Origin of the sequence: Pantoea sp. V106_11 (genome assembly GCF_029967885.1) — a bacterium.
GTDB lineage: Bacteria > Pseudomonadota > Gammaproteobacteria > Enterobacterales > Enterobacteriaceae > Pantoea > Pantoea ananatis.
In genome coordinates this window covers 115,344-173,014 of record NZ_JASCAK010000025.1, presented here as the reverse complement: position 1 = coordinate 173,014, position 57,671 = coordinate 115,344, and the positions used below count along the sequence as shown (strand labels likewise).

At 54.7% G+C, this 57,671-nt stretch carries 51 protein-coding genes (2 of these 51 cut by a window edge); 19 read left to right on the top strand and 32 right to left on the bottom strand.

The genetic code is table 11. The annotated features are described in order from the left end of the window. From accA to rpsB, 17 genes are all read right to left on the bottom strand, one after another. Positions 1-16, bottom strand: the 5' end (the start) of a protein-coding gene (accA, locus tag QLG08_RS09015; protein ID WP_013024701.1) for an acetyl-CoA carboxylase carboxyl transferase subunit alpha. It extends 941 nt beyond the left edge of the window; the window shows 16 of its 957 coding nt (coding positions 1-16); it begins with the start codon at positions 14-16; its stop codon lies beyond the left edge, outside the window. Positions 17-28: 12 nt separating this feature from the next. Next, on the bottom strand, positions 29-3,511 hold the full coding sequence (gene dnaE, locus QLG08_RS09010) for a DNA polymerase III subunit alpha (protein ID WP_014592968.1): 3,483 nt from the start codon (positions 3,509-3,511) through the stop codon (positions 29-31). A gap of 28 nt (positions 3,512-3,539) precedes the next feature. Continuing rightward, positions 3,540-4,166 carry a ribonuclease HII gene (rnhB, locus tag QLG08_RS09005; protein WP_014606548.1) on the bottom strand — a complete coding sequence of 209 codons (627 nt, stop codon included), beginning with the start codon at positions 4,164-4,166 and terminating at the stop codon, positions 3,540-3,542. After that, positions 4,159-5,307, bottom strand: a complete 1,149-nt coding sequence (gene lpxB, locus QLG08_RS09000; RefSeq protein ID WP_013024698.1) for a lipid-A-disaccharide synthase — start codon at positions 5,305-5,307, stop codon at positions 4,159-4,161. Before lpxB ends, rnhB begins: the two co-directional genes overlap by 8 nt. Positions 5,308-5,310: 3 nt before the next feature. Further along, positions 5,311-6,099, bottom strand: a complete 789-nt coding sequence (gene lpxA, locus QLG08_RS08995) for an acyl-ACP--UDP-N-acetylglucosamine O-acyltransferase (RefSeq protein WP_013024697.1) — start codon at positions 6,097-6,099, stop codon at positions 5,311-5,313. A 3-nt stretch (positions 6,100-6,102) separates the two neighbouring features. Continuing rightward, a complete protein-coding gene (gene fabZ / locus QLG08_RS08990) occupies positions 6,103-6,558 on the bottom strand; it encodes a 3-hydroxyacyl-ACP dehydratase FabZ (RefSeq protein WP_006117769.1) in 456 nt (151 codons plus the stop codon). Between the two features lie 152 nt (positions 6,559-6,710). After that, positions 6,711-7,736 (bottom strand): UDP-3-O-(3-hydroxymyristoyl)glucosamine N-acyltransferase, encoded by a 1,026-nt coding sequence (lpxD, locus tag QLG08_RS08985; RefSeq protein ID WP_013024695.1) that lies wholly within the window; start codon positions 7,734-7,736, stop codon positions 6,711-6,713. A 3-nt stretch (positions 7,737-7,739) separates the two neighbouring features. Continuing rightward, positions 7,740-8,240 (bottom strand): OmpH family outer membrane protein, encoded by a 501-nt coding sequence (locus tag QLG08_RS08980; protein WP_014606549.1) that lies wholly within the window; start codon positions 8,238-8,240, stop codon positions 7,740-7,742. Positions 8,241-8,336: 96 nt separating this feature from the next. Next, the gene (gene bamA, locus QLG08_RS08975) at positions 8,337-10,748 is read right to left on the bottom strand and encodes an outer membrane protein assembly factor BamA (RefSeq protein WP_015700922.1); all 2,412 of its coding nucleotides are present in this window, start codon (positions 10,746-10,748) and stop codon (positions 8,337-8,339) included. Between the two features lie 51 nt (positions 10,749-10,799). After that, on the bottom strand, positions 10,800-12,149 hold the full coding sequence (rseP, locus tag QLG08_RS08970) for a sigma E protease regulator RseP (RefSeq protein WP_014592964.1): 1,350 nt from the start codon (positions 12,147-12,149) through the stop codon (positions 10,800-10,802). A 12-nt stretch (positions 12,150-12,161) separates the two neighbouring features. Continuing rightward, positions 12,162-13,019, bottom strand: a complete 858-nt coding sequence (cdsA, locus tag QLG08_RS08965; protein WP_015700924.1) for a phosphatidate cytidylyltransferase — start codon at positions 13,017-13,019, stop codon at positions 12,162-12,164. Between the two features lie 18 nt (positions 13,020-13,037). Then, positions 13,038-13,790, bottom strand: coding sequence for a (2E,6E)-farnesyl-diphosphate-specific ditrans,polycis-undecaprenyl-diphosphate synthase (ispU, locus tag QLG08_RS08960; RefSeq protein WP_013024690.1), 753 nt, complete (start codon positions 13,788-13,790; stop codon positions 13,038-13,040). 177 nt (positions 13,791-13,967) lie between these two features. Continuing rightward, the gene (ispC, locus tag QLG08_RS08955; RefSeq protein WP_024472048.1) at positions 13,968-15,164 is read right to left on the bottom strand and encodes a 1-deoxy-D-xylulose-5-phosphate reductoisomerase; all 1,197 of its coding nucleotides are present in this window, start codon (positions 15,162-15,164) and stop codon (positions 13,968-13,970) included. Between the two features lie 110 nt (positions 15,165-15,274). Next, the gene (gene frr, locus QLG08_RS08950) at positions 15,275-15,832 is read right to left on the bottom strand and encodes a ribosome recycling factor (protein ID WP_013024688.1); all 558 of its coding nucleotides are present in this window, start codon (positions 15,830-15,832) and stop codon (positions 15,275-15,277) included. 143 nt (positions 15,833-15,975) lie between these two features. After that, positions 15,976-16,701 (bottom strand): UMP kinase, encoded by a 726-nt coding sequence (pyrH, locus tag QLG08_RS08945; RefSeq protein WP_006117760.1) that lies wholly within the window; start codon positions 16,699-16,701, stop codon positions 15,976-15,978. Between the two features lie 154 nt (positions 16,702-16,855). Beyond that, positions 16,856-17,707 carry a translation elongation factor Ts gene (gene tsf, locus QLG08_RS08940; RefSeq protein ID WP_013024686.1) on the bottom strand — a complete coding sequence of 284 codons (852 nt, stop codon included), beginning with the start codon at positions 17,705-17,707 and terminating at the stop codon, positions 16,856-16,858. A 183-nt stretch (positions 17,708-17,890) separates the two neighbouring features. Then, positions 17,891-18,616: a 30S ribosomal protein S2 gene (gene rpsB / locus QLG08_RS08935; RefSeq protein WP_014592960.1), complete on the bottom strand. Its 726-nt coding sequence runs from the start codon at positions 18,614-18,616 to the stop codon at positions 17,891-17,893. Between the two features lie 318 nt (positions 18,617-18,934). Between rpsB and map the strand changes: the two genes are divergently transcribed. From map to QLG08_RS08915, 4 genes are all read left to right on the top strand, one after another. Further along, positions 18,935-19,729: a type I methionyl aminopeptidase gene (gene map / locus QLG08_RS08930; protein WP_013024684.1), complete on the top strand. Its 795-nt coding sequence runs from the start codon at positions 18,935-18,937 to the stop codon at positions 19,727-19,729. Positions 19,730-19,793: 64 nt separating this feature from the next. Next, the gene (gene glnD / locus QLG08_RS08925) at positions 19,794-22,442 is read left to right on the top strand and encodes a bifunctional uridylyltransferase/uridylyl-removing protein GlnD (RefSeq protein ID WP_015700925.1); all 2,649 of its coding nucleotides are present in this window, start codon (positions 19,794-19,796) and stop codon (positions 22,440-22,442) included. An 80-nt stretch (positions 22,443-22,522) separates the two neighbouring features. Further along, a complete protein-coding gene (gene dapD, locus QLG08_RS08920; RefSeq protein ID WP_013024682.1) occupies positions 22,523-23,347 on the top strand; it encodes a 2,3,4,5-tetrahydropyridine-2,6-dicarboxylate N-succinyltransferase in 825 nt (274 codons plus the stop codon). Between the two features lie 216 nt (positions 23,348-23,563). Continuing rightward, on the top strand, positions 23,564-23,956 hold the full coding sequence (locus QLG08_RS08915) for a DUF3461 family protein (RefSeq protein WP_006117754.1): 393 nt from the start codon (positions 23,564-23,566) through the stop codon (positions 23,954-23,956). Positions 23,957-24,039: 83 nt separating this feature from the next. Here QLG08_RS08915 and QLG08_RS08910 read toward each other — a convergent pair whose 3' ends face one another. From QLG08_RS08910 to dgt, 4 genes are all read right to left on the bottom strand, one after another. Next, positions 24,040-25,251 (bottom strand): alginate lyase family protein, encoded by a 1,212-nt coding sequence (locus tag QLG08_RS08910; RefSeq protein ID WP_015700926.1) that lies wholly within the window; start codon positions 25,249-25,251, stop codon positions 24,040-24,042. A 32-nt stretch (positions 25,252-25,283) separates the two neighbouring features. Continuing rightward, a complete protein-coding gene (locus QLG08_RS08905; protein WP_014606551.1) occupies positions 25,284-26,441 on the bottom strand; it encodes a CdaR family transcriptional regulator in 1,158 nt (385 codons plus the stop codon). A 176-nt stretch (positions 26,442-26,617) separates the two neighbouring features. Continuing rightward, positions 26,618-28,072, bottom strand: coding sequence for a serine endoprotease DegP (gene degP / locus QLG08_RS08900; RefSeq protein ID WP_013024679.1), 1,455 nt, complete (start codon positions 28,070-28,072; stop codon positions 26,618-26,620). 133 nt (positions 28,073-28,205) lie between these two features. After that, entirely contained in the window at positions 28,206-29,696 is a 1,491-nt protein-coding gene (gene dgt, locus QLG08_RS08895; RefSeq protein WP_019106443.1) for a dGTPase, read from the bottom strand. Positions 29,697-29,788: 92 nt separating this feature from the next. On the opposite strand from dgt, the gene mtnN reads away from it, so the two are divergent. The 3 genes from mtnN to QLG08_RS08880 all read left to right on the top strand — a co-directional run bounded on the left by mtnN (position 29,789) and on the right by QLG08_RS08880 (position 31,667). Then, complete coding sequence (gene mtnN, locus QLG08_RS08890; protein ID WP_013024677.1) at positions 29,789-30,487, top strand: 5'-methylthioadenosine/S-adenosylhomocysteine nucleosidase; 699 nt, start codon at positions 29,789-29,791, stop codon at positions 30,485-30,487. Further along, positions 30,480-31,274 (top strand): vitamin B12 ABC transporter substrate-binding protein BtuF, encoded by a 795-nt coding sequence (gene btuF, locus QLG08_RS08885; RefSeq protein WP_078828868.1) that lies wholly within the window; start codon positions 30,480-30,482, stop codon positions 31,272-31,274. The genes mtnN and btuF overlap by 8 nt, the downstream gene beginning before the upstream one ends. Positions 31,275-31,415: 141 nt before the next feature. Beyond that, the gene (locus QLG08_RS08880) at positions 31,416-31,667 is read left to right on the top strand and encodes a hypothetical protein (RefSeq protein WP_014606555.1); all 252 of its coding nucleotides are present in this window, start codon (positions 31,416-31,418) and stop codon (positions 31,665-31,667) included. A 30-nt stretch (positions 31,668-31,697) separates the two neighbouring features. Here QLG08_RS08880 and erpA read toward each other — a convergent pair whose 3' ends face one another. Further along, positions 31,698-32,045, bottom strand: a complete 348-nt coding sequence (gene erpA, locus QLG08_RS08875) for an iron-sulfur cluster insertion protein ErpA (RefSeq protein ID WP_013024674.1) — start codon at positions 32,043-32,045, stop codon at positions 31,698-31,700. 189 nt (positions 32,046-32,234) lie between these two features. Between erpA and hemL the strand changes: the two genes are divergently transcribed. Continuing rightward, positions 32,235-33,515 (top strand): glutamate-1-semialdehyde 2,1-aminomutase, encoded by a 1,281-nt coding sequence (gene hemL, locus QLG08_RS08870; RefSeq protein ID WP_282472889.1) that lies wholly within the window; start codon positions 32,235-32,237, stop codon positions 33,513-33,515. Positions 33,516-33,547: 32 nt separating this feature from the next. On the opposite strand, the gene fhuB is transcribed toward hemL, so the two are convergent. From fhuB to hrpB, 6 genes are all read right to left on the bottom strand, one after another. After that, the gene (gene fhuB, locus QLG08_RS08865; protein WP_029571029.1) at positions 33,548-35,527 is read right to left on the bottom strand and encodes a Fe(3+)-hydroxamate ABC transporter permease FhuB; all 1,980 of its coding nucleotides are present in this window, start codon (positions 35,525-35,527) and stop codon (positions 33,548-33,550) included. After that, complete coding sequence (gene fhuD, locus QLG08_RS08860) at positions 35,527-36,405, bottom strand: Fe(3+)-hydroxamate ABC transporter substrate-binding protein FhuD (RefSeq protein WP_161611327.1); 879 nt, start codon at positions 36,403-36,405, stop codon at positions 35,527-35,529. The genes fhuB and fhuD overlap by 1 nt, the downstream gene beginning before the upstream one ends. Positions 36,406-36,415: 10 nt before the next feature. Beyond that, positions 36,416-37,210 (bottom strand): Fe3+-hydroxamate ABC transporter ATP-binding protein FhuC, encoded by a 795-nt coding sequence (gene fhuC / locus QLG08_RS08855; RefSeq protein ID WP_022622244.1) that lies wholly within the window; start codon positions 37,208-37,210, stop codon positions 36,416-36,418. Between the two features lie 39 nt (positions 37,211-37,249). Further along, positions 37,250-39,457: a ferrichrome porin FhuA gene (fhuA, locus tag QLG08_RS08850; protein ID WP_026021066.1), complete on the bottom strand. Its 2,208-nt coding sequence runs from the start codon at positions 39,455-39,457 to the stop codon at positions 37,250-37,252. 197 nt (positions 39,458-39,654) lie between these two features. Beyond that, positions 39,655-42,177: a bifunctional glycosyl transferase/transpeptidase gene (gene mrcB, locus QLG08_RS08845; RefSeq protein WP_282472888.1), complete on the bottom strand. Its 2,523-nt coding sequence runs from the start codon at positions 42,175-42,177 to the stop codon at positions 39,655-39,657. 83 nt (positions 42,178-42,260) lie between these two features. Then, complete coding sequence (hrpB, locus tag QLG08_RS08840; RefSeq protein ID WP_161611328.1) at positions 42,261-44,756, bottom strand: ATP-dependent helicase HrpB; 2,496 nt, start codon at positions 44,754-44,756, stop codon at positions 42,261-42,263. A 36-nt stretch (positions 44,757-44,792) separates the two neighbouring features. Between hrpB and thpR the strand changes: the two genes are divergently transcribed. From thpR to panD, 9 genes are all read left to right on the top strand, one after another. Further along, positions 44,793-45,320 carry an RNA 2',3'-cyclic phosphodiesterase gene (thpR, locus tag QLG08_RS08835; protein ID WP_015700935.1) on the top strand — a complete coding sequence of 176 codons (528 nt, stop codon included), beginning with the start codon at positions 44,793-44,795 and terminating at the stop codon, positions 45,318-45,320. An 11-nt stretch (positions 45,321-45,331) separates the two neighbouring features. Next, the gene (sfsA, locus tag QLG08_RS08830; protein ID WP_105079649.1) at positions 45,332-46,036 is read left to right on the top strand and encodes a DNA/RNA nuclease SfsA; all 705 of its coding nucleotides are present in this window, start codon (positions 45,332-45,334) and stop codon (positions 46,034-46,036) included. A 249-nt stretch (positions 46,037-46,285) separates the two neighbouring features. After that, positions 46,286-46,741 carry an RNA polymerase-binding protein DksA gene (gene dksA / locus QLG08_RS08825; RefSeq protein WP_006117731.1) on the top strand — a complete coding sequence of 152 codons (456 nt, stop codon included), beginning with the start codon at positions 46,286-46,288 and terminating at the stop codon, positions 46,739-46,741. Positions 46,742-46,811: 70 nt separating this feature from the next. Then, on the top strand, positions 46,812-47,693 hold the full coding sequence (gene gluQRS, locus QLG08_RS08820) for a tRNA glutamyl-Q(34) synthetase GluQRS (protein WP_105079648.1): 882 nt from the start codon (positions 46,812-46,814) through the stop codon (positions 47,691-47,693). A gap of 86 nt (positions 47,694-47,779) precedes the next feature. Further along, entirely contained in the window at positions 47,780-49,198 is a 1,419-nt protein-coding gene (pcnB, locus tag QLG08_RS08815) for a polynucleotide adenylyltransferase PcnB (RefSeq protein WP_206099803.1), read from the top strand. Further along, entirely contained in the window at positions 49,195-49,680 is a 486-nt protein-coding gene (gene folK, locus QLG08_RS08810; protein WP_013024661.1) for a 2-amino-4-hydroxy-6-hydroxymethyldihydropteridine diphosphokinase, read from the top strand. Before pcnB ends, folK begins: the two co-directional genes overlap by 4 nt. Positions 49,681-49,763: 83 nt before the next feature. Beyond that, positions 49,764-50,558, top strand: a complete 795-nt coding sequence (panB, locus tag QLG08_RS08805) for a 3-methyl-2-oxobutanoate hydroxymethyltransferase (RefSeq protein WP_014606562.1) — start codon at positions 49,764-49,766, stop codon at positions 50,556-50,558. A gap of 15 nt (positions 50,559-50,573) precedes the next feature. After that, positions 50,574-51,428, top strand: a complete 855-nt coding sequence (gene panC, locus QLG08_RS08800) for a pantoate--beta-alanine ligase (RefSeq protein ID WP_013024659.1) — start codon at positions 50,574-50,576, stop codon at positions 51,426-51,428. Positions 51,429-51,472: 44 nt separating this feature from the next. Next, positions 51,473-51,853, top strand: coding sequence for an aspartate 1-decarboxylase (gene panD, locus QLG08_RS08795; RefSeq protein WP_013024658.1), 381 nt, complete (start codon positions 51,473-51,475; stop codon positions 51,851-51,853). A 55-nt stretch (positions 51,854-51,908) separates the two neighbouring features. Here the strand turns inward: panD and QLG08_RS08790 are convergent, their stop codons facing one another. After that, complete coding sequence (locus tag QLG08_RS08790; protein WP_013024657.1) at positions 51,909-52,679, bottom strand: ABC transporter permease; 771 nt, start codon at positions 52,677-52,679, stop codon at positions 51,909-51,911. Continuing rightward, entirely contained in the window at positions 52,676-53,602 is a 927-nt protein-coding gene (locus QLG08_RS08785; protein WP_028714825.1) for an ABC transporter ATP-binding protein, read from the bottom strand. Before QLG08_RS08785 ends, QLG08_RS08790 begins: the two co-directional genes overlap by 4 nt. A 106-nt stretch (positions 53,603-53,708) precedes the next feature. Between QLG08_RS08785 and can the strand changes: the two genes are divergently transcribed. After that, positions 53,709-54,374 (top strand): carbonate dehydratase, encoded by a 666-nt coding sequence (gene can / locus QLG08_RS08780; protein WP_014606563.1) that lies wholly within the window; start codon positions 53,709-53,711, stop codon positions 54,372-54,374. Positions 54,375-54,443: 69 nt separating this feature from the next. Here the strand turns inward: can and hpt are convergent, their stop codons facing one another. Then, positions 54,444-54,980 carry a hypoxanthine phosphoribosyltransferase gene (hpt, locus tag QLG08_RS08775; RefSeq protein WP_013024654.1) on the bottom strand — a complete coding sequence of 179 codons (537 nt, stop codon included), beginning with the start codon at positions 54,978-54,980 and terminating at the stop codon, positions 54,444-54,446. 234 nt (positions 54,981-55,214) lie between these two features. Between hpt and QLG08_RS08770 the strand changes: the two genes are divergently transcribed. Beyond that, complete coding sequence (locus tag QLG08_RS08770; protein ID WP_013024653.1) at positions 55,215-56,498, top strand: cystathionine gamma-synthase family protein; 1,284 nt, start codon at positions 55,215-55,217, stop codon at positions 56,496-56,498. On the opposite strand, the gene cueO is transcribed toward QLG08_RS08770, so the two are convergent. Next, positions 56,499-57,671, bottom strand: partial view of a multicopper oxidase CueO gene (gene cueO / locus QLG08_RS08765; protein ID WP_088900708.1) — the 3' portion only. It continues 429 nt past the right edge of the window; the window shows 1,173 of its 1,602 coding nt (coding positions 430-1,602); its start codon lies off the right edge, out of view; its stop codon occupies positions 56,499-56,501.

The window sequence follows — 57,671 nt, the reverse complement described above, 5'->3', positions numbered from 1 at the left end:
GGTAATTAAGACTCATAATGTTCCTGTTTTAGTCAAACTCCAGTTCCACCTGCTCCGATCCAATTAACGACCGCAAATCGTTGAGTAAACGATCGCTGGGCGAAATTCGCCACGCTGCACCAAAGCGTAGCTTCGCTCGCGCGTCGGCTCTCTGATAGTAGAGATGCACCGGAATTGTCCCTGAACGATGAGGTTCCAGGGACTGACGGAGTCGGTTTAATAGCTGGTCATCAATTTGCCTGTCCGTCAGCGAGATAGCAAGTCCACGGGCGTATTTTTCGCGCGCTTCGTCGATGTCCATGACTTCCCGGGCGGTCATTTTAAGCCCACCACTGAAGTCATCAAAGCTGACCTGTCCGCTGACGATCAGGATACGGTCTTTCTCCAGCAGTTGCTGGTATTTATCTAACGCATCGGTAAATAACATGACTTCGAGACGGCCGGAACGATCGTCAAGTGTACAAATACCAATTCGGTTGCCGCGTTTGGTCACCATTACACGCGCAGCAATCACCAGACCTGCCGCAACGGTAATCTTACCACGATCGGTAGGATGCATATCTTTCAAACGCATCCCGCCAACGTAACGCTCAATTTCTTTTAAATACTGATTAATAGGATGGCCGGTAAGATACAACCCAAGGGTTTCGCGTTCACCATCCAACTGCACCTGTTCCGGCCAGGGCGTCACGCTGGCATAGGACTGTTCTACCTGTTCAGGCTCGTCGGCCAGTACGCCAAACATGTCCGCCTGGCCGATCGCTTCGGCTTTCGCATGCTGATCCGCCGCCTTCAGCGCATCGTTAAGGGCGCTCATTAAGGCAGCGCGATGCGGGCCGAGACGATCAAAGGCACCTGACATGATCAGTTTTTCCATGACCCGACGGTTGATCTTTTTGGTATCGGTGCGCGCGCAGAGATCGAACAGCTCCCGGAAATAACCGCCCTCGTTACGCGCATCGATGATCGCTTCGATCGGCCCTTCACCGACGCCTTTAATGGCGCCGATGCCGTAAACGATCTCGCCCTCATCATTGACGTGGAACTGATACAGGCCCGAGTTAATATCCGGCGGCAGGACCTTTAGCCCCATGCGCCAGCACTCATCCACCAGGCCAACCACTTTTTCCGTGTTATCCATATCCGCCGTCATGACCGCAGCCATAAATTCGGCCGGATAATGCGCTTTCAGCCACAGCGTTTGATAGGACACCAGCGCATAAGCCGCAGAGTGCGATTTGTTAAAACCGTATCCGGCAAATTTCTCTACCAGATCGAAGATTTTCATCGACAGTTCGCCGTCGATGCCCATGCTTTCAGCGCCGTCTTTAAATACGGAGCGCTGCTTGGCCATCTCTTCGGGTTTCTTTTTACCCATGGCGCGACGCAGCATATCCGCTCCGCCGAGCGTATAGCCAGACAGGACCTGGGCGATCTGCATTACCTGTTCCTGATACAGGATAATGCCGTAGGTCGGCTCGAGAACCGGCTTCAGGCTTTCATGCTGCCACTGGATATCAGGATAGGAGATGGCTTCCCGACCGTGCTTACGGTCGATAAAGTTATCCACCATGCCCGACTGCAACGGGCCAGGGCGGAACAGCGCCACGAGGGCGATCATGTCTTCAAAGCAGTCAGGTTTCAGACGCTTGATCAGATCTTTCATGCCGCGCGATTCAAGCTGGAAAACCGCCGTGGTTTCCGCGCGCTGCAGCATATCAAAGCTTTTCTTGTCTTCAAGCGGAATGGTGGCGATATCGATCGGCGGCAACCCCTGCTTTTCACGGCGCGGGTTAATCATCTTCAGTGCCCAGTCGATAATGGTCAGCGTACGCAGCCCCAGGAAGTCAAACTTCACCAGGCCGGCATATTCCACATCATTTTTATCAAACTGCGTCACCGGATACTGGCCGTTTTCGTCACAGTACAGTGGCGCAAAATCGGTAATTTTGGTGGGCGCAATCACTACCCCACCCGCGTGCTTACCGGCGTTTCGCGTAACACCTTCCAGCTTGCGCGCCATATCAATTAGCGCTTTGACTTCCTCATCGGCCTCATAAATTTCCGGCAGTTGCGGCTCTGCAGCAAAGGCTTTTTCCAGCGTCATGCCCGGATCGGGCGGCACCAGCTTTGAAATACGATCGACAAAACCATAGGGATGGCCCAGAACGCGTCCCACGTCACGAATGACCGCCTTAGCCGCCATGGTGCCGAAAGTAATAATCTGAGACACCGCTTCGCGGCCGTACATGTCGGCCACGTGTTCAATCACCTGGTCACGTTTCTCCATGCAGAAATCGACGTCGAAGTCGGGCATGGAAACACGTTCTGGGTTCAGGAAACGTTCGAACAGCAGGTCGAACTCCAGCGGATCAAGGTCAGTGATCTTGAGCGCATAGGCGACTAAGGATCCCGCACCAGAACCACGGCCCGGCCCAACCGGCACGCCGTTATCTTTCGACCACTGGATAAACTCCATCACGATCAGGAAGTAGCCAGGGAACCCCATCTGGTTAATAACGTTGAGTTCCACTTCCAGACGTTCATCGTATTCCGGCCGCTTTTCGGCCCGTACGGCTTCGTCCGGAAACAGCATCGCGAGGCGCTCTTCCAGCCCCTCGCGGGATTTCATCACCAAAAAGTCTTCGGTGGTCATATCCCCTGTCGGGAACTGGGGCAGAAAGTACTCACCCAGCCGGACCGTGACGTTACAACGCTTAGCAATCTCTACGCTGTTTTCCAGCGCTTCCGGGATGTCCGCGAACAGCTCGCACATCTCCTCTTCGCTGCGCATGTATTGCTGAGGACTGTAATGACGGGGACGTTTCGGATCGTCGAGCGTGTAACCATCATGAATGGCAACACGGATCTCGTGGGCGTCGAAATCTTCTTCATTGATGAAGCAGACTTCATTCGTGGCAACAACGGGGATCCCTTCTGCAATCGCCAGCTCAACCGCCGCATGCAGATAGCTCTCCTCATCAGGACGACCGGTACGGACCAGCTCCAGGAAGTAGCGATCGGCGAAATGCTGTTGATAGAAAGCCAGGCAGTCAGACACCAGCGCGCTGTTACCTCGTAGCAGGCTGCGGCCAACATCCCCTCGACGGCCCCCGGACAGCAGAATCAGCCCTTCCTGCAGTTCGGCCAGCCAGTCGCGATCGATAATCGGGCCAGCAATACCGTAACCCCGTTGGTAAGCACGGGAAATCAGCAGTGTCAGATTCTGATAGCCGGTATTATTTGCCGCCAGCACGGTAATCTGGGTCAGTTCATCGCCCATCAACTCGCTGGCAACGTTAAAATCTGCCCCGATAATCGGTTTAACCCCTGCACCGTGCGCACCGCCGTAAAATTTCACCAGCCCGCAAAGGTTGGTGAAGTCGGTAATCGCGATGGCTGGCATACCCAGCGCAGCCGCTTTCTTGATCAACGGGCCGGTTTTCGCCAGGCCGTCGACCATGGAATAGTCGCTGTGTACGCGCAGATGTATAAAACGGGGTTCGGCCATATCAGTTTCCGGTTAAAACAGGTTCGGATTAGCGCAGCGTGGTCAGGCTGCTCGCCAGTACATCGGCATCAATCAGCGCATTACGCACCGGCGCAAAGCTGCGGCGGTGATGAGGGGTTGCACCGTACTGCGTCAATTTTTCCATGTGTAACGCCGTAGGATAACCTTTATGCTGCGCAAAACCATACTGCGGAAACAACAAATCCAGCTCTGCCATTTCACGATCGCGCGTGACCTTGGCGATGATGGAGGCGGCACTGATTTCGGCGACCAGGCTGTCGCCTTTCACCACCGCCAGAGAAGGCATCGGCAACGCCGGACAGCGATTGCCGTCAATCAGCACAAAGTCTGGCGTGATGGACAGGCCAGCGACCGCGCGCTGCATCGCCAGCATCGTGGCGTGCAGGATATTAAGATTGTCGATCTCGTCCGGTTCTGCGCGCCCCAGGCTCCAGGCGAGCGCTTTCTCTTTGATTTGATCAAACAGCGCGAGACGGCGTTTTTCTGACAGTTTTTTGGAGTCTGCCAGGCCGGGAACAGGATTCGCGGGATCGAGGATCACGGCGGCGGTCACAACGGCCCCGACTAATGGCCCGCGCCCGACTTCGTCCACCCCGGCAATACAACCGGCGGCAGGATAGATAAAATCAGCCATTGGCAAGCTCCAGCACCGCATCTGCGGCTTGTTCGTCAGCGTTCCAGCGGATCTGCTGGTGCAGTTCATAAAAGGTGTTCAGCAGCGTTTCACGTTCACGACTGGCATGGAGCAACGGATCCAGCGCCGCGGCCAGCGCCTCAGGCTGACATTCATCCTGCAACAGCTCTTTGACCAGTTCGCGCCCGGCCAGCAGATTCGGCAAAGAGACGTAATCCGTTTTGACCAGTCGTTTAGCCAGCCAGAAGGTAAACGGCTTCATGCGGTAGCCAACCACCATCGGGCATTTTGCCAGCATGCACTCCAGCGCCGCCGTTCCCGAAGCCAGTAGCGCAGCATCACTTGCCACCATGGCTTCCCTGCCCTGACCATCCAGCAGGTGCATCGGCAGCTCAGGCGCGACCTCCGCTTTAATTTTTTCAAACTGTTCGCGGCGCTTAGCGTTAACCAGGGGCACGACAATTTCCAGCGCCGGATAGTGCGTACGCAGACGCTGTGCGGTTTTAAGGAAATCCGCACTCAGCATTTCGACTTCGGCACCCCGGCTGCCGGGAAGCAGTGCCAGACAGAGCGCGTGCTCGTCTATGCCAAGATGGCGGCGAGCGGCGGCCTTGTCGGGCTGTAACGGCATGGCATCCGCCATGGTATGACCAATAAAGCGACAGGGAACGTTGAAACGGTCGTAGAAGGCTTTTTCAAACGGCAGAAACGCCAATACCAGATCGGTATTGCGGCCGATTTTAAAGACGCGCTTTTGTCGCCAGGCCCAGACAGAGGGGCTGACGTAATGAATGGTGCGAATGCCTGCGCGTTTGAGATGGCCTTCCAACGTGATGTTGAAATCCGGCGCATCAATACCGACAAAGACGTCAGGCTGAAGCGCGGTAAAGCGCTGCGTAAGATCGCGACGAATACTTAATAAACGCCGTAACCGCCCCAGCACCTCCACAATGCCCATCACCGCCAGCTCTTCCATCTCGTACCAGGCTTCGCAACCTTCGGCCTGCATTAGCGGACCCGCGACGCCAACAAAACGGGCATCAGGATGACGCGCTTTTAATGCCCGAATCAGGCCTGCGCCAAGGATATCGCCAGAGGTTTCTCCGGCGACCAGGGCAATCGTAAGGGGACGCGCTGACATGAATTAGCGAATTAATCCACGAGTTGAACGAGCAAAGAAATCAAAGAAAGGCTGCACTTCGCTGTGCTGCTGAGCAATCGCCTCGATTTCCGGTTTGACTTCATCCAGCGTTCTGCCGCTGCGATAAAGTAACTTGTAGGCGTTGCGGATAGCGTGCAGTGCTTCTTTGCTGAAGCCACGGCGCTTCAGGCCTTCAATGTTGATACCGAATGGCGTGGCATGGTTGCCTTGCGCAATGACATAGGGCGGCACATCCTGAGCCACGCCTGAACAACCACCAACCATCACATGTGCGCCAATGGTGCACCACTGGTGCACGGCCGTCATGCCGCCAATAATGGCGAAATCGTCGACAGTGACATGGCCGCCTAGTGTCGCATTGTTGGCCATAATGCAGCGGTTGCCAATGACACAGTCATGCGCGATATGGACGTTAACCATCAACAGATTGTCACTGCCGACAACCGTGACATTTGTGCCCTGAGTCGTGCCACGATGAATGGTCACGCTTTCACGAATACGGTTACGATCGCCAATGTCAACACGGGTAGGTTCACCCGCGTATTTCAGATCCTGATTCACTTCACCGATAGAAGCAAACTGATAGATCTGGTTGTCTTTACCGATACGCGTATGGCCGTTTACCACCACGTGTGACTTAAGGACGGTTCCCTCACCAATCTCGACATTCGCCCCGACAAAACAGAAAGGACCAATATGAACGCCGGGGCCGATAACAGCCCCGTCTTCGATGACTGAACTGGGATGGATGTTGGCGGTTGGATCAATCACGAGTTATGCCTCCCGGCTACGGGCACACATCATGGTCGCTTCACAGACGATTTTACCGTCGACAGTCGCTACGCCATTGAAGCGAGTCAGACCACGGCGGGTTTTCTCGAAGGTCACTTCCATAATCATTTGATCGCCCGGTACGACCGGACGCTTGAAACGGGCATTATCAATGCCAGCAAAATAATAAAGCTCGCCTGGCTCCAGTTTACCCACGCTTTTAAATGCCAGAATGCCGGTGGCCTGTGCCATCGCTTCCAGAATCAGAACGCCGGGAAAAATCGGTTTACCAGGGAAATGCCCCTGGAAAAACGGCTCGTTAAAGGAGACATTCTTTACGGCGCGCAGATATTTGTTTTCTTCAAAATCCAGCACGCGATCTACCAGCAGAAACGGATAACGGTGCGGCAGCAGCTCTAAAATCTCTTCAATTTGCAGAGTATGAGTTTCAGTAGTCAAAATACTCTTCCTGTCCTAAAAATCTGATGACATCAATAACACGGCCTGCACCGATCATCATGATCGTTGGCAGGCCGCAAATAGGTTCCGTGGCGCCTGGCTTCCCTGCTTAACACTGTTATTATGAAAGCCGGTCTGTCATGGGATGGCGTCTAGTCGTCTTTGCCGACTTTCCGCTCGATTGCTTTTAAGCGTTTGCTTAGTTCATCGATATTCATCACCAACGCTGCAGTTTTGCGCCAGGTTTTGTTGGGCTGTAATGGAATGCCTGAGGAGTATACACCAGGTTCTGTTATCGGACGCATAACCATGCCCATGCCGGTTACGGTTACTTTGTCACAGATTTCCATATGGCCATTAATGACGCTGGCACCGCCAATCATACAATAACGACCAATTTTCAAACTACCCGCCATGATCACACCGCCAGCAACCGCAGTATTGTCGCCAATAACCACGTTGTGAGCAATCTGACATTGGTTATCTATGATAACACCATTGCCGATCAGAGTGTTATCCAGCGCACCACGATCGATGGTGGTACAGGCACCGATTTCGACCCGATCGCCAATGATGACCGAACCCAACTGCGGGATTTTCACCCAGTTGCCACGATCGTTAGCATAACCGAACCCATCTGAACCTATCACTGTGCCGGACTGAATCAGACAATCCTGACCAATCTGCACCTCATGGTAAACCGAGACGTTAGCCCATAAACGCGAGCCGTTGCCGATACGGGTTTTTTTGCCCACAAAACAGCCTGGGCCGATGACCACGTTGTCACCGAGTACCACGTCGGACTCAATAACGGCATTGGCGCCGATGGACACATTCTCACCCAGTCTGGCGCTGGAATCGATCACGGCGCTCGGCGCAATGTGCTGCGCAGGCTGCGGCGTCGTATCCAGTAACTGCGCCATTCGCGCATAGGTAAGATAGGGGTTTTTAACAACCAGCGCGGCGGTTTTACACCACTCCAGATCCGCTTCCGTCAGCACCACGGCTGAAGCCTGGATCAGGGCGAGCTGCTCGCGGTAACGGCTGTTGGCAAGAAACGTGATTTGACCAGTGGTGGCGGATTGCATAGAAGCAATGCCGGAGATGACGATATCGCCATCTCCGTGCAATTCTGCATCCAACTGCTGGGCTAAATCAGCCAGTCGAATTGATGACATCGATTATTTAACCTGCTTCGCAACTTCATCGGTGATGTCTTTAACATCAGAACCCGAATACAGCACAGCCTGAGAATTCAGCACCAGGTCATAGCCGCCGCTTTTGGCAACCGACTGAACAGCAGTCTGGATTTTTTCCAGCAGCTTGTTACGCTCCTGAACCTGACGGGTCTGGTTGTCTTTCTCAAACGCGTCGGCTTTTGCCTGGAAAGCATTACGCTCAGAGTCAATCTGCTTCTCTTTCTTGCTGCGCTCGCTCGCCTTCATGGTTGGCGCGTTACGCTGCAGATCCTGCATTTCCTGCTGGATTTTGTCGTGCTGAGAACGGAGTTCTGCCGCGCGGCCCTGGAATTCACTCTCGAGCTGCTTGGTGATAGTCGCGCGCTGAGGTGATTTCTGGAAAACCTGGCTCAGATCCACAGTTGCGACTTTATCCGCCGCCTGTGCGCCAGCAGAAGCAGCCAATGCAACACCCAGAGTAACTGCACATAACAACTTTTTCACTATAAACTCCTTACCCTCAACATGTATGTTTGCAGCGTGGAGCATAGCAATGCCCCACGTGTGCAAGCTAATTTTTTAACATCCCTGTACAGAACATTACCAGGTTTTACCAATGTTAAACTGGAACTGCTCTGACTTATCTCCCTCAACTTTCTTAACCGGCTGGGCATAGGAGAAGACTAACGGCCCCAGCGGTGACATCCACTGTAAAGACACACCGGTCGAAACGCGAATGTTGTTCGGATCGCTGTAGTCAGGAATACCGGCCGCGCGCGTCTCCGCCGTGTTCTGCCATTTAGTATCCCAGACCGTACCCGCATCCACAAACAGCGAAGTGCGGACGGAATTCGAATATTTCTCACTCAGGAACGGTGTTGGCGTGATCAGCTCAACGCTGGCAATCGCCATCGCGTTACCCCCGATTGCATCGCTCGACTTACAGATACCGTTCGGATCGCTCAGGTTACAGTATGACGAACCATTGTTCAGGTAAGCGGCTTTCGGACCGATGGTATTGGACTGGAACCCGCGCACGGTACTCGAACCGCCGGCGTAGAAGTTCTCATAGAACGGCATCTCTTTACCGCTAATGCCGTCACCGTAGCCCACACGACCGCGACCTAACACAACCCAGGTATGATCTTTATTGATCGGAACATACTGCTGGCTGTCCAGGGTCATTTTGTAGAACTGGTTATCTGAACCTGGAATCGTGACTTTGCCGTTCAGGTTAGTACGGTTACCTGAGGTGGCAAAGAAACCACGATCGAGCGTGTTATAGGTCCAGCCATAGTTAAAGGTGAAGTCGTCAGCAGAGAAGTCGCCGTTGCTGTTCAACTGCTGTGGCTTACCGACCGAGTCAAGATAACGCCACATCGCAACCTGTGGACGCATGTCAGACAGGTCGTTATGGACATAGCCCAGACCGACGCGCAGCGAGTTGTTCTCGTTGATTGGGAAGCCCAATGTACCGTCTGTACCGTAACTTCTGTTGGTATAGCCGGAGAGATCGGCGTTGCTGGCCTTAAAGTTGTTGTAGAACACCCGGCCGCCCAGACTCACACCGTCAACGGTAAAGTAGGGATCGGTCAGGGAGAATTCTGCATAGGTCTGGTAATCGTTTTTAGTGCCGCTAATCCCCACGGTATTACCGGTGCCGAGCCAGTTATCCTGGGTAACACCGACCTGGAAACTCACGCCACTTTCTGTACCGTAGCCGACGCCAAAGTTAAAGGTACCGGTATTGCGTTCTTTAACTTTATAGACCACGTCAACCTGGTCAGGTGAGCCGGGAACGCGCTGCGTATCCACGTCAACGGTTTCAAAATAGCCCGTACGATTCAGACGCTCTTTGCCCTGATCGACCAGGTCGCTGCCCAGCCAGGCGCCTTCCATCTGACGCATTTCACGACGCAGTACGGCATCTTTTGATGTATCGTTTCCTTCGAAGCGCACTTTACGCACGTAGTAGCGGTTACCCGCATCGACGTTGATGTGCAGCTTAACGGTTTTATCCGCATCGTTAATCTCAGGCTGTGTCACAACACGTGGATAGGCATAGCCGTAGCGACCCAGCAGTTTCTTAATGTCATCTTCCATCGACGTGACTTTCGTGCCGTTATACAGCTCGCCCGCCGGAATTTTGGTCAGATGTTCGATTTCGGCCGAATGACCCGCCATGCTGCCGTTTACGATTACGCCAGCAATCTTGTACTGATCGCCTTCGGTAATGTTCACGGTGATGTAGATGCCTTTCTTATCCGGCGTCAGGCTGACCTGGGTCGAATCAATGTTGAAACGCGCATAACCCCGATCCAGATAGAAGCTGCGCAGGGTTTCAAGGTCGCCCGCCAGTTTCTGCTTCTGGTATTTACGGTCGCCCACCACGTTCCACCACGGCACTTCGTCACGCAACTGGAAGCGGGAAATGAGCTCGTCGGAGCTAAAAGCTTTGTTACCGACGATATTGATCTGCTGAATTTTGGCAGAAACACCTTCGGTAAACACCAGTTTCAAATCGACGCGGTTACGCGGCAGCGGTGTGACTACGGCTTTAACGCTGGCGGTGTATTTGCCCACGCTGTAGTAGAAGTCTTCCAGGCCCTTCTCAATCGAAGAGATGGTGGTGCGGTCCAGCGCTTCGCCGACGCGCACGCCTGAGGCTTCAAGGTTTTGTTTGAGCTGATCGTCTTTAACCGCTTTGTTACCGCTGAAGGTAATGCTGGCGATGGTGGGACGTTCTTTGACCTGAACAATCAGCGTATTACCATCTCGCAGGACCTGAACATCCTCAAAGTTGCCAGTTGCGAACAGGGAGCGAATGGTATTTCTGACGTCATCGTCATTCACCGTATCGCCAACCCGAACTGGCATGCTCAGCAGAGCCGCGCCGACGGCGACTCGCTGCAGCCCTTCGAAATGAATGTCCTTCACCACGAAATCGTCTGCACCGTAAACGGTGGCGCTGCTAAACAGCAGCGACGCTATGAGCAACTTTTTCATCGCCATCGTTATTATGCGTTTTCCTAACACATCCCACGTAAGCTCGCGTTCCAGCGGTTACAAACGTGAGAAATCATTGAAAAGTGCAAGCCCCATTAACATCACCAGCAGTATTGAACCGATGCGGTAACTAAAGTCTTGAACTCGCTCGGACACCGGTCCCCCTTTGATCTTTTCAATCGCAAGGAAGAGCAAGTGCCCACCATCTAAAACCGGTAGCGGGAACAGGTTGATGATCCCTAAGTTGACGCTAATCAACGCCAGGAACATCAGGTAGTAAATCATTCCATACTCGGCTGACAAACCTGCACCTTGCGCAATCGAAATCGGGCCGCTCAGGTTGTTCAGCTTCACATCGCCGGTTATTAACTTGCCCAACATAGAGACGGTCAGCTTCATTAACTGCCAGGTTTTTACACTGGCTTCACCAATGGCTGAAAACGCACCATATTGTCTTACCGTTTTATACTCGTCTGGCAGCGGTACGACTCGGGGAATCACCCCCGCAAACCCTTGTGCTTTGTTCCCAGGTTTCGCTTCGGGCGTCAGGGTTAACTGCACCGCGTCACCGTTGCGATCGACCTCAAGAGCAATACTTTTTCCTGGGTTATCCCGAACCTGGGTAGCAAAAGGCTGCCACTGCGATAATAACTGACCATCGACTTTAACGATCCTGTCGCCAGCTTGCAAACCGGCTGCACTGGCAGGCGAATTCTTTTGCACTTCAGCCAGGGTCGTTTCAATCTGCGGGCCCCGGGGACGAATTCCCAGCGCGACGACAGGGTCCTGCTTATCAGGTTCGAACTGCCAGTTGCGCAAATCGACCTGTTTTTGCTGCGTCCCCTGTTCGCCAAAACGACCCACTGTTAACGTTGTGCTGGCATCACCGATTTTACCGATCAATGCCATGCGCACAGCTTCCCAGTCAGGCGTTTCGATACCGTCAACGGCCTTAAGTTCCGTCCCGGGTGTAATTTGCGCTTCTGCGGCGACCGAACCGTTCAGAATTTCACCAACTACCGGTTTAATACCAGGTACGCCGTGGATGAACACGACCCAGTAGGCAAAGATAGCAAACAGGAAATTGGCAATCGGGCCGGCAGCAATAATAGACGCGCGCTGCCAAATCGCTTTATTGTTAAACGCCTGGTGCCGAAGCTCGGCGGGAACGCTTTCTACCCGCTCGTCCAGCATTTTGACATAACCGCCAAGGGGAATGAGCGCAATCACAAATTCGGTGCCGTGACGATCGCGGCGTTGCCATAACGCCTTGCCAAAGCCGATAGAAAAGCGCTCTACTCTCACACCGCAACGCCGCGCCACCCAAAAATGGCCAAACTCATGCACGGTGATTAACACGCCCAGTGCAATGATAAATGCGGCAAAACTCCAGATTACGCTTAACATCGTCGTTTGCCCTTAAAGTGTCTGAAACACCAACAGCAATAAACAGGCAAATACCGGCACTGCTGCTGTCAGGCTGTCGATGCGGTCAAGAATACCGCCATGTCCGGGAATCAGGCTCCCGCTGTCTTTGATACCGGCCTCGCGTTTAAACATGCTTTCCGTCAGATCGCCCAGTACCGAAGCAAGGGTGGAAATCACGGCGCAGATCACCAGCGTGCCGGTGGGAACGGAAAGCGGCGCAAAACTGGCGAACAGGACGGCAATCAGCGCAGAAGAGAGCAGCCCGCCCAGAAAACCTTCCCATGTTTTACCGGGCGACACTTTTGGCGCCAGCTTATGTTTGCCAAACAGTTTGCCGAACATGTAGGCACCGGAATCAGCGCCCCATACCAGAAACATAACAAACAGCAGCCACCAGGCGCCGGCAAAGTGATCGGCTTCGTAATGATACTGGCGGAGCGCCATCATGCCCCAGAAGAAAGGAATGACCGTTAACGCACCAAACAGCAGACGCAAGGGTCGGGAAGTCCGCCATAACGCAGCAGAGGCAGGATAGAACAGAACCAGTAACAGCGCGGCAATCCACCAGGCCAGTGAGGCCCACAGCCAGCCCGCCACCTGCGGCAGGTGCGCGTTATGTTCGTAGGGAGGAAGCGTAAACAGCATCAGCGTCAGAGCCAGACCGCATATCAGCGCGAGCCAGATCCGTTGTTGACGCGATGCCATACCAGACAGCTGCCCCCATTCCCAGGCGGCCAGCATGCAGATAATAATCGTAATAATTGCAAAGCCAACAGGCGGTAACCAGAACAATGCAGCGATCACCAGCGGGATGAGAATCAGCGCGGTGATCAGACGAGACTTCAGCAAAGGTTACCCCCAGATTGCTCAGGCGCCGCCTGGTGCAGCGCCGCCAAAGCGTCGCTCCCGCAGAGAGAATGCATTCAGTGCACCTTCAAAAACGTGTTCATCAAAATCCGGCCAGAGCACATCAGTAAAATAGAATTCCGCATAGGCAATTTGCCACAACAGGAAGTTGCTAATCCGATGCTCTCCCCCGGTCCTTATCACTAAATCCACTGGCGCCAACTGGTTCATGCACAGTTGCGACGTCAGGCTCTCTTCGGTTATCTGATCAGGGCGTAACAAGCCTTCCTGAACCTGTTCAGCCAACTTTTTAACGCCTTCGATAATATCCCATCGCCCGCCGTAGTTCGCAGCAATGTTTAGCGTGAGTCGATCGTTATTCTCCGTCAGCGCCTCTGCCCGACGGACACGTTCCTGAATGCGGGGGCTGAAGCGGCTGATATCGCCAATGATGCGTAAGCGAACATTATGCTTGTGCAGGCTTTTCACTTCACTGTCCAGCGCCCAGACAAACAGCTCCATCAAGGCAGTGACTTCCTGCGCAGGACGGCTCCAGTTTTCGCTACTAAAGGCGTAAAGCGTTAACGCTTCAAGATTATTACTGACGGCAAAGCTAACGGCGCGACGTACTGATTTCACGCCCGCTTTGTGACCGGAGATACGCAGTTTTCCCTGGTTCTTAGCCCAACGGCCATTGCCATCCATAATGATAGCGACGTGGCGTGGACCGGTTCCCTGTTGGTCATCGGTGTTGTTGTGATTTTCAGACGACATAACGCGTAATCAATTCCTTTCATCAGAAATGCTGTGGTTTCTGAATACATTGCGCCCGGTACAAATCCCGGCACTGTCTGCCAGGCCACACCGAATTTGGTGACAGACCGTTAAACGCGAGCCAGCGACTATAACATTTTCACCTGAAGCGAACAAATAGCCTCAACGCAATCGTTGTTATGCCGTGAAGCGTGGCAACATTTCGGTCGCAGCGGCGCGTGCCATACGATCGATTTCGATGACAGCGTCCACTGAATCCGGTTCCTGGCCGTGCTGCGATGACAGCACTGCGCTGTTTAACGCTGCGATATCGGTAAAACGAATTCGCTGATTCAGGAACGCCGCCACGGCGATCTCATTGGCAGCATTAAGCGTGGTGGTGGCCGCCTGCCCGGCCTCGCAGGCATCAATTGCCAGTTTAAGACAGGGGTAACGGCCAAAATCAGGTTCTGAGAACGTCAGCGCCGACATGCGGGTAAAGTCCAGCGGTGTGACCCCAGCGTGAATACGCGCTGGCCAGGCCATACTGTGGGCGATAGGGGTTCGCATGTCAGGTGAACCTAACTGTGCCAGCACGCTGCCATCGCAGTAACGCACCATGGAGTGGATCACCGATTGGGGGTGCAAAATCACTTCCATCTGCGCGGCACTGGCGTTGAACAGCCAACGAGCTTCAATGTATTCAAGACCTTTATTCATCATGGTGGCCGAATCAACCGAGATTTTACGCCCCATTGACCAGTTCGGATGTGCACAAGCCTGATCTGGCGACATATTGCGCAGATCCGCTAAATTTGTGTCACGAAAAGGGCCACCCGATCCCGTAAGAATAATCGACTCAATGCCGTTATTCTGCAGGTCAGCGTAACCTAACTGATGCTGGATGGTAGCGGGCAAACTCTGAAAAATCGCATTGTGCTCGCTGTCTACCGGCAACAGCTGCGCCTTATGCTGGCGCACCGCCTCCATAAATAAACGGCCGCACGTCACCAGGGATTCTTTATTCGCCAGCAGGACGGTTTTACCCGCGCGAATCGCTGCCAACGTGGGCAGTAAACCTGAGGCGCCCACAATCGCCGCCATCACCTGGTCAACCTCATCCAGCGCGGCCAGTTCACAGGCTGCCTGAACGCCGGAGAGCACTTCAGTCTTCACCTTCAATGCTCTCAGTCGCTCACGTAGCGCAACAGCGGCTTCTTCGTCTGCCATCGCCGCATAGCGGGGTTGGAACTGTACGCACTGCTCAGCCATCAGGGCCACGTTTTTACCGGCAACCAGCGCCGTGATCTGATAGCGCGTAGGATTGGCACTGACGACTGCCAGCGTGCTGGTGCCTATCGAACCGGTTGAACCGAGCAGAGTTAATCGCTTCATAATGCTGTCCATGTAGAGGTGAAAGCGTGGGGCACAATGTAAAACGCCGCCAGAGGTGACATTCTGTCAGAATGCCTCTCTGTACGGCGTTTTGGTCGGCGATGATGGAATCAGAAGTCCATCAACTCCGCTTCTTTTTCGGCCAGTGCCGCATCAACTTTCTTGATGTGCGCATCGGTCATTTTCTGGATTTCGTCCTGCGAACGACGTTCGTCGTCTTCGCTGATTTCTTTATCTTTCAGCAACGCTTTGATTTTATCGTTGGCGTCGCGACGAACGTTACGTACAGACACACGTCCCTGCTCGGCTTCACCGCGTACGATTTTAATCAGATCTTTACGACGCTCTTCCGTCAGCGCAGGGAGCGGAACACGAATGTCCGAACCCGCTGAGTTTGGATTGAGGCCAAGATCGGACGCCATAATCGCTTTTTCAACGGCCGGGCCGAGAGATCGATCAAACACGTTGATTTTCAGCGTGCGGGAGTCTTCAACGGTAACGGAAGCCAGCTGACGCAGTGGCGTCGGCGTACCGTAATATTCAACGATAATGCCGTCGAGCAGAGAAGGTGAAGCACGGCCTGTGCGTACCTTGCTGATAGTGGTTTTGAATGCCTCGACGCATTTGTCCATGCGCGTATCAGCATCTTTTTTAATGTCGTTAATCACGTTAAAACCCTTGGATTCGGTTTGACCTGGCCAGTTCCGGCATCACCGGAAGCGGGATCGATAATCATCGATAATCCTGACTGGTGCACGGCTAAACATTACCGCACTGACAGAATATACCTTATTTTATCTCGCCTCGGGTATTAATGCGTAATCAGGGTACCTTCTTTTTCACCCATCACTACGCGACGCAATGCGCCAGGTTTGTTCATATTGAAAACGCGGATTGGCAGTTTGTGATCGCGCGCCAGCGTAAACGCGGCGAGATCCATCACTTTAAGCTCTTGATCCAGCACTTCCGCATAAGTCAGTTTTTCATACAGCGTTGCGTCAGGATGCTTCACCGGGTCGGCCGAGTAAACACCGTCAACTTTCGTGGCTTTCAGCACCACATCCGCTTCGATTTCAATACCACGCAGACAGGCGGCTGAATCCGTCGTGAAGAAAGGATTGCCCGTACCCGCAGAAAAGATAACCACACGGTTATTACGTAACAGGCTGATGGCTTCTGCCCAGCTGTAGTTATCGCAAACGCCATTGAGGGGAATCGCGGACATCAGACGGGCATTTACGTATGCGCGGTGCAGTGCATCACGCATCGCCAGGCCGTTCATTACCGTAGCAAGCATCCCCATGTGGTCACCCACAACGCGGTTCATGCCCGCCTGCGCCAGGCCGGCTCCGCGGAACAGGTTACCGCCGCCAATCACAACGCCCACCTGGATACCCAGCTCGACCAGTTCTTTGACTTCCTGAGCCATGCGGTCAAGCACGCTCGCGTCGATACCAAAACCCTCTGCACCTTGAAGTGCTTCGCCACTGAGTTTTAGCAGGATACGTTGATAAACAGGTTTTGCGTTGGTCGCCATGGTCAATTCGTCCTGGAAGATATGATGAATAAGAAGTAATTTCGATCAATCATCCGCTTAGAGCAAAAGAATTACTATTGGGATGAAACTGAAAACGTATCTTTTGCCTGTGGCAGACAAAAAAGAACCGCCATCTGGCGGTTCTTTCAGATCATTAAGACTGTTTGGACATTGCTGCAACTTCAGCAGCAAAATCAGTCTCAACTTTTTCGATGCCTTCGCCCACTTCAAAGCGGATGAAGTTGATCACGTCAGCGCCCTGCTCTTTCAGCGCCTGGCCAACGGTTTTGCTTGGATCGATAACGAATGCCTGACCAGTCAGAGAGACTTCACCGGTGAATTTCTTCATACGGCCTTCAACCATCTTCTCTGCGATCTCTTTTGGCTTACCAGACTGCATCGCGATGTCCAGCTGAACCTGGTATTCTTTATCAACCACTTCCGCAGAAACGTCTTCTGGCTTAACAAACTCAGGTTTGCTTGCCGCAACGTGCATTGCGATCTGTTTGATCAGATCTTCGTTAGCGCCTTTAGCAGAAACCAGAACGCCGATACGTGCGCCGTGCAGGTAGCTGCCCAGTTCTTCGCCTTCCAGAAGAGCAACGCGACGAATGTTGATGTTCTCGCCGATTTTAGCAACCAGGGCAACACGTTCTTCTTCGAACTGTGCTTTCAGCACTTCAACGTCGGTGATGCGGTCAGCCGCAGCAGCGTCAAGAACTTTATCAGCAAACGCCTGGAAACCGCCGTCTTTTGCTACGAAGTCAGTCTGGCAGTTCACTTCCAGAATCACACCGTAGTTACCAACGATTTTGGTTTTGATTACGCCATCAGCAGCAACGTTACCCGCTTTTTTCGCTGCTTTAATTGCGCCAGACTTACGCATGTTTTCAATCGCCAGCTCGATGTCGCCGCTCGCTTCAGTCAGCGCTTTTTTGCAGTCCATCATGCCTGCGCCAGTACGCTCACGCAGTTCTTTTACCAATGCAGCGGTAATTTCAGCCATTCCAGAATCCTCGGTTCGTACCTGAGCACAAGTGCGTCAGAAGGTACTTATTTGCGGAAAATTTACTCTGTCCCGCCGTCCTGAACAGGGGCGTAACAGACTTGGATAAAATAAAGGGGCCATGTTTGGCCCCTTACAGATCACATCTGAATGCTAAGGGCTCTTATGCAGAGCAAACCTTAATTAAGCGTTTTCTAAAGACGCTTCTTCAGCCTGCTCAGCCAGATCCTGAGAGCGGCCTTCGCGAACGGTGGTCGCAACGGCAGTCAGGTACAGGTTGATAGCACGGATCGCATCGTCGTTACCTGGGATAACGTAATCAACGCCATCTGGATCAGAGTTAGTATCAACGATAGCAAATACTGGGATACCCAGGTTGTTTGCTTCTTTGATTGCGATGTGTTCGTGGTCAGCATCGACAACAAACAGTGCATCCGGCAAACCGCCCATGTCTTTGATACCGCCCAGGCTGTTTTCCAGCTTGGCCAGTTCACGAGCGCGCATCAGCGCTTCTTTCTTGGTCAGTTTGTCGAAAGTGCCGTCCTGAGACTGAGTCTCAAGCTCTTTCAGACGTTTGATAGACTGACGAACGGTTTTCCAGTTGGTCAGCATGCCACCCAACCAGCGGTGGTTTACGAAGAACTGGTCGCAGCTCAGTGCAGACTCTTTGATCGCTTCGGCAGCAGCGCGCTTAGTACCAACGAACAGAATCTTACCTTTACGGGAAGAGATTTTGGTCAACTCAGCCAGAGCGTCGTTGAACATTGGTACAGTTTTCTCAAGGTTGATGATGTGAACTTTGTTACGCGCACCGAAAATGAATGGCTTCATTTTTGGGCACCAGTAACGGGTCTGGTGACCGAAGTGAACACCAGCCTTGAGCATATCGCGCATGGAAACAGTTGCCATGATTACTACCTCTAGTTTAATTGGGGTTGGGCCTCCATGTATCCCATACAACCGACCTCTTTCAAGGCACCCCGGCGTATGTGTCGATACATGTGTGTTTTATTACACATAGTGAGATTATTGCGTTTCCCGCTGACCTTAACGGCCATACAGAGAATCGTCGGCGCGCTTTATACCACAATCACGCTTTGGACGCCAATAAATGTTCGCTTACGGCCTGTGGTGCGTTCTCTGTTTGGCAGCCCTTTTGGCTTGCTGTTAACATGAGAGCACAGCATTCATTATCGCTGAAAATTTCAGCAGCAGCGGAATAATTTAATGGCAATCTCAATTAAAACCCCCGAAGAAATCGAAAAAATGCGCGTCGCTGGCCGCCTCGCCGCCGAAGTGTTAGAAATGATCGAACCCCATGTGCAGCCTGGCGTGACCACGGGTGAACTGGATCGTCTCTGCCACGAACACATTACGCAGCATCAGCAGGCGATTTCTGCCTGCCTGGGTTACCACGGTTTTCCGAAATCCGTCTGCATCTCGGTAAATGAAGTGGTCTGTCACGGTATTCCGAGCGACGATCGTCCGTTGAAAGATGGCGACATCGTTAACATCGACGTGACCGTGATTAAAGACGAGTACCACGGCGATACCTCGAAAATGTTTATCGTCGGCAAGCCGACGATCCAGGGTGAGCGCCTGTGCCGCGTGACTCAGGAAAGCCTTTATTTATCACTGCGTCTGGTGAAGCCGGGTATTCGCCTGCGCGAGCTGGGCCGCGCTATCCAGAAATATGTTGAAGCGAATGACTTCTCAGTGGTGCGTGAATACTGCGGTCATGGCATTGGCAAGGGCTTTCATGAAGAGCCACAGGTTCTGCACTACGATGCAGACGACAGCGGTGTCGTCCTGCAGGCCGGCATGACCTTTACCGTGGAACCGATGGTGAACGCCGGTGATTATCGCATCCGTACCATGAAAGACGGCTGGACGGTGAAAACCAAAGATCGCAGCTTGTCGGCGCAGTACGAGCATACTATTGTGGTGACGGATAACGGCTGTGAGATTTTAACCCTGCGTAAAGACGACACCCTTCCCGCGGTGTTAGTTAACCAGGCGTAATTTCTCTCCTGATAAAAGGCCGGCGCTCTGCCGGTTTTTTTATGCTTACTGATGAGAACGCTGCATGAGCCTGTCGCAAGAAGTGAAAAACGGTCTGAATGATTCGCCTGGCGAGTGGCAGGACGATCAGCTATCACGTGAAATACTCAAGCAGCGCCTGGAGTGCTTTCAACAGCACCTGGCGGCGGCCTTTGATAGCGGTGAGGCGGCAGAGAATCTGATTCATGCCCGAACCCTGTTTATCGATCGCCTTCTGCGTCGCCTGTGGCGTTATTTTGGCTTCGACAGGATGAAATCCATCGCTCTGGTTGCTGTCGGGGGTTATGGTCGGGGTGAGCTTCACCCGCTTTCCGATATTGACATATTGATTCTCAGCCGCCAGCCGCTTAACGAAGAGGCCGCCCAAAGCGCCAGCGCGCTGCTGACGCTGATGTGGGATCTTAAACTGGAAGTGGGCCACAGCGTGCGTAGCCTGGAAGAGTGCTTACTGGAAGGCCTATCCGACCTGACGGTGGCGACCAACCTGATTGAAGCGCGAATGCTGGCCGGTGATGTCGCGCTGTTCCTCGAACTGCAGAAAAATGTCTTTAGCGATGGCTTCTGGCCGTCGTCCCGCTTTTTTGCCGCCAAAATTGAAGAGCAACAAGAGCGTCATACGCGCTATCACGGTACCAGCTACAACCTGGAACCGGATATTAAAAGCAGCCCGGGCGGTTTACGTGATATTCATACGTTACAGTGGGTTGCGCGACGGCACTTTGGCGCGACAACGCTCGACGAGATGGTGGGCTTTGGCTTTCTGACCGACGCCGAACGCGCCGAACTGAATGAATGCCAAGCCTTTCTCTGGCGGATTCGGTTTGCGCTGCATCTGTTGCTGCCGCGTTACGACAACCGGCTACTGTTCGATCGCCAGCTTAGCGTTGCCCAGCGCCTTCAGTATCAGGGCGAAGGCAACGAGCCGGTGGAACGCATGATGAAGGATTTTTATCGCGTCACGCGTCGTATCAGCGAACTGAACCAGATGCTGCTGCAGTTGTTCGATGAAGCCATTCTGGCCCTCTCTACCAATGAAAAACCCTGCGCTATTGATGATGATTTTCAGCTACGGGGTAACCTGATCGATCTGCGCGATGAAACGCTGTTTGATCGGGAGCCTCAGGCAATAATGCGCATGTTTTACGTCATGGTGCGCAATGACAACATCAAAGGGATCTATTCGACCACGCTGCGCCGCCTGCGCCACACACGTCGCCACCTTAAGCAGCCGCTCTGTCAGTTGCCTGAAGCACGCCGTCTGTTTATGTCGATCCTGCGTCATCCCGGTGCGGTCAGTCGTGCATTAGTTCCGATGCATCGCCATAGCGTACTCTGGGCCTATACGCCGCTCTGGGGTCAGATCGTTGGGCAGATGCAGTTTGATCTGTTCCACGCCTATACCGTGGATGAGCACACCATTCGGGTTCTTCAGAAGCTGGAAAGTTTTGCCAACGAAGCGACGCGTCCACAACATCCTTTATGCGTTGAACTCTGGCCGCGCCTGCCTCAGCAAGAGTTACTGCTGATGGCGGCGCTGCTGCATGACATTGCGAAAGGACGTAACGGCGATCACTCTGTTCTTGGCGCGCAGGATGCGCTGGAGTTCGCCGAGATGCACGGCCTTAACTCGCGTGAAACGCAGCTTGTCGCATGGCTGGTACGGCATCATCTGTTAATGTCCGTGACCGCGCAGCGTCGTGATATTCAGGACCCCACGGTGATTCAGCAGTTCGCCGAGGTCATGCAGAACGAAAACCGACTGCGTTATCTGGTGTGCCTGACGGTGGCTGATATCTGCGCCACCAATGAGAGCCTGTGGAACAGCTGGAAGCAAAGTCTGCTGCGAGAGTTGTTCTTCGCCACCGAAAAACAGCTGCGTCGCGGCATGGAAAACAGTCCGGATCTGCGGGAACGCGTACGTCATCACCGCCTGCAGGCGCTGGCGCTGCTGCGTATGGACAACATCAATGAAGAGCGGTTACATCACATCTGGAATCGCTGTCGCGCCGACTATTTTCTGCGCCATACGCCCAACCAGATTGCCTGGCATGCCCGCCACTTGCTGGGGCACGATCTTAATCAACCGCTGGTGCTGGTCAGCCCGCAGGCAACGCGCGGCGGGACCGAAATTTTTATCTGGAGTCCCGATCGCCCGCACCTGTTCGCCGCCGTGGCAGGAGAGCTGGATCGTCGCAACCTCAGCGTGCATGATGCGCAAATTTTTACCAGCCGCGATGGCATGGCGATGGATACCTTTATTGTACTGGAGCCGGATGGCAGTCCCCTGTCGCCCGATCGTCATGCGATGATCATTCAGGCGCTGGAGCAGGCGATAACCCAGAGAGAGTGGGTGCCACCGCGCACCCGCCGTCAGGCCGCCAGGCTTAAGCACTTTAGCGTGGATACCGAAGTGAATTTCCTGCCAACTCACACCGATCGCCGCAGTTATCTGGAGCTGGTAGCCCTGGATCAGCCCGGTTTACTGGCGCGCGTGGGGGAAGTGTTTGCCGATCTCGGCGTCTCTCTGCATGGTGCGCGCATCAGCACCATTGGCGAGCGCGTGGAAGATTTGTTTATTTTAGCCAATAGCGAACGCAAGGCACTGGATGAGGAAATGCGTCAGACGTTGCAACAACGGTTGACAGAAGCCCTTAATCCAAACGATAAAGTGTGACCCGCTTCAATTTGTGAACATCAACTTTTTACCCGTGCCGGTCACTGGCTGGCACCACAAATGACAGATCAGGAAAAAATATGCAACAGTTACAGAGTGTTATTGAATCTGCCTTCGAACGTCGCGCCGACATCACCCCGACCAGTGTGGATACTGAAACCCGCGAGGCGATCAATCAGGTTATCGCCAAACTGGACAGTGGTGAACTGCGCGTTTCTGAAAAAATCGACGGCGAATGGGTAACGCATCAGTGGCTGAAAAAAGCCGTTCTGCTCTCTTTCCGCATTAATGACAATCAGGTGATGGAAGGGGCTGAAACCCGTTTTTACGACAAAGTGCCGATGAAGTTTGCCGACTGGGACGATGCGCGCTTCAAAGAAGCCGGCTTCCGCGTGGTGCCGCCCGCAGCCGTTCGCAAAGGGGCTTTTATTGCGCGCAACACGGTTCTGATGCCTTCCTACGTGAACATCGGCGCCTTTGTGGACGAAGGCACAATGGTTGATACCTGGGCAACCGTCGGTTCCTGTGCGCAGATTGGTAAAAACGTACATTTATCCGGTGGTGTAGGAATCGGTGGCGTACTTGAGCCGCTGCAGGCCAACCCCACCATCATTGAAGATAACTGCTTTATTGGCGCACGTTCTGAAATCGTTGAAGGCGTGATCGTTGAAGAAGGCTCCGTGATTTCAATGGGTGTTTATATCGGTCAGAGCACCAAAATTTATGACCGTGAAACCGGCGAAATCCACTACGGTCGCGTGCCTGCCGGCTCGGTCGTGGTATCCGGTAACCTGCCGTCTAAAGATGGCCGCTACAGCCTTTACTGCGCAGTGATTGTGAAAAAAGTTGATGCGAAAACGCTGGCGAAAACCGGCATCAATGAACTGCTGCGTACGATCGACTAATCTGTCGGACGGGCTGTACGGCAGCCCGTCATCTTTTGTTTACAGCTGTTACGGGTAATGTTGTTTTTCTACACGAACCAACAGGTGCGTTTACTTTTCATCCAGGTCATAATTCGCGCCAGTTAAATCCTGTTGCGCACTGATTCATGTTATTTATGTCTATAGTCATTAAGTCATGAACAATTCTGCGCGCCTATCATTTGGTGGAAAATAATTATGTATGACAATATTAAGAGCTTAGGCATTAGTAACCCTGACGATATCGATCGCTACAGCCTGCGTCAGGAAGCGAATAACGATATTTTGAAAATTTATTTCCGCAAAGATAAAGGTGAATTTTTCGCCAAAAGCGTGAAATTTAAATATCCTCGCCAGCGCAAGACCGTCGTTGCTGATAACGCGTCACAAGGCTATCGCGAAGTGCAGGAAATCAGCCCGAACCTGCGTTATGTGATCGATGAACTGGATCAGATCTGCCAGCGCGATCAGGTGGAAGTCGATCTGAAACGTAAAATCCTTGATGATCTGCGTCATCTTGAAGGCGTCGTTTCCCATAAAATCGCCGAAATTGAATCCGATCTGGAAAAACTGACCCGCAGCGGCCGTTAATTATTTCAGATTTACATCAGGCCAGCCGCATTAAGTGTGATTCACTTGACGCGTCTGGCCTTTTTTATTGGCAATCTGCGCGGCTATCGCCTGAGTAACACCACATCACGTAGCACCTCTGCTGAGCCGGTACGCCATTCAGGACGATCAATCCAGGATTGGTAACGTTCTGACTTAAGTGTGACGTCAGCCAACAGCAGTAAGGGGATTAACCGCTCGCTTTGGCGTTCGCGGGTTTTCCACGGCCAGCGGCGTGATGGATCGCTAAAGGGCGCCATATAATCCAGCGCCGCCAGTAGCGAGCCACCCTGCTTGTTTTGATAGTGCCAGAGATCGTCCAGCCCACGCTGAGAAGCTAACGCCGCGATAGCGGTTAGCGCCTGCAAATTAAAGACGCTGTAATGAAAGGAGCGGGTTCGCGCCAGCTCAAGTGGCTGAGTTCCCTCTTTCTGTATTTGCCCATCAATTTTTCGTTTGGCCAACGCCGACATATCAGCGATCACCGTGTTTTTGCCCAGGTAAGCGGCAATACCGGCAACCTGTACGCTGTACCAGCTGCCATGATTATTTGGGGCATCCCGCTCCTGTTGCGCCAGCTGGCTGGTCTGCAGCCAGCTAAGATAGTCACTGAACCAGCGATGTAACGCCGCCTCGTCGCTGTCGCGCCAGCCGGGTGACTGGCGCAACAGCACCAGCGCATCAACAATGCGGGTCGCAAAATAGCGCCCATCCAGTACGCCATCATGACGGCCCGGCGTCCTGCCTGGAATCCCCTGGGCATAATTCAGGTTTGGATTCATACGGCTGGCAGGATCGATAAACCAGTGGCGGATCATCGATTGTGCTTTGCTGGCATAGCGTGCATCGCCAGAAAAGAACCAGGCCAGCGAGAGTGTCTGTACATCTGCGCTAAAGCGCGCCAGCCGCACGCCGTCGGTTTGGTTATTTTTCGTGTCGGGATTAATCTCACCATCCCGACGAATCCAGGGCAACCCCGTTTTCTGCTTTCCGTCCGGCCACCAGTAGGCGCTCAGGCTCAGATAGTCATGCCGCGATCCGCTGGGCGGCATCAGCCCCTTATCCATCACGCTGGGATCGGGCTGGCTGAGCGCCTTTTCTGCCTGATGTTGCAGCTGACGCCAGGCCTGTTCAGCCAGTGCGCCCGCCTGATGATTCTGCAAAGCCTGCCGGGTATTCATCAGGGCATCAGTAGAGAGAAAAATCAGGCTGTCAGGCCGTGCCTGGCAGGTAAACGTAACGATTAGCAGGCAAAGTATGGCGGGCAATATACGCATCGGGCGTCCTCATGGTTTCATAAGCAGCGTCATCAGCCCTGCTCATCCAGCTGTAACGCAATATACAGCAGTAATCGATCGTCAAAATGACCAAGGTTCAGTCCGGTTAACTCAGCGATCCGATTCAGTCGATACTCCAGCGTATTACGATGAATAAACAGCGCGCGTGATGTTGCGCCGGGCTGGACGTTATTGCTGAACCAGGCGCTTAAGGTCCGGCGCAGTAAACCGTTGCTGTCCATGCTTTTCAGTTTTTCCAGCGGACGTGCCAGCTCGTTCGCCTGCCAGCCACCGCGTAAACTGTCCAGTAATACCGGCAGCATCAGATCCTGATAAAAATAGCTGCGGACGTCTGGCATGCGCTGCTTTCCAACGGCCATGGTGGTGCGCGCAGTGCGGTAAGAGCGGGCGATGCTGCCCGGACCGGTAAAGAAGTTGCCCAGCGCAATACGCATGCGCAGATGACCGCTTTCGTTCATTCGCTGCATCAGTTGCTCAACCCGCTTGCGATGATCGTGACGGTCGTAACGTCCGTGTGTGTTTAATGCCGGTTTCAGTACGACCATTTCAGTTAGCGACACAATGGCTATCAGGTTATCCCGAACGGGGGTGGTGAGTAAGGTTTGCAGCTGCTGTAATTCAGACATGGCGCTGTCCACGCCTAACTGCCCGCTGTCGACTTCGATCACCGCCACCACGCGGGGCTGATTAAGATCGATACCCAGGCGCTGTGCCCACTCTGTCAGCTGTGGCGTCAGCGCATCACTTCTTATCAGGTTGAGCACCAGCTCTTCACGCAGTCGGCTGTCCTGAGCCAGCATATGTAATAGCCGGGCCTGCTCCAGCATCATCTCTGCCGCCATACAGACTAATTCGCCATAGTGACGCAGTGCGCCCGGCTCACCTGTCAGGCCAATGACGCCCACGATCGCCCCGTCAATACGTAGCGGAAGATTGATGCCTGGCCGCACGCCGTGCAGATGTTTTGCCACAGCATCGTCGATATCCACGATGCGCCCCTGAGACAACACCAACAGCGCGCCCTCATGCAACTCCCCGATGCGCTCCCTGTCACCACTGCCAATGATTCGCCCACGCGCATCCATCACGTTGACATTGCCATCAATGATTTTCATGGTGCGCGCAACAATTTCCTGCGCCAGCCGCGCGTCGAGATGACAGGTAGCCATCCTTATCTCCTGAGTCATATGAGAGGAAGGACAGAATAGCCGTGTGACACGCAGAGAACATTATGCATTCGCCCATAGCCGCGCCGGCTTTGGCAGAAATGCGGCAGGCATCACATTTGTGATCTGTGCCATAAAAAAGGCGGACCGAAGTCCGCCTGATAAGCATCAAGCAGTGATTACTGCATCAGCAGGTAGAGCGATGTGTCGCCACGTTGCACATTCAGCGCCAGCACCGGTGGTTTGGTATCGAGGATCTTGCGTAGTTCCCCTAAGTTGGTTACCGGCTGCTGGTTGACGCCAAGAATCAGGTCGCCTTTTTTCAGACCCACTCTTGCCGCCGCACTGCCCGCTTTCACGCTATCGACCCGCACGCCTTTCTCTTTGCCTGCGTTATTACTCAGATCTGCACCTTCAATGCCGGTGTAAATCGTAGCGGACTGCACTTTGTCCTGGGTGCTCTGCTGCAGCTGCACGGAGACATCCAGCGGTTTGCCATCACGCAGCAGGCCCAGCTTCAGCGTCGTGCCTACCGGTAAAGAGCCGACTTCAGCGCGCAGCGAGGCAAAGCTGGTGAGCGGCTTGCCGTTCATAGAAACGATCACGTCACCCGCTTTAATACCGCCTTTCGCTGCGGCGGAATTGGGCACGACCTGACTAACAAAGGCGCCGCGCTGCGCATCGACCTTCATCGCTTTAGCCAGTTCAGAGTTGAGCTCTGTTCCCATGATACCCAGCTCACCGCGTTTCACCTGACCATACTCCACCATCTGTGCGGTCAGGTTTTTTACCATGTTGCTGGGGATGGCAAAACCAATACCAATGTTGCCGCCGTCTGGGGCCAGAATCGCGGTGTTAATACCAATAAGCTCACCGTTGAGGTTCACCAGCGCGCCACCCGAGTTACCGCGGTTAATCGCGGCATCGGTCTGGATAAAGTTTTCATAGTTCTCAACGTTCAGACCACTGCGTCCCAACGCCGACACGATGCCCGAGGTTACGGTTTCGCCCAGACCATAGGGGTTACCGATTGCTACGGTATAATCGCCAACGCGCAAATTATCGGAGTCAGCCATTTTAATGGCGGTCAGATTTTTCGCGCCTTCGAGCTGAATCAGCGCTATATCCGAGCTGGGATCTTTGCCGATGACTTTGGCGTCGTAGCTACGACCATCGCTCAGTTTGACCTGAATTTTCGTCGCATCGTTGACCACGTGGTTGTTGGTTACCACATAGCCTTTTTCTGCGTTAATGATCACGCCAGAACCCAGCGCTCTGAATTTTTGCTGCTGCGTATCCGGGCCTGCAGGCGCACCGCCGCCGCTCCCGCCCGCGCCCTGGCACAGCGGCGAGCCCATGAACGGAGAACCGTCCTGACAGAAAGGCGAATTATCGCCAAAAAATTGCTGGAACTGCTGCGGCATACGCGGCGTTTTGACCGTTGTACTGCCTTCCACGCTGATGCTCACAACGGAAGGCATCACCTTCTCCAGCATGGGGGCAAGGCTTGGCAACGGCTGGCTTGGGGAAGATGAAACGGAAGAGGATGTCTCCGCAGCGAAAGCACTCACAGGGGTCAGTGCCATGCCAAGACTAAGCGCCAGAGCGCTTAACATTAACGAGGTTTTTTTCATTTTGGTATCTCACAATGATGGATATACTGACCATTGCTGTGGTCGAATGTTGAGATAAATGTTTTAGCGCGAAGTTCCTCGAAAAGTTTTAGGCAAAGGTAAAAATTTATTCGCGCTCTTTACAATTCTCTGCTTATTCCACCGCCATCAAACGACGGTACTCATCCCAGGCATAGAGATCGGTCATGCCGCTAATGTAATCCTGAATCAGACGAAAGCGATAATAACGTTCCCATAACAAACGCTCATATTTGTGTTCAACAACCAGCGTGCGCATTTTATGCAGATAGGCTTTTCTGTGCTTTCCGGAAAGTTTATGGAAAAGACGTGTCTCAATCGGATGGTTGCGCAAAAAATCTTCATTTATCAGTGTAGTAAAGTCTTCATAATTCAACATCATTAACGGTTGGTATATTTCAAGCAACCCCTTTATGACGCGATAACCCTGCAGCTCCAGCTGTTCAACTTCGGAATGATTAAACACCTGCTGCCGTGCTACAGTTTTAAATATTTGTAATAAACGCCCCTCTTCGCCGCCGTCTTCTAATAATGCATGGTTGAAGTTTCCGTCAAAAATAGCGGGCAGATTGTCGATAAAACGTTTAACGGCATAGGTGACCAGAACATTCTGAACATTAACCCGGAGGGACATGAAAAATTGATCGCTTCGGCTGCGGCGTTTTTTACTTCCTGCTTCGCGCCAGGCCTCACCTACGGTACGGCTGAACGCATCATTGTTATTTATTGGCCCCCAGGCTTTGCTGAGGAACTCATACAAACTGTCGACATTGAAAATGGCTTTTTCGACGGCGTCATCCAAATCGGCAATACAATATGAAATGTCATCAGCCGCTTCCATGATATAGGTCAGCGGGAAACGATGATGCTCCGTCAGATGCGTCGCGGCACGGAGATCGCTGATATATTCCCGCTCAGACAAATAAAAGCCCGGCTTTTTCATTAATACGCTAAATTCGGCCGGTTTCTCACCCTGCCACCATGCCGGCGCGGTATATTTAAGAATACAGGCCACCTGAGAGTAGCTCAGGTTGAGCTGCAGCAAGGTGTGCACCATACGGATCGCCTGGGCATTGCCTTCAAAATGGCATAAATCCTGACGAATCATAGCGTTCATTTGATCAAAGGACTGGCGCTGCTCTTCGCTTTCGACGCCAGCCACCAGCGGATCGACCAGTTCGGCAGCCAGATTATCTTCAAACCAGTCGTTAATGGCAGCTTCGCCAAAATGCCCGAACGGAGGATTCCCGACGTCATGCAACAGACACGCCATTTCGACCAGACTTTCAAAGGCCCCTTCCATGTCGTCCAGTCCATATTTTGCCAGCCCACCCTGCATTTTTAAGGTTTGCAGAATCTCTTTGCTGATATATCGACCGGTTTGCTGCACTTCAAGCGAATGCGTCAGGCGTGAACGGACGGCGGCGTTGCGCTCAAGCGGAAAGACCTGGGTTTTTTGTTGCAGTCGGCGAATGGCCGCCGAATTAATGATGCGTCCACGATCGCTTTCAAAATGGCGGGTAATAAAATATTCACCTTGCGGATCTTTACGGTTGCTATAAGGGCGAGTGAAGCTGATCTTCTTCCTGAAATTGATCGCCGCCATACCTGTCCCCTTATTTTTTCGTGAAATGATCCCGTCAGTGCCATGATAGACTATGCCCGATTTTTACATTCATTACATTAGCGAGACGCAAAATGAAAGCAGGCATCATTGGCGCAATGGAGCAGGAAGTGACCCTGCTGCGTGACAAAATTGAAAATCGTCAGACTCTGTCTCTGGCGGGCTGTGAAATTTACACTGGCACACTCAATGGTGTTGACGTTGCCTTGCTGAAATCAGGCATTGGTAAAACCTCGGCAGCCCTTGGCACCACGCTGTTGCTGCAGCTGTGTAAACCCGATCTCGTTATTAATACCGGTTCCGCAGGCGGTTTAGCCCCGACGTTAGCCGTAGGTGACATCGTGGTGTCGGAAGAAGTGCGCTATCACGATGCCGATGTGACCGCGTTTGGCTATGAGCCGGGCCAGATGGCAGGTTGTCCGGCTGCCTTTACGGCTGACAGCACCCTGATTGCCGAGGCGGAAGCCTGCATTAAGCAGCTCAACCTGAACGCGGTTCGCGGCCTGGTGGTGAGCGGCGATGCGTTTATCAACGGGGCTGAGCCCCTGGCGCGCATCCGGGCGACCTTCCCACAGGCTATTGCGGTTGAAATGGAAGCGACCGCCATCGGCCATGTCTGTCATCAGTTCCAGGTGCCTTTTGTGGTCGTCAGAGCGATTTCCGACGTGGCCGATAAGGAATCACACCTGAGTTTTGACGAGTTTCTGAGCGTCGCGGCCAGCCAGTCGTCACTGATGGTTGAAAATTTGCTGGCCCGTCTGGCTCGTGGCTAAACGGCTGTTGTTGTGCTGGCTGCTGCTGTTGAGCAGCAGCCTGTATGCTGCCCCACCCCGCGTCATCACCCTTGCTCCCCATCTGACTGAGCTCGCCTTTGCCGCAGGTATTACTCCGATTGCGGTCAGCGCCTGGTCCAGCTATCCGCCTGAAGCAAAAAACATTGAACAGGTCGCTAACTGGCAGGGCATCAATCTTGAACGTATTTTGCAGCTTAAACCCGATGTGGTGTTGGCGTGGCGCGGCGGCAATCCGCAGCGTCAGGTAGACCAGCTGCAGCAGTTGGGTATTAAGGTTGAATGGGTCAATGCCGCAACGCTGGATGGCATGATTGATGCACTGGCAGGATTAGCAAAGTGGAGTCCAGCTCCGCAACGTGCCGCACAAGCCGCCGGGGAGCTGCGCCAGCAGGAAGCGGCTTTGCGGAAGCGCTACCACACACAACATCCCATTCCCGTCTTTCTGCAGTTTGGCTTTTCGCCCATGTTTACCGCGGCTAAGGCGACGCTGCAAAACGATATCATCAGGCTGTGTGGCGGGCAGAATATCTTTGCCGACAGTGCGGTGAGCTGGCCCCAGGTGAGCCGGGAACAGGTGCTGATGCGCCATCCGCAGGTCATCGTCACAACAGGTGATGCACAGCAGGCGAGTCACACGGCGCAGTTCTGGCGACCGCAGCTTAACGTCAGCGTGATTGCCATTAACGACGACTGGCTCAGCCGTCCGGGACCGCGCATCCTGTTAGCCGCCGACCAGCTGTGTAAAGGCCTGCACCCGGTTAAATAATGCTGTCGGTTCTGCATGCGTTACACAGTCAACTAAAGAAATCACCCTGACTGCCGTTAATTTTAAGTATGAGACACGTGCCACGTATGCCCGATGTCCGTTTTAGCGCTTAGCGCATTCGACTACACCAGGAATTTAAATATGACCAAAGCACCGCTTCTGGCCATAGGGCTTCTGATCGCGCAGCAGGCCTACGCGGGATCGACGACCGGCTCTATTAACGTCAGACTCGTCATCTATTCACGTTGTGAAGTTAACCGTTCAATGGGGCAGTCTGTGCCGCAGGTTGAGTGCGGTCGTCAGATAAACGCACAGCCGCGCGTGACACAAACGGTGTTAAAGCGACAGGGAAGCAGCGGGACGAACGATCGTCTGGTGACGGTTGAATGGTAGCCGAGGCCGCCCGCTGAGGCGGCCCGATAATCAGATACTGAATGACGACCCGCAGCCGCAGGTGGTTTTGGCGTTAGGGTTGGTGACGATAAAGCGCGATCCTTCCAGCCCTTCCGTGTAATCCACAGAACCGCCCACCAGATACTGCAGGCTCATGGGATCAACCACCAGCGAGACGCCCTGCTTTTCAATGGTCATATCGCCGTCGTTCATTTGATCGTCGAATGTAAAACCATACTGAAAGCCGCTGCAACCACCACCAGTGATATACACACGCAGCTTCAGTGCCGGGTTCTCTTCGTCAGCAATCAGATTCTTAACTTTTTTGGCTGCTGCGTCGGTAAACTGCAACGGCAGTGCTACTACTTCATCACTCATGAGTTACTCCGTAAACGTCCGGGTCAGAAAACGACCTCAATATTGCTATTATCTGCCAGCGACCCGGCGCAATCAAGCTTTCAGCTTCGCACTCTGTGCCGGATTCACTTTGATGATTATAGCGGCCTTTCGTCAGCAGCCCCTCTTCCGTAGAATAGCCCGATATTTTATGAACTGCTGGAGCCGAAAATGAGTAAGTCTGAAGAACTGTTCGCCGAAGCACAACGCCTGATCCCCGGCGGTGTGAACTCGCCGGTACGGGCGTTTACCGGTGTGGGTGGCGTTCCGCTGTTCATTGAGCATGCTGACGGTGCATATCTTTATGACGCCGACGGTAAAAAGTACATCGACTATGTTGGGTCATGGGGCCCCATGGTGCTGGGACATAACAATGATGGCATTCGTCAGGCCGTGATTGAGGCTGCCCAGCGCGGCCTGAGCTTCGGGGCACCAACCGAGATGGAAGTCACCATGGCGCAGCTGGTGTGTAAACTGGTTCCCAGCATGGAAATGGTGCGGATGGTGAACTCCGGCACCGAAGCCACCATGAGCGCGATTCGTCTGGCGCGCGGTTTTACCGGTCGCGACAAAATCATCAAGTTTGAAGGGTGCTACCACGGTCATGCCGACCATCTGCTGGTGAAAGCCGGTTCCGGTGCGCTGACGCTGGGGCAGCCTAACTCACCGGGCGTGCCCGCCGATTTTGCCAAGCATACGCTGACCTGTACATATAACGATCTGGATTCGGTGCGCGCTGCGTTTGAACAGTATCCGCAGACTATCGCCGCTATTATTGTCGAGCCCGTGGCCGGAAACATGAACTGTATTCCGCCCCAACCCGAATTCTTACCCGGCCTGCGCGCGCTCTGTGATGAGTTTGGCGCACTGCTGATTATCGATGAAGTGATGACGGGTTTCCGCGTTGCCCTGGGCGGTGCGCAAGAGTACTACAACGTTAAACCGGATCTCACCTGCCTCGGCAAAATCATCGGTGGCGGTATGCCGGTGGGTGCTTTTGGCGGCCGTCGCGAAGTCATGGAGGCACTGGCACCGACCGGACCGGTTTATCAGGCGGGTACGCTGTCCGGTAACCCTGTCGCTATGGCTGCCGGCTATGCCTGCTTAACCCAGATTGCCCAGCCGGGCATGCATGACAAACTCAATCGTCTGACCTCACAGTTAGCGCAGGGACTGCTCGACGCGGCAAAACAGGAAAATATTCCGGTGGTGGTGAATCAGGTTGGCGGCATGTTTGGCCTGTTCTTTACCGATGCCGACAGCGTCACCTGCTATAAAGATGTGACGCAGTGCGATGTTGAACGCTTCAAGCGCTTTTTCCACCTGATGCTTGAAGAAGGCGTTTACTTTGCGCCGTCCGCCTTTGAAGCCGGCTTTATGTCGCTGGCGCACAGCGCAGAGGACATTCAGCATACTGTCGATGCCGCCCGTCGCTGCTTCGCTAAGCTGTAAAAAATGCAGACCGGCAAACGCCGGTCTTTTTTTTAACGAGCGCGCCGCAATAACCAAATAAAATAGGGTGCCCCTAAAAATGTGGCCATCAATCCCGCCGGAATTTGGTTTGGGAACGCCACCATTCGCCCACACCAGTCAGCTATCATCATTAAACCTGCGCCAAGCACACCCGACAGTAACAGCTGCGGCAACGCGCGACGGAACCCCAGCATGCGCGCCATGTGTGGTGCCATCAGCCCCACGAAGCTCAATGGCCCAATCGTCAGCGTGGCACTGGCCGTTAAGGCCGCGGCCAGCAGCAGCAGCGCCAGCCGCGAGGCGGTGAGCGCCATGCCGGCCGAGCGCGCCGTGGCGCTTCCCAAAGGCAGCAGCGTGAGCCAGCGGCTGGCCAGCGGCGCTAACGACACCAGCACGACTGCACAGCCTGCACTTTGCAGCGCCTGGGTGGCACTGACGTTATAGGTCGAGCCGGAGATCCAGGTCAGTAAACCCGACATCCGGGGATCGCCACTGGCCATCAACAACATCAGAATGGTGACAAAAGCGCTGTTTAACGCCATCCCGGCCAACAGCATGCGTTCGGGTGAAAACCCGCCACGGCTGGCAACCAGCATAATGATCGCCAGGGTTACCGCTGCGCCCAGCGCACCGGCAGGCAACAGAAACGCCAACGCATTACCGGGTACCAGGAATAACATCACGACCACACCACAGGCCGCCCCGGAACTGATGCCCAAGACTTCCGGGCTGGCCATCGGGTTACCGGTCAGTCGCTGAATCAGGCTACCGGCTACGCCCAGCATTAAGCCTACCGCCAGGGCCGCCAGCACGCGCGGTGCGCGCCAGGGTAGCAGCTGCTGTAGCATGTCACCCTGGGTCCAGATCCAGCCTTGCGCGTCCCGTCCAAACGCCAGACAGAGCCAGGCCAGCATGCCTAACACCACCAGACCGGTCAGGCTCCAGCGCAGAAAATGATGACGTTCAACCGGCACGCTGTCGCCCTGATCCAGTGCGGGGGGAACGGACCCCGTCCGCAGGCGCGGGAGCAGCCAGAGCAGAATCGGCACGCCCAGTAACGCCGTCACCGTGCCGGTGGAAACCTCGCGCCAGTGCGTCGTAAGCCACAGGACGCAGGCATCCGCCAGCCACAGCAGCAATGCGCCAATCAGCGGAGCCAGCAGCATGCGGCTCAGCAAGCGGCGTCCACCGAGCAGCCTTGCCAGCAGCGGCGCAAACAGGCCGATAAAACCAATGATGCCGGCGACGCTCACCAGCTGTGCGCTCAGCAGTATTGCCAGCGCCAGAATCGCTAGCCGGGTGACGGACAGGGCCAGCCCGAGGTTTTTTGCCACGCCATCGTCCAACCCCATGAGCGTCAGCGGCCGCAGAAGTGCCAGTGACAGTATCAGCGCCAGCACCAGGCGCGGCCAGAGCTGGGTAACGCTGTCCCAGCTCATCTGGTTCAGTGCGCCCGTGCTCCACAAAAACATATTTTGCAACTGGTCGTGATTGAAGATGGCGAAGATCTGATTAACCGCCCCGCTGTAGAGACTCAGGACCAGCCCTGCCAGAATCAGGGTAACGGGCGATAAGCGTTTACTCCAGGCCACGCTAAAGACCAGCGCCCCCACCAGCAACGCACCACCTGAGGCGGCAAGCTGCTGGGTGAGTGCTCCGCCCGGCAGGTGCCACAATGTGGCGACGGTGATCCCCAACTGTGCGCCGGATGAAACCCCTAGCGTTCCCGGTTCCGCCAGCGGGTTTCGCAGTACCTGTTGAAACAGCAAGCCCGCTAATCCCAGACCGGCACCCACCAACAGCGCCAGCGCCCAGCGCGGCAGCAAACTGTAGTGAAACACCATCTGCTGGACATTAGCGGTATCCGGTGACCACAAGGCCTGAGTCCACTGCCCCGGAGGCAGGGCCTGCTGAAGGTTTATCGCGGTGAGCGCCAGCGCGAGCAGAAACAGGACGCTCAGCACGGTGACAGGAAAATAACGATGCCGCATCAGACCTTCTCCAGCGCATGTTCCAGCACGCGTATAAAATGCAGGGCCGACAATGTTGCCCCGTAGTACCAGACCGCCGGTACGCGTTGAAAATGACCGCTTTGGACAAAAGGCATTGCCTGCCACAGCGGGCTGCGCGACAGCTGCTGCATAACGGCCGCATTGTCGTGGTCGAAGCAGATGGCTTCGACATCGTGAAACGCCGCCAGCCTTTCCAGGCCAATCACTGAACTTCCCCAGAAATTGGTTTCTCCCTGCCAGGCATTCTTCAGGCCAAGCCGTTCCATGACTTCAAGGAATAAGCTGTTCTTACCGAAGGTGATGGCATGGCGGCTGTCAAGCAGTGACATCAGCAAGATAGCGCGTCCGGCATAGGGAGCCAGACGCTGACGGGCTGCGGCGATTTCCGCATCCACGTATTGCAGATGCGCTTCAGCCTGAGCTTCCCGCCCCAGCCTGGCCCCGAGCGCGCGCAGCGAGACACGCGCGCGCGACAAGGGTTTACCGTCGCCGCCGTGCAGGTCAAACCCCATAATGGGCGCAATACGCTGGAGTTTCTCTTTAGGCGGTCCATAGCCGTTTGAACAGAGAATCAGGGAGGGATGCATCTGGGTCATCAGTTCAAGGTTAGGCTCGGTACGCAGCCCAACATCCACCACGCCGGCAGGCAAGGCTGGCTGCCCGACCCAGATATTATAATTATGCACATCGGCGACCCCAAAGGGCTTAACGCCTAACGCCAGCAGCAGTTCGGTGGGTAACCACTCCAGCGCGATGATGCGAGCGGGATCGGGCTGCTCCGCCTGGAGTGAAAAGGGGCTCATCAGTGGCGATAACGCCATCGCCATCATCAGGCGACGGCGGAATAAATCGGGCATTATCCTGTCCTTAACACACAAAGCTCACCGGCGCGCCGCCGCCAGGATGGGGAAAGATCCCCATTGGAATACCATAGATATCCTGCAAAACGTCCGCCTGCATGATGTGCTCCGGGCCGCCTTGCGCGATAAGCCCGCCGCCACGTAATGCCACCAGATGGTCGCAGTAACGGGCCGCCATGTTGATGTCATGCAATACGGTAATGACGGTTAAGCCATGCTCCCGGCTCAGCGTCTGAATCAGGGCCAGCACGTCCACCTGGTGGGCAATGTCCAGTGCGGAAGTGGGTTCATCCAGCAGCAGACAGCGGCTGTTTTGCGCCACCATCATCGCCAGCCAGGCCCGTTGCCGTTCCCCACCCGATAAGCTGTCTACCAGACGAGAGGCAAAAGGCGTTAATCCGACGAGCGAAATCGCCTGCTCAACGCGTGCCCGGTCCTCCTGACTGAAACGTCCCAGCGCCCCATGCCAGGGATAACGCCCGATGGCCACCAGCTCACGCACCGTCATGCCTTCGGCAGCCGGTAACTGCTGCGGTAAATAGGCGACCTCACGGGCAAACAATTTGCTTTTTAAGCTCTCTACAGGCCGACCGTTAAGGAGCACCCGGCCTTCGCTGGCCGCGTGATGCCGTCCCAACATTTTTAACAGCGTGGATTTGCCTGAACCGTTATGACCTATCAGTGCGGTCACTTTGCCTGGTGTAAAAGAGAGAGACAGCGGCTGGAGAAGCGTGCGACCGGGTACACGAAAGCTGGCATTCTCCAGTTGGAAGGTCGTTTGTTGATGCTGCGGAAGCTGCATGGTAATCCCTGTAAACGGGCGCCGGAGCGCCCTCATCTATCAGAACCGGAACGTGGCGGTACCTGTAATCTGCCGTTCAGCGCCCCAGTAGCACGCATACTCACGGTAACAACTGGCAACGTAGTCGCGGTTAAACAGGTTGTTAACGTTAACGCCTACCGTTGAGCCAGGCAAACCAAAACGTCCTAAATCATATTTCAGTGCAGCATCGACAGTGGTATAACCCGCCACGCTAAAGTTCTGGTTGACATCAGGACCTGTGCTATACAGCCCCTGACTTTCGCCCACGTAACGGACGCCCGCTCCGACGGTGACGCCTGACAGCGCGGTTTCGTGGAAGGTATAGTCACTCCACAGTGACGCCATGTGTTTGGGCACCTGTACCGGGGTTTTGCCCTGGAGCTGGGTATCTTCCGTATACTCGGCATCGGTATAGGTATAAGAGGCCGTCAGGTTTACGTTGGCGTTTAGCGCCGCTTTGGCTTCCAGTTCCACACCGCGAGAACGGATTTCGCCGCTCTGGATGCTGGCAAACGGATGCAATGGGTTGGGATCTGCCGTCAGATTTTTGGTCTTAGTCAGTTCATATACCGCGGCTGTCATGACGATTGGCCGATCTTTCGGTACATATTTCACACCGGCTTCATACTGCTTAGCCCGAGAAGGATCGAACGCGTTCCCCTCATACGTCGAGCCCGCATTAGGAAGGAAGGCTTCGCTGTAGCTGAAGTAAGGTGCGATACCGTTATCGAATACGTAGTTCAGACCGCCGCGCCAGGTAAAGGCCTGATCGTTTTGACGATCGAGATTACCGTTATAGCGGTTGTATACTGACGTCATGGCGTAATCATATCGGCCACCTAACGTCAGAACCCAGCGATCCCACTCCATCTGATCCTGCGCATACAAACCTGTCTGGCGCTGTTTATTTAAGTGCTTGTAGGGTTCAGCATAGGGCGAAGTCGTATCATTGCCATATTGCGGGTTAAACGGATTTAACGCTGTTGCTGTACCGAACTGTGCGTCAATATCATTACGGGTACGCTGGAAATCAACGCCAAGCAATAAGGTATGAGCGAGTTCACCGGTGGCAAATTTAGCCTGTACCTGATTGTCCACAGCAAACTGGTTCAGCTTCTCTTTGGAAAGTGCTGAATTGCGCGTAATCAGCTGCGTGTCCGGATTATAACCAAAGCCGTAAATACTGCGGTAATCCGTGGTTAACTCGGCATAGCGCAGATTCTGACGCACCGTCCAGGTATCATCAAAACGGTGCTCGAAGCTGTAGCCCAGCATTTTGGTGTTGCGTGAGATGCGGTTGCTCTTCTCGCCCTCATCAAAGTTGGTCGGCAGTTTGTACTGGCTGCCATCAGGCCGGGTGATCGGCACAACGGTCCCTTCACGCGGCAGCCAGCCGTAGTAGCCGGTGTCCGGCTCGTTCTGGAAATAGGTCAGCAGATCTAAACGGGTATTTTCATCCGGACGCCAGCTGAATGAAGGGGCGATAGTGTAACGCTTTTGTTTATTGTTTGCCTGTTGGGCATCCTGGCTGCTGGCCTGGCCTGTCAGGCGATAGCTGTATACGCCCGCATCGTCTATGGCACCGCCAAAGTCGAAACCGGTGGAGTAAAGATTATGGTTGCCCATCTGGAACTGGACTTCGCGCAGCGTTTCCTGAGTGGGACGCTTGCTGACTAAAGCGACAACACCGCCGGGATTGCTTTTACCGTACAGCACGGAAACCGGACCGCGCAGCAGTTCAGCCCGCTCCAGAAAATAGGGATCGATAGCGAATTCAGAGTAGTTGTCACCCTGCAGCTTCAGCCCATCAAGATACTGATTGGTGTTGGTTTCGCTAAAGCCGCGAATCGACAGCGCGTCAATGACCGAAGAGCTGCCGCGGTTGCCGGTGAGTACGCCTGGCGTATAGTTAAACGCCTGCTTGACGCTGCTGACGTTGCGCATCTCCATCTCTTCACGCGTGACCACGGAAACCGACTGCGGGTTCTTTTCAATCGGCGTATCCGTTTTGGTACCGGTAGCGCTGCGTTTCGCAGCAACGGTGGCCGCCGGTCCCCACGGATTTTCCTGCCCGACAGCGGCACCACCGTTGGCCGAAACCACCACCGTTTGTTCGGCGAAGGCCAGCGAACTTGCGCCGCCGGAAAGCAGCGCAATCATCAGTGCCAGAGGGCGACGGGTAAATAACCTTTGTGGGAAACCAAAAGTGGTGGTGCGCGCAGTCATGAAGGTGTCTCTCAAATGGGGATGAATAAGCGAATCGAAACGATAATGATTATTATAACGTTTCGATAATATGCGAGATCCAACATTTTCTGCAAGCGGAATTCCCTTCAGTGGCGCTGTTTGTCGCTCGATTCCTTCATCATCAGCAGGCACAAAAAAAGGCACCGGAGTGCCTTTTTTTAACCGCTTTTAGCCGGTTATTTACCAAACATATCTTTTATCCAGCCCGCAACGCCATCACTGTCTTTCTGTTCCTGTTGTTGCTGCTGTTGCAATTGTTGCTGCTGTTGTTGTTGCTGCTGCATTTGCTGCTGCTGAACCTGCTGCTGCTGCTGTTGACACAGCGCGTTGGGATCCAGCGCCCAAACCGGTAGCGAACGCCAGGTGCTGCTGCCCGAGCCACAAACAAAGTTGCCTGCCGAATCAATATTCATCATCGTGACATCTTCAGGCGGCGTCAGCTGCAACGGCATGGGAGCCTGGTTATCAAGATAGCGACGATAGATCTGCATGGCGCCGCTGGCACCGTACAGTTTGGTCGGCTGGTTGTTATCACGCCCTACCCAGGTTATCGCCACTTCTTTACCGTCGATGCCCGCAAACCAGCTGTCGATCAGGTCGTTTGTGGTGCCTGTTTTACCTGCCAGATGCGCATTCGGGAAACGCGCGCCCAGGGCGCGCGCTGTACCGTGATCGGCAACCTGCTGCATCGCGTAGAGCGTTAAATAGGCCGCCTGCGCCGGTTCAACCCGCTGGGCCTGTGGGAAGCTCTGGTACAGTACGGTTCCGTCTTCCGCAATGACGGAGCGCACTGCAGACAGATCGGCACGATTCCCTCCGCTGGCAATCGACTGGAACGCCTGGGCAACTTCAACCGGCGTCAGGTTGAGTGCGCCCAGCAGCATAGCCGGCACCGGGTTGAGCTGATCTTTTGGCACGCCTAGTTTGGTCCAGGTATCCACCACTGCATTGAGCCCCAGCGTCATGCCCAGGTTCACCGTTGGCACGTTCATAGAGTTGGTTAACGCGTCCACCAGCATAACTTTGCCACTGAAGCGGCGGTCGTCATTCATGGGTTTCCAGACGCTGCCGTTGGGCTGTTTCAGCGCAATAGGTTCGTCGGCGATCCAGGTATTCAGCCGGTACGTATTCGGCTGGCTCAGTGCGGTAAGATACGTCGCGGGTTTCGCCAGAGAACCAATTGAACGGCGAGCCTGTAACGCACGGTTATAGCCTGCAAACTGCGGATCGGCGCCGCCGACCATCGCGCGAACTTCACCCGTGAAGCGGTCAACGACCACCATTGCGGTTTCCAGATCTTTCAAACCGCGCTGCTTTTTCAGGGTGGGAATACCGTCGATCACCGCTTTTTCAGCGGCATCCTGTGAGACCGGATCTAACGTGGTGAAAATTTTCACACCCGACAGATCTTTGACCTTGTCGCCCAGCTTCGCCTGCAGCTCATTACGCACCATTTGCATAAAGGCAGGCTGAGGCGTGATCACACCGCCTTTCGGTTGCACGCCTAACGGACGGGCTGACAGCATGTCATACAGTTCCTGGTCGATGACTTTCTGCTGCTGCAGTAAGCGCAGAACCAGATTGCGTCGTTCCAGCGCCAGCTTCGGGTTACGCCATGGATTATAGAGCGAAGCGCCTTTTACCATGCCAACCAGCATTGCCTGCTGATCGAGGCTCAGTTCATCTACCGGCCGGCCAAAGTAGTAAAGGCTGGCCAGGGGGAAACCACGAATCTGATCGTTACCTGCCTGGCCGAGGTACACCTCGTTAAGGTAAAGCTCCAGAATGCGATCTTTACTGTAACGGGCGTCCATGATCACGGCCATATAGGCTTCACGCGCTTTACGCCACAGTGAACGCTCGTTGGTCAGGAACAGGTTTTTTACCAGCTGCTGAGTCAGCGTGCTGCCGCCCTGCACCGCTTTACCTGCCGTAATATTCGCGACGAAGGCACGACCGATAGAATAGGGGCTGATACCGTCATGCTCGTAAAAATGGCGATCTTCGGTGGCGATCAGCGTATCAACCAGCAGATCCGGGAAACCCGCACGGGGCACAAACAGGCGTTGTTCACCGTTGGGTGACTGCAGCATGGTAATCAGACGTGGATCAAGACGGAAGAAACCAAAATCACGTCCGGTTTCAACGTTTTTAATCTCGCTGAGTTCATCTTTGCTAAAGGTCATACGGGCATGGATCTGCCCCTCTTTGCTGTCCGGAAAATCAAACGGACGGCGCAACAGTTCAATGGTGTTGCCCTTGACCGAGAACTCACCCGGGCGCGTAATACGTGAAACTTCACGGTATTGCGTGCCTTCAAGCAGCGCGATCATTTCACTTTTGTTGTAGGCCATGCCAGGTTCAAGGCTGACCATACGACCATATACGGCGGCGGGCAGTTGCCAGACTTTCCCGTCTATACGGCTGCGAATTTCCGAGTCGAGGTATACGCCCCACGCGGCCATTACCACCACAAATACCAGGAACAGCTTAATTAACCATCCCAGCCAACGGCGTTTGCCGCGCGGCGGTTTTCCACCTTTACCTTTACGTGGCACCGGCGCTTCCTCCTCGTAGTCATCATCAAAATCGTCCTGAGCATCGTCATCGATGTCTCTGCGCCGCCCACGGCGGGCGCTGCTGCGCGGTGGCAGCGGTTTTCCTTTGCGCCCAATAGGTTCGCGATCGTTCCCAGACATGCGTTTTATTCTCCAGGCATAGCTTACGGCTGCGCCGCTACTCTAACTGCTTTCTTCACTGTCGCATGGCAGAACCCTCTGAATTAACCTGAGGTTCCGCCCTGTGACGTATTCTTTTTTGTCCGCCTTGTCGGCAAGGCAGAGGCAGGATCGTCAGGCCAGGGATGTTTGGGATAACGCCCTTTCATCTCTTTTTGCACGTCCGCATAGGCACCCCGCCAGAAGGCCGCAAGATCGCGGGTGATCTGTAAAGGGCGCTGGGCGGGCGATAACAGCTCCAGTACCAGTGGAACCCGCCCTTCTGCCACGGTCGGATTGCTGGCTTCGCCAAACATTTCCTGGATGCGTACCGCCAGTGCAGGCGGTTTATCCGCATCATAGCGGATGGGCAGCCGACTTCCGGTGGGCACAGTGTAATGAGTTGGCAGCACAGTATCCAGCCGCTGACGTTGTGACCATGTGAGCAAATGTAAGAGCGCGCTGACAAGGTTCACGGACTGTAAACTCTTCAGGTCGCGCACTCCGCTCATCTCAGGCAGAAGCCAGTGTTCGAGCGACTCAAGCAGGCTGGCGTCATCAACCTGAGGCCACGGCTCCTCGGGTAACCATTGGGCCGCACACTGAATGCGCAGGCGCAACTGCCCGGACGCCTGCGTCCAGCCCAACACCGAGAGTCCTTTTTTACTGATCCACCGTAGCATGGCCGCCTGCAGTACTTCTGTATCGGGCCGGGCAAGCGGTTGGGTTTTCAGGACCAGTTCGCCAATCTGCTCACGCCGCAACGTGCGCAGTGTGCCTTTCTCCTCATCCCATTCCACCTCGGTACGCTGTTCAACGAGCAGCGGACACTGTTGCGTCAAGGTATCAATATCGACGGGCATGGCCAGCAGGATGCGCGCGTCCGGCGCGCTGCTGCCCTGTAACAATGTGGGCGCGATTAACCATTCGTAACGCGTCAGTGCCTGTTGTTCGTCCAGCATCGCGCCCAGTCCGTTAGCGAGCTGATACCGGCCGCTGTTATCGCGACGTCGTGCCAGGCGATCGCTGAATCCAGCGGTCAGCAGCGCGGCAAACCGGTCTTCGTCCACCCGGCCACCCAGGACGCCGATGCGTTTTTGCCAGTGCTGTGCGCGGCGTTGCCACTGAGGCGATGGACGATAAAGCGCGTCACGTAAATCGACGCTGGCGCTGCGAGGAGGATCTTCCAGAATGGCCACCAGCAAGGCCGCGCTGGCAACGGCATCAGCGTCACCGCCTGCCGCACATAACATCGCGCTAAGACGGGCGTCGCTGCCCAACTGCGCCATTCGTCGTCCCTGGGCATTAAGATGGCCCTGATCGTCCAGCGCCCCCAGCCGCAACAGCTGCTGCCGGGCCGCGCGCAAATGCTTTTCCGGCGGCAGATCGATCCACTGTAGCTGATCGATACGGGTACATCCCCACTGCAGCAGCTCCAGCCACAGCGAGGTGAGATCGCTGTGCAAAATTTCCGCTTCGCTCTGCGCAGGCGCGCGTGAGGCCTGTTCCTGCGCTACCAGATGCAGGCAAATACCGGGCATGACACGTCCGGCTCGTCCGGCGCGCTGCGTCATGGAGGCCTGACTGACGCGCTGGGTCTGCAGCCGCGTCACACCGCTGCGGGCATCAAACAGCGCGCTTCGTTCCTGCGCGCTGTCCACCACCAGGCGAATGCCTTCAATTGTCAGGCTGGTTTCGGCGATGTTGGTCGCCAGCACCACTTTGCGGCGTCCGCTGGCGGCAGGCAGGATGGCCCGTTGCTGGGCCGCAAGGGGAAGTGCGCCATACAGCGGAGTCAGATCCACATCAGCGTCAACGCGCGCTTCCAGCTCTCGCTTTACCCGCTCGATTTCCGCAACGCCAGGCAGAAACAACAGCAGTGAGCCCGTTTCCTCTCGCAGCAACTGCGCGACTTCGCGCGCCACCGCCTCTTCAAACCGCAGAGTCTGGCTCAGCGCCGTGTAGCGGCGTTCAACCGGGTAGCTCCGCCCTTCCGAGGTAATGAGAGGAGCATTCGGTAACAAGGCTGACAGCCTGGCGTTATCGAGCGTCGCCGACATCAGCAGTATTTTCAAATCTTCACGCAACCCCTGCTGCACGTCCAGCAGCAGCGCCAGCGCCAGATCGGCCTGGAGGCTGCGCTCATGAAACTCATCCAGGATAACCAATGATACGCCGTCCAGCATGGGATCCTGCTGCAGCATTCGGGTCAGAATGCCTTCGGTCACCACTTCAAGCCGGGTCATCGGCCCTGCGCAGCTTTCGCCACGCATACGGTAGCCTACGGTCGCGCCGGGTTGTTCACCCAACTGTTCTGCCAGCCGTTGCGCCACATTACGTGCGGCAAGCCGACGCGGCTCCAGCATAATGATGCGTCCCGCTATCGCCTGATGCTGTAAAAGCTGAAGCGGCAACCAGGTGGATTTACCTGCGCCAGTGGGCGCGGCCAGCAGGATGTTTGAGGCGTCGTTAAGCGCGCTCAGAAGGTCAGGCAACACCGCGCTGACGGGTAGATCACTCACCGCAAACTCCACGAATGGCTGTGTTAAGATGGCGCGCATTGTAGCACTCATCCGTGAGGATTGCCGGAGACCGCCATGGCGTCACAACGCTTATTTTTTGCTATTACCCCGCCAGAGGCGCTGCAACAGCAACTGGTGCACTGGCGGGCACACACGTTTAGTGAGGATGCTGGCCGCCCGATTGCAGCCGCCAACCTCCACCTGACGCTGGCTTTTCTGGGGGATGTCTCCCCTGAAACCTCAACCCAGTTGCAGACGCTGGCGTCGCGTATCCGCCAGCCCGCGTTTGACGTCGCATTAGACGATGCGGGCCACTGGCCTCGTCCCGGCGTGGTGTGGCTGGGTTGCCAGCGTCCGCCGCGCGGCTTGTTACAGTTAGCAAGCCTGCTGCGCGCCCAGGCCGCGCGCCACGGCTGCGGGCAACCGGCCCAGCCCTTTCATCCCCACGTGACGCTGCTGCGTGCGGCGACGCAGCCCGTCGCCCTGCCCCCTCGCGGCTTTCACTGGCAATTTTCAGCCAGCGAATTTTCCCTTTTCGCCTCCGAGTATGTGCAAGGCCGGACCCGCTACCGCACGCTGGCCAGTTGGCCCTTACTGCCTTAATCAGGAGCCTTATGCTTTTTTCCCCCGTTCTCAAATCTGCGCGACTGGTTACCCGCTATAAGCGTTTTCTGGCCGATGTCGTAACGCCTGAAGGCGAAACGCTGACAATACATTGCGCCAATACCGGCGCAATGACCGGCTGTGCAACGCCGGGCGACACCGTTTGGTATTCAACCTCTGACAGCCTGACGCGCAAATATCCGCATAGCTGGGAGATGACCGAGACGCAGCAGGGCCACTGGATCTGCGTGAATACCCTGCGCGCCAACCAACTGGTACGTGAGGCGCTAAGCAAAAACCAGATTTTACCGCTGGCGGGCTACGAGGAATGTCAGGCCGAAGTCAAATATGGCACTGAAAAAAGCCGAATTGATTTCCTGCTCAAGGCACAGGATCGACCTGAGTGCTATATTGAGGTGAAATCCGTGACGCTTTTGCAGGATGGTAAAGGCTATTTTCCGGATGCGGTGACGATTCGAGGACAGAAACACCTGCGCGAGCTGAGTCAGGCTGTGGCAGAGGGTCATCGGGCCGTTTTGTTGTTTGCCGTTCTGCACTCGGGGATTGAGGACGTTTCCCCGGCGCGTCACATTGATGCCGCTTACGCAGAGCAACTGGTACAGGCGCAGCTGAGTGGCGTGGAGATTTTGGCTTATCGGGCAGAACTGTCATCCGCGGGGATGTTATTAACGACGCCGGTTGACGTAACATTGTAATATCACTGGCATCCTTCTGTGATATGACTACCTTCTGTCAGGGGTCAACTACGCTGTTCCTCACAGGCTTGTCAAGATGCGATCAGGAATAATTGCCAACCTTGACTGCTTCTGTTATTTATAGCGGCCTGTTTTTTCCCCGTTGGGGGATCGATGTACCCAGGAGAGGGTCATAAACACGGTCAGCGTGAATGCGCTTACCGATGGCTATCGAAGGGTATAGTGCGTGTTATCCAGGAGAGAAACAACATGCAAGAAGGGCAAAACCGTAAAACATCGTCCCTGAGTATTCTCGCCATCGCTGGGGTGGAGCCTTATCAGGAGAAGCCGGGCGAAGAGTATATGAATGACGCGCAACTGGACCATTTTCGCAAGATTCTGGAAGCCTGGCGCAATCAATTGCGGGACGAAGTCGATCGCACCGTTACACATATGCAGGATGAAGCTGCTAACTTCCCTGACCCGGTTGACCGTGCCGCTCAGGAAGAAGAGTTCAGCCTGGAACTGCGTAACCGCGACCGCGAGCGTAAGTTAATTAAAAAGATCGAGAAAACGCTGAAGAAAGTCGAAGATGATGACTTTGGCTATTGCGATTCCTGTGGCGTAGAGATCGGTATCCGCCGTCTTGAAGCGCGTCCTACCGCCGATCTGTGTATCGACTGTAAGACACTGGCAGAAATTCGTGAGAAGCAAATGGCGGGTTAATGTTGCCGTCTGACTGCAGCCACACGGCGGAAGAAGTCCCACTTTTTCCGCCGTGTGATTCATAACGCCTATGTCATACTCATCCTGCGTTGGGCGCTTCGCGCCATCTCCCTCTGGCGAACTCCATTTCGGCTCCCTGATTGCTGCGTTAGGCAGTTACCTGAGCGCACGTTCACAGCATGGCCGCTGGCTGGTTCGTATTGAAGATATCGATCCGCCGCGCGAAGTCGCCGGTGCCGCAACGCGTATTCTGCAACAGCTGGAGCATTACGGCCTGTACTGGGATGGCGAGGTGATGTGGCAATCCCAGAGACACAACGCTTATCGCGATGCACTGCACTGGTTAAGAGCGCACCGTCAAAGTTATTTCTGCACCTGTACCCGAAGCCGCATTCAGCAAGCCGGTGGCTTTTATGATGGTCACTGTCGGGATCGTCAACGCGGCCCCGAAGGTGCGGCCCTGCGCCTGCGCCAGCATGCGCCTGTTTATGGTTTTCAGGATCGGCTCAGAGGCGAGATCATTGCCGATCGGCGGCTGGCTGAGGAAGATTTTATCATTCATCGTCGTGATGGGCTGTTTGCTTACAATCTGGCTGTCGTCGTGGACGATCATCATCAGGGCATCACGGAAATTGTGCGCGGTGCAGACTTAATTGAGCCTACGGTAAGGCAGATTGCTCTTTACCAGCAATTTGGCTGGGCGCTACCGGACTATTTACATTTGCCGCTGGCAACGACGGCCGATGGTCACAAACTTTCTAAGCAAAATCATGCGCCCGCGTTACCGGAAGGGGATACGCGGCCGAGCCTGGTGCAGGCTTTACGCTTTCTGGGGCAGCCTGTCGCCGAAGGCTGGATCGACAAAACGCAGGAGAAACTGCTGTCTGACGCCGTGAAGCAGTGGAATATCGCTTTGATACCTCACGATAACGCCCTGATAACGGATGCATAGACAACAGCATTCTCAAATGATTCACAACAGGCTATGATTAGCCGCTGATTTTACCTACACCCTAATTGTCACTGTCGAGGTGTCCCATTTTTACCCGAGTCGCTAATTTTTGCCGGAAAGTCCTGAAGCGTGATGACGAGGAAGCACCAGCAGAGGTTGAACCTGAGAGTCATATGACCATCATTCCTCGTGAAAGCCACACCATCTCACGTAAAGACATCAGCGAAAATGCCCTCAAGGTGCTGTATCGTCTGAATAAAGCCGGTTATGAAGCCTATCTTGTTGGCGGCGGCGTGCGCGATTTGCTGCTGGGACAGAAGCCTAAAGACTTCGACGTGACCACAAACGCCACGCCGGAGCAGATGCGTAAACTGTTCCGCAACTGCCGTCTGGTTGGCCGCCGCTTCCGTCTGGCGCACGTGATGTTTGGGCCGGAAGTGATCGAAGTGGCGACATTCCGCGGTCATCATCAGATTGAAGAGACCAGCGACGATCATAACAATTCTCAGCGTGCCCAGAGCGGTATGCTGCTGCGCGACAATATTTTCGGCAGCATCGAAGATGATGCTCAGCGTCGCGATCTGACGATCAACAGCCTCTATTACAGCGTGGCCGATTTTTCGGTGCGGGATTATGTCGGTGGTCTGAACGATCTGCAGCAAGGCATTATTCGCTTGATTGGCGATCCGGAAACCCGTTATCGCGAAGATCCTGTGCGCATGCTGCGCGTTGCGCGTTTCGCTGCCAAATTAAATATGCGTATTGCGCCTGAAACGGCTGAGCCGATTCCCCGTCTGGCGTCGTTACTTCGTGACGTGCCCGCCGCGCGTCTGTTCGAAGAGTCGCTAAAACTGCTGCAGGCCGGCTATGGTTACAGTACCTGGCTTAAGCTGTGTGAATACCAGTTATTTCAGCCGCTGTTCCCTACGCTGGCCCGTAACTTTACCGAGAACGGCGACAGCCACATGGAGCGCATGCTGGCCCAGGTGCTGAAGAACACGGATAACCGTATTCAAAATGATATGCGGGTTAATCCGGCCTTCCTGTTCGCCGCGATGTTCTGGTATCCACAGCTCGAAGCGGCTGAACGCATTGCGCAGGAAAGTGGCCTGACCTATTACGATGCCTTTGCCCTGGCCATGAACGATACGCTGGACGAAGCCTGCCGTGCGTTAGCCATTCCCAAGCGCATCACATCGTTGATTCGCGACATCTGGCAGCTGCAGCTACGCATGTCTCGTCGCCACGGTAAGCGGGCCTGGAAGCTGATGGAGCATCCTAAGTTCCGTGCTGCTTACGACCTGCTCTCGCTGCGAGCGGAGGTAGAAAACAATCCGGAACTGCTGCGCCTGAGTAAGTGGTGGGGAGAGTTCCAGGTTGCCGCGCCGCCACAGCAGAAAACGATGCTGAATACCCTGGGAGACGATCCGGCCCCGCGCAGCCGCACGCGCCGCCCTCGTCGCCGTTCAACGGCTCCGCGTCGTGATAACAACAACGCCTCATGACCCGGGTTTATCTGGCATTAGGCAGTAACCTTGCCGATCCGCTGCATCAGATTGATGCAGCGCTCTCAGCCCTTGACGCTCTCCCTGAGACTCAACGCGTAGCTACCTCCCCCTTTTACCGCACGCCGCCCTATGGCCCACCCGACCAGCCGGACTACCTTAATGCAGCGGTAGCGCTTGAAACCACGCTCACTGCCGAGGCGCTCCTTGATCAAACCCAGCGAATTGAACGGGAACATGGCCGCGTTCGCAAAGCCGAGCGCTGGGGCCCGCGCACGCTGGATATTGATATCATGCTGTTTGGTACAGCCAGCCTCAACAGCGATCGGCTGATCGTGCCGCATTACGACCTGCTTAATCGCGCATTTATGCTGGTACCGCTGCTGGCGATTGCGCCCAATCTGCACCTGCCTGATGGCCGCCCGCTTCAGCCGCTTCTGGCCAGACTTGACTGCTCCAGCATCCGTCCCTGGCACAGCTGATCATCTATTCACTCGTCACAGATTCCGCTCAGCAACGCGATACAGTAAAATGCGTCCATCTGAATTTCTGAGTTGAGAGCGCCATGAAACCCACCACCATTTCTCATTTGCGTCAGTGGAAAGAAAGCGGCAAAAAATTCGCGACCCTGACCGCCTACGAGTTTAGTTTCGCCCGGCTGTTTGCCGATGAGGGCATTCAGGTGCTACTGGTAGGCGACTCGCTGGGAATGACCGTACAGGGCCATGATTCGACGTTGCCTGTAACGGTAAGCGATATCGCCTACCATACCGCAGCGGTGCGTCGGGGTGCGCCTCAGTCGCTCTTACTGGCTGACCTGCCCTTCATGAGTTATGCCACGCCAGAGCAAACCTTTAATAACGCAGCGCAGCTCATGCGAGCCGGAGCCAATATGGTGAAGCTGGAAGGCGGCGCATGGCTGGCAGACAGCGTACGCATGCTGACGGAGCGCGCCGTGCCGGTATGTGGCCATCTGGGATTAACGCCGCAGTCTGTGAATATTTTTGGCGGTTATAAAGTACAGGGGCGCGATGAAGCAGGCGCGGAGCAGCTTCTGGCTGATGCGCTGGCTATCGAAGCGGCGGGGGCTCAGCTGCTGGTGCTGGAATGTGTCCCTGTTGCGCTGGCGCAGCGCGTGACCCAGGCGCTGGCGATTCCGGTGATTGGTATCGGCGCAGGTAACGTTACCGACGGTCAGATACTGGTCATGCATGACGCCCTGGGGATCACCGGCGGGCACGTGCCCAAATTTGCGAAAAACTTTCTGGCTGAGACCGGCGACATCCGGGCGGCCATCCGCCGCTATATTGCTGAAGTTGAAGCAGGAAGCTATCCCGCTGTTGAACACAGTTTCCAGTAATTCAGGAGAATTGCCGTGCTGATCATCGACACTCTGCCTATGTTGCGACGTGACGTTCGTCGCTGGCGCGAGCAAGGTAAACGTATCGCGCTGGTGCCGACAATGGGCAACCTGCACGAAGGGCATTTAACGCTGGTCGACGAGGCGCGTGAACGGGGTGATATCGTTATCGTGTCCATTTTCGTCAACCCCATGCAGTTTGATCGTCCTGACGATTTGGCTCGCTATCCGCGTACGCTCCAGGAGGATTGCGAGAAGCTCAACCGTCACGGCGTCGATGTCGTGTTTGCGCCCTCACCTGCCGAGGTTTATCCCCAGGGGCTGGCGAATCAGACGTTCGTAGAGGTCCCGGTGTTGTCATCGCTGCTGGAAGGCGCGAGCCGTCCCGGCCATTTTCGCGGCGTCGCGACCATCGTCAGCAAGTTGTTTAATCTGGTTCAGCCCGATATTGCCTGCTTCGGTGAGAAAGATTTTCAGCAGTTAGCCATCATTCGTAAAATGGTGGCGGATATGGGGTTCGACATCGAGATTGTCGGTGTGCCCACCGTCCGTGCCAAAGATGGCCTGGCACTCAGCTCACGCAACGGCTATCTCACTGACGATGAACGCAAGCTGGCCCCCGGTTTGAGTCAGGTAATGAATGAAATGGCCGCCCGACTGGCTAATGGCGAGCGGCAGATTGACGATATTATTGATGCCGCGAATCTGTCGCTGCAGGAAAAAGGATTGCGGCCGGATGGCCTGGCAATCTGCGATGCAGAAACGCTAGCCCCTCTGACGGTGGACAGCCAGCGTGCCGTGGTTTTAATGGCGGCCTGGCTGGGGAACGCACGGCTGATCGATAATCAACAGGTCGACCTCACGCAGTAAAGGCTGCAGGTCGTATTTTTGGCTGTATAACAAGGTTTCTGACTATGATTCGCACGGTTTTACAAGGCAAATTGCATCGCGTGAAGGTGACGCAGGCAGACCTCAACTATGAAGGCTCCTGCGCCATCGATCAGGATTTCCTTGATGCTTCTGGCATCCTGCAATACGAAGCCATCGATATTTACAACGTGACCAACGGTCAGCGTTTCTCTACCTATGCTATCGCCGCCGAACGAGGTTCAAAAATCATTTCGGTCAACGGCGCAGCGGCGCGCTGTGCCTGTGAAGGCGATATCCTGATTATCTGCTCCTATGTGCAGGTTGAAGATGCAGAAGCCCGTCAGTGGAAGCCCAACGTGGCCTACTTTGAAGGGGATAATCAGATGAAGCGCCTGGCGAAAGCCTTGCCGGTACAGTTGGCGTAAGCCCGGCCCACATAAAAAAGCAGCGATATCGCTGCTTTTTTTGTCCGTCATGGCATCAGGTACGCAATCCGCGCCCGCGCTGAATCAGGAAGTAGACCGCGATATAGAACACCACGATAAAGGCAATCAGTACCGATAAGGTCAGCGCCAGCGGAACATCGTGGATGCCGAGGAAACCAAAGCGGAAGCCGCTTATCATGTACACCACCGGGTTCAGCTTTGAAATGGCTTGCCACACGGGCGGTAACAGCGTCAGCGAATAAAACACGCCGCCCAGGTAAGTTAATGGCGTCAGTACAAAGGTCGGTATCAGGCTGATATCGTCAAAGGTACGGGCAAACACCGCGTTAATCAGGCCGGCCAGCGAAAACAGCACGGCAGTGAGCAGCAGCGTGACGGCAACCATCATCCATGAATGAACATGGAAAGGGACAAAAAACAGCGACACCGCCGTAACCAGCACACCGACACAAACGCCGCGTGCCACACCGCCACCGACATAGCCCGCAATGATGATGTGCGTCGGCACCGGTGCCACCAGCAGCTCTTCGATATTGCGCTGAAACTTGGCGCTAAAAAACGAGGAAGCCACGTTGGCATAGGCGTTGGTGATCACCGACATCATAATCAGGCCAGGCACAATAAACTGCATGTAGCTGAACCCATTCATATCGCCGATACGCGCACCAATAAGGTTGCCGAAGATAATAAAATACAGCGTCATGGTGATAACGGGTGGCACCAGCGTCTGAATCCAGATACGGGCGAAGCGGTTCACCTCCCTGGCCCAGATGCTCTTTAACGCCACCCAGTACAAATGTGTCATGCTTTAGCTCCTGTTTTTCCTTGCGTCAGGCCGACGAACAGCTCTTCCAGACGATTCGCTTTGTTGCGCATACTCAGTACCTGCACGCCCTGAGCGCTGAGCTGGCTAAATACACTGTTCAGCCCCTGCTCACGTAGGACTTCGACCTCCAGCGTCGATGTATCGACCAGGCGATACTGGAAACCTTCCAGCGACGGCAGCGGACTGCGCGCGGCCAGATCCAGGATAAAGGTTTCCGATTTCAGCTTTGACAGCAGAGATTTCATTGAGGTGTTTTCTACCAGCTCGCCATTTTGAATAATGCCGATGTTGCGGCACAGCATTTCTGCCTCTTCAAGATAGTGAGTGGTCAGAATGATAGTGGTGCCCTGCGCGTTCAGATCTTTCAAAAACACCCACATCGAGCGGCGCAGTTCAATATCGACCCCGGCGGTAGGTTCATCCAGAATCAGCAGCTTGGGCGCATGCATCAGGGCGCGGGCGATCATCAAACGACGTTTCATGCCACCGGACAACATCCGCGCGCGCTCGTTGCGTTTTTCCCACAGGTCGAGTTGCTTCAGGTGCTTTTCCGCACGTTGCAGGGCTTCACGACGCTCAACGCCATAGTAACCGGCCTGATTCACTACGATCTGCATGACCGTTTCAAACGGGTTAAAGTTAAACTCCTGTGGGACAAGGCCCAACTGGCGTTTGGCGTTCACTACGTCTTTTTCCAGATCGTAGCCAAAAACCCTGACGCTGCCCTCAGACTTATTCACCAGCGAACTGATAATGCCGATAGTGGTCGATTTACCCGCGCCGTTAGGCCCTAAAAGCGCATAAAAATCACCGGCTTCGACGTTCAGATCGATGCCCTTGAGCGCCTGTACGCCGCCGGGATAGGTCTTGGTCAGCCGGGAAAGTTCCAGTGCATAGGTCATTCTGAATACATACCCTGTTGTATGGCATTGTAATGCCGTTTGAATTTAGGAAGCCTTCGCCTATAGTACGCGCACGCAAATGCGCAGTAACAGGTTGCTTAACGCCATGACAGATATTGATACCCTGATCAGTAATAACCGCGAATGGTCCACATTACTGGTCAAAGAAGATCCCGGCTTTTTTGAGCGACTGGCTCAGGCGCAAAAACCGCGTTTCCTCTGGATTGGCTGTTCAGACAGCCGCGTGCCCGCCGAACGCCTTACCGGCCTTGAGCCCGGCGAACTGTTTGTTCATCGCAACGTCGCCAACCTGGTCATTCATACCGACCTCAACTGCCTTTCTGTGGTGCAGTACGCGGTAGAGGTGTTAGAAGTTGAACATATCATCGTGTGCGGCCACTATGGCTGCGGTGGTGTTCAGGCCGCTATGGATAACCCGGAGCTGGGTCTCATAGATAACTGGCTGCTGCACATTCGCGATCTCTGGTACAAGCATAGCGTGTTACTGGGGGAACTCCCGCCGGATAAACGCCTGGATAAACTTTGCGAAATCAACGTTGTTGAGCAGGTTTATAATCTTGGGCATTCCACGATTCTGCAATCCGCCTGGAAACGTGGACGCAAAGTGTCGCTCCATGGCTGGGTTTACGGTATCCAGGATGGCTGCCTGCGCAATCTTGATGTGACGGCAAGCAGCCGGGAGAACCTTGAACAACGCTATCGTCACGGCATGGCTAATCTGTTAGTTAAGGGCGATTTTCAGCGCCAGTAACGCTGTTGCGCGACAAGCCTACACGAAACGACGGGCTCAGGCCTTGGAAGAATGTGCGGTCAACGGCATTCAGTCTTCGAGCGGCACCACTTTGCCGATGTAAGGCAGGTGGCGATAATGTTGCGCATAATCAATACCAAAGCCCACCACAAACTCATCGGGAATAGAAAAGCCGACGTATTCAACGTTGACGTTGACTTCCCGACGTTCAGGCTTATCCAGCAGCGTACAAATCGCCAGGGATTTTGGCTCACGCAAGCGCAGGATTTCACGCACTTTCGAAAGCGTGTTACCGGAGTCGATAATGTCTTCGACAATTAAAACATCTTTGCCGCGAATATCTTCATCCAGGTCTTTCAGGATTTTCACATCCCGGGTCGTGGACATACCGCTGCCGTAACTGGATGCGGTCATAAAATCCACTTCGTGCGGAACGTCAATGACGCGGCATAAATCAGCCATAAACATAAATGAGCCACGAAGTAGCCCCACCAGCACCATATCACTGCCGCTGTCGCGGTAATGGTCGGTGATTTCTTTGCCCAGTTCAGCGATGCGCGCGGCGATTGCCTGTTCAGGGATCATTACGTCAACAGTATGTTTCATTGCCTTTTGCCCGGTAGCTCACAAAGCCACGCAGTCTATCATAGTAGAAAGGCGTACTGATGCCGCGCGGAAAAAGCAAACGTTTACGTGTAGTAAAAATCTTCACCTGTCGTCTGGCAGTTGCACAGTCAGCATTACCTTAGAACAACACAGCATTTAACAGCATTAATTGCTGCATGATAGGATTTTATCAACATATCGTTATGCAGTTAACGACCTTATTGGGAGATCTCAATGACTTCACCCTCAAGTAAGAAAACGCACGTTGGCGATCGTCAACTGCATCCTGAAACCCAGATGCTGAATTATGGCTACGATCCTCGCCTGTCGGAAGGTGCCGTGAAGCCGCCCGTGTTTCTTACCTCTACCTTTGTTTTCGACAGCGCAGAAGAAGGCCGCGACTTTTTCGACTATGTTTCAGGCCGTCGTCAGCCTCCGGAAGGCAAAAGCGGCGGACTGGTTTATTCCCGCTTTAATCATCCCAACAGCGAGATCGTAGAAGATCGCCTGGCCATTTACGAACAGGCGGAAAGCTGTGCCCTGTTTGCTTCCGGTATGGCGGCTATCTCGACAACGCTGTTAACCTTTGCACGACCGGGAGAAGTCATTCTGCATTCGCAGCCGCTGTATGGCGGCACGGAAACGTTGCTGAGTAAGACACTGCACAATCTGGACATTCAGGCGGTCGGCTTCAGCGACGGACACGATGAAGCAAAAGTGCGTGATGCGGCTCATCGTGCTATGGCGCAGGGGCGCGTCGCGATGATTCTGGTGGAAACCCCGGCGAATCCCACCAACAGCCTGGTGAATATTGCGCTGATGGGGCGCATCGCCGACGAGATCGATCGGCATCAGGGTTCGCGTCCGGTCATCGCCTGTGATAACACCTTGCTGGGCCCGATTTTTCAACAGCCGCTGACGCTGGGGGCGGACTTATCGCTGTATTCTCTGACAAAATATGTCGGCGGGCACTCTGACCTGATCGCTGGCGCGGTGATGGGTAAGAAAACGCTGATGACGCAAATTCGCGCCCTCCGCAGCGCTATCGGTACGCAACTGGATCCGCACTCAAGCTGGATGATTGGCCGTTCACTGGAAACGCTGTCGCTGCGCATGGAAAAAGCCTTTCGCAATGCCGAAGCCGTTGCCGCCTTTCTGCAGCCGCATCCTAAGGTAGCAGCGTTGCACTGGTTGCCCTATCTGGATGCAGAAAGCCCCGCGGGCAAAACGTATCGCGAGCAGTGCAGCGGCGCCGGCTCGACCTTCTCTTTTGATATCGTGGGCGGACAACCTGCCGCGTTTCGCTTTCTCAATGCGCTTGCGTTGTTTAAGCAGGCCGTTAGCCTGGGCGGCACCGAGTCACTTGCCAGCCATCCCGGCACAACCACGCATTCTGGCGTGCCGGATGCAGTCCGTGAGCGCATCGGTATTACCGACGCGACGATACGCTTATCGATCGGCATCGAACATGCCGGAGATCTGGTAGAAGACATCCGACTGGCCCTTGAACAAGCCTGATCAGGTCACGGTGAAGCCCAGCATCATCCCGGTATCTTCATGCTCCAGCAAATGGCAGTGGGCCATATAAGCATGATCGGCGGCGGCGGCGTGATTGAAACGCACCAGTACTTCACTGCGCCAGCCGTCGACATTCACCATGTCTTTCCATCCCTGACGATGGGCGGCGGGCGGTTTGCCGTTTTCTGAAAGAATACGGAACTGCGTACCGTGAATATGAAAAGGATGCAGCATGCTGTCGCCTTCGCCGGAAATGGTCCATTTTTCCACGGCGCCCTGTTTCACATTGAAGGCGGGACGCGTCATATCAAATGCCAGACCGTTAATTTTATTGCCGTTATGGAAATCATACGCGGCAGTGGACATTGCGCCATGGTCCATATTTTGGTGATCCATCGTCTCTACGCCGCTGTCATGTTTCATCTCGCTCGCGTCGTTGCCCATTGGCATAGCGTGCTGCCCTCCTTTGCCCATGGCTTTCTCACCGTAACGCGCCATTAACGCCTGCATACCTTGCTGATCCAACTGGGGATCCATACTGAGCTGCAGCCAGCGCGTTGTCAGGCCTTCTGTTTTTGGCACAGCTGGCAGCGTGGCGAGCTGGTCGGGTAAAGTTGCACTGGCCATGATCCGCAGCGGCAAGATATTCACCAGCGGCAGGGGGCGATCGAAAGGTGCCAGCGTCATGCCCATTTGCGTGACCGGCAGCGTGACGATATCAAAGGCGTTGCCGTCAGAGGTATCGACCATGATCTCAAAACGCTCACCGGGGAGCAGCGGAAGTGAATCCACTTTCACCGGCTCCGACAGCAGCCCACCGTCACTGGCGATAACATACAGGGGACGTTTGTCGCTGGCCGCGATATGCAGCGAACGGGCATTGCAGCCGTTAAGCAGGCGCAGACGTAGCCAGCCACGCGGCACGGCGTGCTGCGGATACTGCACGCCATTCGTCAGCATCATGTCGCCAAACCAGCCCACCGCCGCGCGCATCACGTCAAGTTGATAATCGATATGCTCGCCAGACTGACTCAGCTGCTTATCCTGAAAGATAAGCGGTACATCGTCGGTGCCCCACTGGCTGGGCAGCCGGAGCGTACCTGACGGCTGATCCTCCAGCAAAATTAACCCCGCCAGGCCCTGAGCGACCTGATGGCCGGTTTTGCCGTGTAG

Excerpts from the sequence above, each read along its gene's own strand:
- dnaE (WP_014592968.1), bottom strand. The coding sequence starts at position 3,511 with ATGGCCGAACCCCGTTTTATACATCTGCGCGTACACAGCGACTATTCC.
- rnhB (WP_014606548.1), bottom strand. The coding sequence starts at position 4,166 with ATGGCTGATTTTATCTATCCTGCCGCCGGTTGTATTGCCGGGGTGGAC.
- lpxB (WP_013024698.1), bottom strand. The coding sequence starts at position 5,307 with ATGTCAGCGCGTCCCCTTACGATTGCCCTGGTCGCCGGAGAAACCTCT.
- lpxD (WP_013024695.1), bottom strand. The coding sequence starts at position 7,736 with ATGTCATCAATTCGACTGGCTGATTTAGCCCAGCAGTTGGATGCAGAA.
- bamA (WP_015700922.1), bottom strand. The coding sequence starts at position 10,748 with ATGGCGATGAAAAAGTTGCTCATAGCGTCGCTGCTGTTTAGCAGCGCC.
- rseP (WP_014592964.1), bottom strand. The coding sequence starts at position 12,149 with ATGTTAAGCGTAATCTGGAGTTTTGCCGCATTTATCATTGCACTGGGC.
- ispU (WP_013024690.1), bottom strand. The coding sequence starts at position 13,790 with ATGTCGTCTGAAAATCACAACAACACCGATGACCAACAGGGAACCGGT.
- ispC (WP_024472048.1), bottom strand. The coding sequence starts at position 15,164 with ATGAAGCGATTAACTCTGCTCGGTTCAACCGGTTCGATAGGCACCAGC.
- pyrH (WP_006117760.1), bottom strand. The coding sequence starts at position 16,701 with ATGGCGACCAACGCAAAACCTGTTTATCAACGTATCCTGCTAAAACTC.
- tsf (WP_013024686.1), bottom strand. The coding sequence starts at position 17,707 with ATGGCTGAAATTACCGCTGCATTGGTAAAAGAACTGCGTGAGCGTACT.
- rpsB (WP_014592960.1), bottom strand. The coding sequence starts at position 18,616 with ATGGCAACTGTTTCCATGCGCGATATGCTCAAGGCTGGTGTTCACTTC.
- map (WP_013024684.1), top strand. The coding sequence starts at position 18,935 with ATGGCAATCTCAATTAAAACCCCCGAAGAAATCGAAAAAATGCGCGTC.
- glnD (WP_015700925.1), top strand. The coding sequence starts at position 19,794 with ATGAGCCTGTCGCAAGAAGTGAAAAACGGTCTGAATGATTCGCCTGGC.
- dapD (WP_013024682.1), top strand. The coding sequence starts at position 22,523 with ATGCAACAGTTACAGAGTGTTATTGAATCTGCCTTCGAACGTCGCGCC.
- QLG08_RS08915 (WP_006117754.1), top strand. The coding sequence starts at position 23,564 with ATGTATGACAATATTAAGAGCTTAGGCATTAGTAACCCTGACGATATC.
- QLG08_RS08910 (WP_015700926.1), bottom strand. The coding sequence starts at position 25,251 with ATGCGTATATTGCCCGCCATACTTTGCCTGCTAATCGTTACGTTTACC.
- QLG08_RS08905 (WP_014606551.1), bottom strand. The coding sequence starts at position 26,441 with ATGGCTACCTGTCATCTCGACGCGCGGCTGGCGCAGGAAATTGTTGCG.
- degP (WP_013024679.1), bottom strand. The coding sequence starts at position 28,072 with ATGAAAAAAACCTCGTTAATGTTAAGCGCTCTGGCGCTTAGTCTTGGC.
- dgt (WP_019106443.1), bottom strand. The coding sequence starts at position 29,696 with ATGGCGGCGATCAATTTCAGGAAGAAGATCAGCTTCACTCGCCCTTAT.
- mtnN (WP_013024677.1), top strand. The coding sequence starts at position 29,789 with ATGAAAGCAGGCATCATTGGCGCAATGGAGCAGGAAGTGACCCTGCTG.
- QLG08_RS08880 (WP_014606555.1), top strand. The coding sequence starts at position 31,416 with ATGACCAAAGCACCGCTTCTGGCCATAGGGCTTCTGATCGCGCAGCAG.
- erpA (WP_013024674.1), bottom strand. The coding sequence starts at position 32,045 with ATGAGTGATGAAGTAGTAGCACTGCCGTTGCAGTTTACCGACGCAGCA.
- hemL (WP_282472889.1), top strand. The coding sequence starts at position 32,235 with ATGAGTAAGTCTGAAGAACTGTTCGCCGAAGCACAACGCCTGATCCCC.
- fhuB (WP_029571029.1), bottom strand. The coding sequence starts at position 35,527 with ATGCGGCATCGTTATTTTCCTGTCACCGTGCTGAGCGTCCTGTTTCTG.
- fhuD (WP_161611327.1), bottom strand. The coding sequence starts at position 36,405 with ATGCCCGATTTATTCCGCCGTCGCCTGATGATGGCGATGGCGTTATCG.
- fhuC (WP_022622244.1), bottom strand. The coding sequence starts at position 37,210 with ATGCAGCTTCCGCAGCATCAACAAACGACCTTCCAACTGGAGAATGCC.
- fhuA (WP_026021066.1), bottom strand. The coding sequence starts at position 39,457 with ATGACTGCGCGCACCACCACTTTTGGTTTCCCACAAAGGTTATTTACC.
- mrcB (WP_282472888.1), bottom strand. The coding sequence starts at position 42,177 with ATGTCTGGGAACGATCGCGAACCTATTGGGCGCAAAGGAAAACCGCTG.
- hrpB (WP_161611328.1), bottom strand. The coding sequence starts at position 44,756 with ATGCGCGCCATCTTAACACAGCCATTCGTGGAGTTTGCGGTGAGTGAT.
- thpR (WP_015700935.1), top strand. The coding sequence starts at position 44,793 with ATGGCGTCACAACGCTTATTTTTTGCTATTACCCCGCCAGAGGCGCTG.
- sfsA (WP_105079649.1), top strand. The coding sequence starts at position 45,332 with ATGCTTTTTTCCCCCGTTCTCAAATCTGCGCGACTGGTTACCCGCTAT.
- dksA (WP_006117731.1), top strand. The coding sequence starts at position 46,286 with ATGCAAGAAGGGCAAAACCGTAAAACATCGTCCCTGAGTATTCTCGCC.
- gluQRS (WP_105079648.1), top strand. The coding sequence starts at position 46,812 with ATGTCATACTCATCCTGCGTTGGGCGCTTCGCGCCATCTCCCTCTGGC.
- folK (WP_013024661.1), top strand. The coding sequence starts at position 49,195 with ATGACCCGGGTTTATCTGGCATTAGGCAGTAACCTTGCCGATCCGCTG.
- panB (WP_014606562.1), top strand. The coding sequence starts at position 49,764 with ATGAAACCCACCACCATTTCTCATTTGCGTCAGTGGAAAGAAAGCGGC.
- panD (WP_013024658.1), top strand. The coding sequence starts at position 51,473 with ATGATTCGCACGGTTTTACAAGGCAAATTGCATCGCGTGAAGGTGACG.
- QLG08_RS08790 (WP_013024657.1), bottom strand. The coding sequence starts at position 52,679 with ATGACACATTTGTACTGGGTGGCGTTAAAGAGCATCTGGGCCAGGGAG.
- QLG08_RS08785 (WP_028714825.1), bottom strand. The coding sequence starts at position 53,602 with ATGACCTATGCACTGGAACTTTCCCGGCTGACCAAGACCTATCCCGGC.
- can (WP_014606563.1), top strand. The coding sequence starts at position 53,709 with ATGACAGATATTGATACCCTGATCAGTAATAACCGCGAATGGTCCACA.
- hpt (WP_013024654.1), bottom strand. The coding sequence starts at position 54,980 with ATGAAACATACTGTTGACGTAATGATCCCTGAACAGGCAATCGCCGCG.
- QLG08_RS08770 (WP_013024653.1), top strand. The coding sequence starts at position 55,215 with ATGACTTCACCCTCAAGTAAGAAAACGCACGTTGGCGATCGTCAACTG.